Origin of the sequence: Atlanticothrix silvestris CENA357, assembly GCF_016056295.1 — a bacterium.
Taxonomy (GTDB): Bacteria; Cyanobacteriota; Cyanobacteriia; order Cyanobacteriales; family Nostocaceae; genus Atlanticothrix; species Atlanticothrix silvestris.
The window spans coordinates 1-57,671 of the sequence record NZ_JAECZB010000080.1; the positions used below are offsets into that span (position 1 = coordinate 1).

The 57,671-nt window shown below is 41.1% G+C and carries 45 protein-coding genes and 1 pseudogene (1 of these 46 running past the window's edge); 19 read left to right on the top strand and 27 right to left on the bottom strand.

The genetic code is table 11. The features are described from left to right. The first annotated feature begins 103 nt into the window (after positions 1 to 103). Complete coding sequence (locus I8751_RS20055) at positions 104 to 628, top strand: IS630 family transposase (protein WP_318780350.1); 525 nt, start codon at positions 104 to 106, stop codon at positions 626 to 628. After that, positions 600 to 1,493 (top strand): DNA-processing protein DprA, encoded by an 894-nt coding sequence (gene dprA / locus I8751_RS20060; protein ID WP_225894275.1) that lies wholly within the window; start codon positions 600 to 602, stop codon positions 1,491 to 1,493. Before I8751_RS20055 ends, dprA begins: the two co-directional genes overlap by 29 nt. A 145-nt stretch (positions 1,494 to 1,638) precedes the next feature. Here dprA and psb28 read toward each other — a convergent pair whose 3' ends face one another. From psb28 to I8751_RS20080, 4 genes are all read right to left on the bottom strand, one after another. After that, entirely contained in the window at positions 1,639 to 2,004 is a 366-nt protein-coding gene (psb28, locus tag I8751_RS20065) for a photosystem II reaction center protein Psb28 (protein WP_214440874.1), read from the bottom strand. 21 nt (positions 2,005 to 2,025) lie between these two features. Further along, complete coding sequence (locus tag I8751_RS20070) at positions 2,026 to 3,531, bottom strand: serine hydrolase (protein WP_214440875.1); 1,506 nt, start codon at positions 3,529 to 3,531, stop codon at positions 2,026 to 2,028. A 173-nt stretch (positions 3,532 to 3,704) separates the two neighbouring features. Next, entirely contained in the window at positions 3,705 to 4,445 is a 741-nt protein-coding gene (locus tag I8751_RS20075; protein ID WP_214440876.1) for an RNA methyltransferase, read from the bottom strand. 104 nt (positions 4,446 to 4,549) lie between these two features. Further along, entirely contained in the window at positions 4,550 to 4,921 is a 372-nt protein-coding gene (locus I8751_RS20080) for a zinc ribbon domain-containing protein (protein WP_214440877.1), read from the bottom strand. Between the two features lie 201 nt (positions 4,922 to 5,122). Here I8751_RS20080 and I8751_RS20085 point away from each other — a divergent pair, with 201 nt between their 5' ends. Beyond that, positions 5,123 to 7,348, top strand: coding sequence for an FdhF/YdeP family oxidoreductase (locus I8751_RS20085; protein WP_214440878.1), 2,226 nt, complete (start codon positions 5,123 to 5,125; stop codon positions 7,346 to 7,348). Positions 7,349 to 7,527: 179 nt separating this feature from the next. Next, complete coding sequence (aspS, locus tag I8751_RS20090) at positions 7,528 to 9,315, top strand: aspartate--tRNA ligase (protein ID WP_214440879.1); 1,788 nt, start codon at positions 7,528 to 7,530, stop codon at positions 9,313 to 9,315. Positions 9,316 to 9,459: 144 nt separating this feature from the next. Here aspS and I8751_RS20095 read toward each other — a convergent pair whose 3' ends face one another. Next, a complete protein-coding gene (locus tag I8751_RS20095) occupies positions 9,460 to 9,828 on the bottom strand; it encodes a winged helix-turn-helix transcriptional regulator (protein ID WP_214440880.1) in 369 nt (122 codons plus the stop codon). A gap of 90 nt (positions 9,829 to 9,918) precedes the next feature. On the opposite strand from I8751_RS20095, the gene I8751_RS20100 reads away from it, so the two are divergent. Next, on the top strand, positions 9,919 to 10,674 hold the full coding sequence (locus I8751_RS20100; RefSeq protein ID WP_214440881.1) for a glucose 1-dehydrogenase: 756 nt from the start codon (positions 9,919 to 9,921) through the stop codon (positions 10,672 to 10,674). A 58-nt stretch (positions 10,675 to 10,732) separates the two neighbouring features. Continuing rightward, entirely contained in the window at positions 10,733 to 11,455 is a 723-nt protein-coding gene (locus I8751_RS20105) for an SDR family NAD(P)-dependent oxidoreductase (RefSeq protein ID WP_196508587.1), read from the top strand. A 142-nt stretch (positions 11,456 to 11,597) separates the two neighbouring features. Here the strand turns inward: I8751_RS20105 and I8751_RS20110 are convergent, their stop codons facing one another. The 3 genes from I8751_RS20110 to I8751_RS20120 all read right to left on the bottom strand — a co-directional run bounded on the left by I8751_RS20110 (position 11,598) and on the right by I8751_RS20120 (position 17,814). Continuing rightward, complete coding sequence (locus I8751_RS20110; RefSeq protein ID WP_225894277.1) at positions 11,598 to 15,380, bottom strand: carbamoyltransferase C-terminal domain-containing protein; 3,783 nt, start codon at positions 15,378 to 15,380, stop codon at positions 11,598 to 11,600. 133 nt (positions 15,381 to 15,513) lie between these two features. Then, positions 15,514 to 16,947, bottom strand: coding sequence for a PAS domain-containing sensor histidine kinase (locus I8751_RS20115; protein ID WP_214440883.1), 1,434 nt, complete (start codon positions 16,945 to 16,947; stop codon positions 15,514 to 15,516). 252 nt (positions 16,948 to 17,199) lie between these two features. Next, entirely contained in the window at positions 17,200 to 17,814 is a 615-nt protein-coding gene (locus I8751_RS20120; RefSeq protein WP_214440884.1) for a cysteine hydrolase family protein, read from the bottom strand. A gap of 916 nt (positions 17,815 to 18,730) precedes the next feature. On the opposite strand from I8751_RS20120, the gene I8751_RS20125 reads away from it, so the two are divergent. Beyond that, entirely contained in the window at positions 18,731 to 19,645 is a 915-nt protein-coding gene (locus I8751_RS20125; protein WP_214440885.1) for a DNA-methyltransferase, read from the top strand. A 547-nt stretch (positions 19,646 to 20,192) separates the two neighbouring features. Here the strand turns inward: I8751_RS20125 and I8751_RS20130 are convergent. Both I8751_RS20130 and I8751_RS20135 read right to left on the bottom strand, forming a co-directional pair. After that, entirely contained in the window at positions 20,193 to 20,405 is a 213-nt protein-coding gene (locus I8751_RS20130; RefSeq protein WP_214440949.1) for a hypothetical protein, read from the bottom strand. Between the two features lie 814 nt (positions 20,406 to 21,219). Further along, complete coding sequence (locus tag I8751_RS20135) at positions 21,220 to 22,338, bottom strand: alkene reductase (protein ID WP_214440886.1); 1,119 nt, start codon at positions 22,336 to 22,338, stop codon at positions 21,220 to 21,222. Positions 22,339 to 22,520: 182 nt separating this feature from the next. On the opposite strand from I8751_RS20135, the gene I8751_RS20140 reads away from it, so the two are divergent. After that, the gene (locus I8751_RS20140) at positions 22,521 to 23,207 is read left to right on the top strand and encodes an HAD family hydrolase (RefSeq protein WP_214440887.1); all 687 of its coding nucleotides are present in this window, start codon (positions 22,521 to 22,523) and stop codon (positions 23,205 to 23,207) included. Positions 23,208 to 23,285: 78 nt separating this feature from the next. On the opposite strand, the gene panB is transcribed toward I8751_RS20140, so the two are convergent. Together panB and I8751_RS20150 are read right to left on the bottom strand one after the other, a co-directional pair. Beyond that, a complete protein-coding gene (gene panB / locus I8751_RS20145) occupies positions 23,286 to 24,056 on the bottom strand; it encodes a 3-methyl-2-oxobutanoate hydroxymethyltransferase (RefSeq protein WP_214440888.1) in 771 nt (256 codons plus the stop codon). Positions 24,057 to 24,168: 112 nt separating this feature from the next. Continuing rightward, positions 24,169 to 25,341 carry a ligand-binding sensor domain-containing protein gene (locus I8751_RS20150; RefSeq protein ID WP_214440889.1) on the bottom strand — a complete coding sequence of 391 codons (1,173 nt, stop codon included), beginning with the start codon at positions 25,339 to 25,341 and terminating at the stop codon, positions 24,169 to 24,171. Positions 25,342 to 26,470: 1,129 nt separating this feature from the next. Here I8751_RS20150 and I8751_RS20155 point away from each other — a divergent pair. Continuing rightward, a complete protein-coding gene (locus I8751_RS20155; RefSeq protein ID WP_214440890.1) occupies positions 26,471 to 27,526 on the top strand; it encodes a hypothetical protein in 1,056 nt (351 codons plus the stop codon). A gap of 219 nt (positions 27,527 to 27,745) precedes the next feature. On the opposite strand, the gene I8751_RS20160 is transcribed toward I8751_RS20155, so the two are convergent. Beyond that, a complete protein-coding gene (locus I8751_RS20160; RefSeq protein WP_214440891.1) occupies positions 27,746 to 28,276 on the bottom strand; it encodes a GNAT family N-acetyltransferase in 531 nt (176 codons plus the stop codon). Positions 28,277 to 29,182: 906 nt separating this feature from the next. Here I8751_RS20160 and I8751_RS20165 point away from each other — a divergent pair. The 5 genes from I8751_RS20165 to I8751_RS20185 all read left to right on the top strand — a co-directional run bounded on the left by I8751_RS20165 (position 29,183) and on the right by I8751_RS20185 (position 33,089). Beyond that, positions 29,183 to 30,613, top strand: a complete 1,431-nt coding sequence (locus tag I8751_RS20165; RefSeq protein WP_214440892.1) for a form I ribulose bisphosphate carboxylase large subunit — start codon at positions 29,183 to 29,185, stop codon at positions 30,611 to 30,613. Between the two features lie 94 nt (positions 30,614 to 30,707). Continuing rightward, on the top strand, positions 30,708 to 31,106 hold the full coding sequence (gene rcbX / locus I8751_RS20170; protein WP_214440893.1) for a RuBisCO chaperone RbcX: 399 nt from the start codon (positions 30,708 to 30,710) through the stop codon (positions 31,104 to 31,106). Between the two features lie 55 nt (positions 31,107 to 31,161). Next, complete coding sequence (locus tag I8751_RS20175) at positions 31,162 to 31,497, top strand: ribulose bisphosphate carboxylase small subunit (RefSeq protein WP_214440894.1); 336 nt, start codon at positions 31,162 to 31,164, stop codon at positions 31,495 to 31,497. 131 nt (positions 31,498 to 31,628) lie between these two features. Next, positions 31,629 to 32,435 (top strand): aminoglycoside N(3)-acetyltransferase, encoded by an 807-nt coding sequence (locus tag I8751_RS20180; RefSeq protein ID WP_214440895.1) that lies wholly within the window; start codon positions 31,629 to 31,631, stop codon positions 32,433 to 32,435. A gap of 24 nt (positions 32,436 to 32,459) precedes the next feature. Then, positions 32,460 to 33,089: a GDSL-type esterase/lipase family protein gene (locus tag I8751_RS20185; protein WP_214440896.1), complete on the top strand. Its 630-nt coding sequence runs from the start codon at positions 32,460 to 32,462 to the stop codon at positions 33,087 to 33,089. Here I8751_RS20185 and I8751_RS20190 read toward each other — a convergent pair. From I8751_RS20190 to I8751_RS20235, 10 genes are all read right to left on the bottom strand, one after another. Next, the gene (locus I8751_RS20190) at positions 33,054 to 34,031 is read right to left on the bottom strand and encodes a hypothetical protein (protein ID WP_214440897.1); all 978 of its coding nucleotides are present in this window, start codon (positions 34,029 to 34,031) and stop codon (positions 33,054 to 33,056) included. The two genes, I8751_RS20185 and I8751_RS20190, sit on opposite strands and share 36 nt — an antisense overlap. A 112-nt stretch (positions 34,032 to 34,143) precedes the next feature. Further along, on the bottom strand, positions 34,144 to 35,364 hold the full coding sequence (locus tag I8751_RS20195; protein WP_214440898.1) for an MFS transporter: 1,221 nt from the start codon (positions 35,362 to 35,364) through the stop codon (positions 34,144 to 34,146). A 389-nt stretch (positions 35,365 to 35,753) separates the two neighbouring features. Then, positions 35,754 to 36,539 (bottom strand): hypothetical protein, encoded by a 786-nt coding sequence (locus tag I8751_RS20200; protein ID WP_214440899.1) that lies wholly within the window; start codon positions 36,537 to 36,539, stop codon positions 35,754 to 35,756. Positions 36,540 to 36,823: 284 nt separating this feature from the next. Next, entirely contained in the window at positions 36,824 to 38,155 is a 1,332-nt protein-coding gene (locus I8751_RS20205; RefSeq protein ID WP_214440900.1) for a calcium-binding protein, read from the bottom strand. Between the two features lie 532 nt (positions 38,156 to 38,687). Further along, the gene (locus I8751_RS20210; protein ID WP_214440901.1) at positions 38,688 to 40,907 is read right to left on the bottom strand and encodes a tetratricopeptide repeat protein; all 2,220 of its coding nucleotides are present in this window, start codon (positions 40,905 to 40,907) and stop codon (positions 38,688 to 38,690) included. Between the two features lie 109 nt (positions 40,908 to 41,016). Further along, positions 41,017 to 42,213, bottom strand: coding sequence for an RNA-guided endonuclease InsQ/TnpB family protein (locus I8751_RS20215; RefSeq protein WP_214440950.1), 1,197 nt, complete (start codon positions 42,211 to 42,213; stop codon positions 41,017 to 41,019). Between the two features lie 249 nt (positions 42,214 to 42,462). Then, on the bottom strand, positions 42,463 to 42,642 hold the full coding sequence (gene psb34 / locus I8751_RS20220; RefSeq protein ID WP_214440902.1) for a photosystem II assembly protein Psb34: 180 nt from the start codon (positions 42,640 to 42,642) through the stop codon (positions 42,463 to 42,465). Between the two features lie 138 nt (positions 42,643 to 42,780). Continuing rightward, a complete protein-coding gene (gene thiO, locus I8751_RS20225; RefSeq protein WP_214440903.1) occupies positions 42,781 to 44,790 on the bottom strand; it encodes a glycine oxidase ThiO in 2,010 nt (669 codons plus the stop codon). 95 nt (positions 44,791 to 44,885) lie between these two features. Next, on the bottom strand, positions 44,886 to 45,296 hold the full coding sequence (locus tag I8751_RS20230; protein ID WP_214440904.1) for a hypothetical protein: 411 nt from the start codon (positions 45,294 to 45,296) through the stop codon (positions 44,886 to 44,888). A 36-nt stretch (positions 45,297 to 45,332) separates the two neighbouring features. After that, positions 45,333 to 45,656 carry a 2Fe-2S iron-sulfur cluster-binding protein gene (locus I8751_RS20235; RefSeq protein ID WP_214440905.1) on the bottom strand — a complete coding sequence of 108 codons (324 nt, stop codon included), beginning with the start codon at positions 45,654 to 45,656 and terminating at the stop codon, positions 45,333 to 45,335. Between the two features lie 75 nt (positions 45,657 to 45,731). Here I8751_RS20235 and cimA point away from each other — a divergent pair, with 75 nt between their 5' ends. The 4 genes from cimA to I8751_RS20255 all read left to right on the top strand — a co-directional run bounded on the left by cimA (position 45,732) and on the right by I8751_RS20255 (position 53,040). Further along, on the top strand, positions 45,732 to 47,372 hold the full coding sequence (cimA, locus tag I8751_RS20240) for a citramalate synthase (RefSeq protein ID WP_214440906.1): 1,641 nt from the start codon (positions 45,732 to 45,734) through the stop codon (positions 47,370 to 47,372). A gap of 141 nt (positions 47,373 to 47,513) precedes the next feature. After that, entirely contained in the window at positions 47,514 to 47,789 is a 276-nt protein-coding gene (locus I8751_RS20245; RefSeq protein ID WP_214440907.1) for a hypothetical protein, read from the top strand. 392 nt (positions 47,790 to 48,181) lie between these two features. Then, on the top strand, positions 48,182 to 49,369 hold the full coding sequence (locus tag I8751_RS20250) for a TRC40/GET3/ArsA family transport-energizing ATPase (RefSeq protein WP_214440908.1): 1,188 nt from the start codon (positions 48,182 to 48,184) through the stop codon (positions 49,367 to 49,369). A 365-nt stretch (positions 49,370 to 49,734) separates the two neighbouring features. Then, positions 49,735 to 53,040 carry a GAF domain-containing protein gene (locus I8751_RS20255; protein ID WP_214440909.1) on the top strand — a complete coding sequence of 1,102 codons (3,306 nt, stop codon included), beginning with the start codon at positions 49,735 to 49,737 and terminating at the stop codon, positions 53,038 to 53,040. Here I8751_RS20255 and dnaN read toward each other — a convergent pair. The 3 genes from dnaN to I8751_RS20270 all read right to left on the bottom strand — a co-directional run bounded on the left by dnaN (position 53,030) and on the right by I8751_RS20270 (position 55,621). Next, entirely contained in the window at positions 53,030 to 54,181 is a 1,152-nt protein-coding gene (dnaN, locus tag I8751_RS20260) for a DNA polymerase III subunit beta (protein ID WP_214440910.1), read from the bottom strand. The genes I8751_RS20255 and dnaN overlap by 11 nt on opposite strands. 160 nt (positions 54,182 to 54,341) lie before the next feature. Next, a complete protein-coding gene (locus I8751_RS20265; protein WP_214440911.1) occupies positions 54,342 to 54,953 on the bottom strand; it encodes a DUF6658 family protein in 612 nt (203 codons plus the stop codon). 98 nt (positions 54,954 to 55,051) lie between these two features. Further along, the gene (locus I8751_RS20270; protein WP_214440912.1) at positions 55,052 to 55,621 is read right to left on the bottom strand and encodes a DUF6658 family protein; all 570 of its coding nucleotides are present in this window, start codon (positions 55,619 to 55,621) and stop codon (positions 55,052 to 55,054) included. A 557-nt stretch (positions 55,622 to 56,178) separates the two neighbouring features. Here I8751_RS20270 and I8751_RS20275 point away from each other — a divergent pair. Then, entirely contained in the window at positions 56,179 to 57,102 is a 924-nt protein-coding gene (locus I8751_RS20275) for a lysylphosphatidylglycerol synthase domain-containing protein (protein WP_214440913.1), read from the top strand. Positions 57,103 to 57,106: 4 nt separating this feature from the next. Here I8751_RS20275 and I8751_RS20280 read toward each other — a convergent pair. Continuing rightward, positions 57,107 to 57,671: pseudogene (locus I8751_RS20280) on the bottom strand (hypothetical protein); its annotated part runs 80 nt beyond the window's last position; the annotation flags it as partial.

Consider the following 57,671-nt stretch of genomic DNA (forward strand, 5'->3'; position numbering starts at 1 on the left):
TAAAACACCAGCCAGAAGCGGAAGAAGAGTTTAAAAAAAACTGCCACGATACCTAGAAGTAATTAAGAAATATGTCATACCACCAATAGATAAACAAAGAAAAATTAGATATTGGTGTGAGGATGAAAGTCGTGTGGGGTTAAAGACTGAAGCGGGTAGATTAATTACCAACTTTGGGACTAAACCTATCGGTATCATGCAATGGAAACGAGATAATTTTTATTTATATGGATTAGTAGAACCGTTAACGGGTGAGTATTTCATCTGGGAATTTTCTCATTTAAATGCAGCTTGTTTTCAGGTTTTCTTAGAAAAATTTTCTGCCACTTATGCCCAAGATATCCATATTATTCAGTTAGATAATGGAGCTTTTCATTTTAGCCAGCATCTTCAAATACCAGAAAATATCATTTTATTATTTCAACCTCCACACACACCCCAAGTTAATCCAATTGAGCGATTATGGGAGGAAATTAAAAGGCATTTAGCTTGGGAAAGCTTTGGAACTTTAGATGAGTTAAGACAATTTATCTGGAGGCGTTTGGAAAAATTAAACACATCAATCGTTGCTTCTATTACAGGTTGGGATTTTATTCTTGATGCTTTATTTGAATCAAATTTTTCGTGAATTGGTATTACTGTTAGAAACTCCCAGTCCTGCGCCAATTTTGTACTATCGCGGTGAAGTTGACCTCCAAGAAAACCTGGGACAAAAACCGCTAGTTGGGATTGTGGGGACACGTCAACCCTCAGACTATGGCATCCGTTGGACTCGTCAAATTAGCACAGCTTTGGCTAAAAATGGCTTTACAGTTGTTTCGGGAATGGCGGAGGGAATTGATACAGAAAGCCACTTCGCCGCGATGAAAGCCGGCGGACGGACGATCGCAGTTTTAGGGACTGGTGTAGATGTGATCTATCCCCATAAAAATCGAGATTTGTACAAGCAAATTTTAAGTTCTGGCTTAGTTTTGAGTGAATATCCAGGTAAAACTCCACCCGATCGCACTCATTTTCCTCGTCGTAACCGGATTATTGCTGGGTTAAGCCGTGCCATTTTGGTTATGGAAGCACCGTTAAAATCTGGCGCGTTAATTACAGCTACCTATGCAAATGAATTTGGCAGAGATGTCTATGCACTACCAGGTAGAATCGACGATCATCCATCTCAAGGTTGTTTAAAGTTACTCAGCCAAGGCGCTTCTTTAATTCTCAAAGATTTAGATGAATTATTAACAATGCTGGGAGCAGTACCACAGCTTGATATCATTGATGCTGCTCCAACACCAGAACAATTAACTTTACCAACTTTATCACCAGAACTGCAACAGGTAATGGATGCGATCGCCTGTGATGCTTTATCCTTCGATTTTGTTGTCCAACAAACAGGTATGGCTGCTGGCTCAGTTTCTAGTGCTTTATTACAGTTAGAACTTATGGGTTTAGTATCGCAATTACCAGGAATGCGGTATCAAAAAAATGGACAAATGTAAAAACCTTGTATTGGGTTGGAGAGAGACGCGATAAACCGCCGTGTCTACAGCAAATGAATTACGAATTACGTTAGCGCAGCGTTAGCGAGTCCGCGATAGCGAAGCGGTAGCGACGCAGGAGCGTCGCGTCATTACGAATTACGAATTACGCCTTATATTCCATCCCATTAGCCTCGGAATAACGATGCATAAATCGCATGAATCTTTCCATGTGTTCATCTTGCTCAACTTCAAATTTGCACTCTACCCGCTGTAGTTCATCACCCTCATCACCCCCGAAAATGAATCGAGTAGAAGAAGGAGTAACGCTAATTTCACCTTCTTCATCCGTTAATAGCAAAGAATTCAAAGATGGCTTAGTAAAACTGTTAAATCTTTCTAAAGCTTGCAATTGATTAAAAATCATCAAGACAATGCGTTTACCAGTACGGACTTCACGTCGTAAACTGACATTGCTTAATTCTTCAAAAATACCTGCAAAAAATTGGATTGAGGGGGTGGTAGATTCCATAAGCGGTTTAGAATGCAAACTTTATCTGGGAGGATAATATTGTGGAGTCATCACAGGAGATGGATAACTATTCATCTGCGTAGTATTTCCCATATTATTGGGTATGGGAGGAGTTATCACAGGAGATGGATAACCAATTATAGGCACTGTGTTTGTGGTATTGCTTGGTGCAGCACTTTGGGTTAATTGTTGGTAAGCCGCACGAGAAATTGAGCTAATCAGTTTTTCGGCACGCGGGTCATTAGTAGGGCGTTTGACCATCACAGCAGCTATGTAGCGTTTGCCAGTAGGCGTATCAATTAAACCTGCATCTGCCAGCATTGTGCCAATATCGCCTGTTTTGTGATATGTTCTCGCACCTGATTCCAAACCAGAGGGTAGTAGATTGTCTCTCTCCGTACGACGCATAATATCGAGCATTAAATCGCGCGATCGTATACTCACAAAATTACCCTGATTAACTATAGCCATCAAATTCGCCAACTCTTTGGGGCTAGTAGTGTTTGTACCTGCCAAATCTGGAAGTTGATTGCGAATCATTGTAGTTGTCAATCCCCAGCTGCGAAAACGTTGGTTCAGCGCTTCTATACCTCCTAGTCGCGCAATCAGCATATTGGTTGCCGTGTTGTCGCTGACTGTAATCATTTTTGTGGCGACTTCCAAAGCGTTATACTGAGTTCCAGCTGGTTTGTATTGCAGATTTCCAGAACCACCAGCCACCATATCTTGTTGCATGGTGAGCATTTCGTCTAGACGAACTTTTCCGGCATCTACATCTTGAAAAAAGGCAACTAAAATTGGTATTTTAATGGTGCTGGCAGCAGAAAAACTGGTAGTGCCATTGACATCCACATATCCACCAGTATCTAAATCAACTAAGAAAACTCCAGGTGTGAGACTTGAGTTTGTGGCCGCCAAACTTTGCACAACATTTTTTAAAGGTAGAATTTCTTGGGTTAAATATAAACTCGCAGCCGCAACTTGAGCATCTGGGGTAGATTGGGGTTGAGCTTGCCCAATATTATTACTGCTAGATTGCGCTGAAGACGTTGGGGTCATGCGAGTAGCTGGGTCTAAAATAGATAGCACAGTGCCGACAATCGCACCCATGCCAACTCCCACAATTAACAACCGCAATAGATACAATAGGGTTCTTGCCATTGGCTTTAACCGCGTCTTGCGTGACACTCGTCTGCCTATTTTTTGTACAGGCTGCTTCTGTACCCGTACTGTCTTTAAATTCATATTGTTGTTGAATGGTGGAACCTTGCCTTTAACATGAGGAATTGGTTTCACAACTGTGGGCATAACTACCCTAGATTTTGATCTTTGTGTTCCAGCAGCAACAGGAGGCGAGCTAGCATGATTGCTTAGGCGTACTAAGGCCGCTTCTTCTACAGGAACACGCTGCTGATTAGGAACTTTGACTTTTTTCTGTTCCACTTTTTGAACTTTACGCGAGCGCTGGCGGCGGTTTAAGGGTTCACGCCGCGAGAAAGCTCTTAGTTTGTCACTTGACTCTGACACTGTTACTCCTTGTGACCCACTCGAATTTTTCCTTGCAGACTCCCGACCCAAAACTCACTGCTTAAGTAGCTTGATGCGGAAATCACCCTTTGCTACTTGGTAGCATTTTCGTGTTTAGTTTAAGCCATATTAACTATTTTGGGGGGATAATTGCGTATATATTAAACGATGTATTATAGTTTTTCATCTTTTCTAGGGGTTTTAAGTGCCCATTCTACCTGTCGCAAAATTCCTAACAGCATCGTAACCTCCTTGGTTTGGAGGTGAGTACGATTATAAATTTGCCGGAATTTTTCCATACGACTGGCTGCCGTATGGGGATACAGATATCCAATATTCAGTAGTAGTGATTCTAATTGTTGGTAGTACGATTCTACAAGTTCCAAAGGTGCCAATTCGGTTTCTTGTGGGGTCTGGATTTCAGGTGATTCTGCATATTGTGCTAGTTCATAACAGCAGATTGCCACCGCAGTAGCTAAATTCAAGGATGCATAACTTTCACTTGTAGGAATGCGAATAAACCGCTGGGCGTAATTTAATTCTTCATTGCTTAATCCCCGGTCTTCTCTGCCAAAAATCAGTGCTGCGGGTTGGGTGGGTTGTTCGATTAACCAGGGTAAGGCTGTGCGAGGATTTTCTAAAGGTGCTTCCCAATCACGTACACGAGCAGTGGTAGCGACCGCCCGTACACATCCTTGTAATGCTTCTGGTAATGTGGCGACGATCACGGCAGATTCTAAAATTTCTTTGGCATGAACTGCCATTCTTAAAGCTTCTACCGATAAGCGATCGCATTGAGGATTGACTAAAACTAATTGTTGTAAGCCAAAATTTTTCATTGCTCTGGCGATCGATCCAACATTTATGGGGCCAGCTGGCTCTACCAACACAATTCTTAACCCAGCCAATCCCATTTTTGCCTCCTACTATCACACCAAAAAATATTTTGGCATTTTGTCGCAAACAAAATATTTTTATATGTTTTTATTGTAACTGTTGGCGATCGCCCAGATTTTTGTCATGATGTCGACAGAGCTATGAGCAAACACACACATAATAAAGCTAGTACTAGCACCAAAGCTTGATTGCGTTTTATCCAGCTTTTGACAGTTGTACCCAAGTTGCTGGTGTAATGCTGTTGTTCCAAATTTAACTGGCTCTGATCAAGATTGTCATATAAAGTACAGTCCTTAGCGTATGGACGTTGAGGAAAGTTACAAGTGTTATCAGCATGGTAGGTGCAGCTTTCGCACAAATACTCATCCCCCATAGCACGGTGCAACGGAATGCCAGGATGCCCATAAGCTTTGAGCGTTGTACGGCAATATGGACAGGTAATAGCCTGATTATCAACGAGTTGATGGCAGCGAGGACAAGATGTTGTAGCCACAACCTAAGCGTAAATAGGTAAACATTATTGATTTTAGCTCTTGTCAGCTAACTCTAGTTTTTGTAGAGCGCAACAGCGATCGCGTATTATTATCCACAAGATAATCAATGCCGAGTGTCCAGACTTCTAATTTTTTCTGCTCAAATACTACTCAAAACTGTAGCCTTAAAGTGGGAGTTTGATTGAGTCATAAACGTCTTTATGTTGCCTAAACCCAAGAAATATTGGACACCTCAGCACTGGGCGAGTTGGAAGCCTTTCGGTATTGGCGAACAGTACCCCAACAACTATTGGGAAGTATTTCGGGCAATTTGGTTGTCTCGTGGCCAACTACCATACACTTGGAATATCCTCAATCAGGGTGTCTGCGACGGTTGCGCCCTAGGAACAACGGGGATGAAAGATTGGACGTTAGATGGTATACATCTGTGCAATGTCCGGCTGCGGTTGTTGCGGATGAATACAATGCCAGCTTTTGACCCGCTACTCTTGGCGGATGTCTCCCAGTTGCAACAGCAAAAAAGCGCTCAATTACGTGACTTGGGAAGACTTCCTTACCCAATGATTAGGGAACGAGGGGAAAAAGGCTTTCGCCGCATCAGCTGGGATCAAGCTCTAGAAGTAATTAGCGATCGCATCCAAGCTACCACACCAGATCGTCTCAGTTTTTACATTACCAGTCGCGGTACTGTCAACGAAACTTACTATGCTACTCAAAAAGCTGTACGGGCTATGGGATGTAATAATATTGATAATGCTGCCCGGATTTGTCATTCTCCCAGCACAGCAGGATTGAAGGCTGCTCTCGGTGTAGGTGCTACTACTTGTTCTTATAAAGACTGGATTGGCACAGATTTATTAGTATTCATTGGTTCTAATGTTGCCAATAATCAACCTGTCACTGTTAAGTATCTTCATTACGCTAAAAAAGCAGGCACTAAAATTGTCGTCATTAACACTTACCGCGAACCAGGAATGGAACGGTATTGGGTTCCTTCAATTGTCGAAAGTGCCATTTTTGGTACCAAATTTGCTGAAGATTTCTTCTTGGTAAATGCGGGTGGGGATATGGCATTTTTGAATGGCACAATTAAAAATATGATTGCCTACGGCTGGGTAGACCAGTCTTTTATTAATCGCCACACCACTGGTTTTGAAGAACTCAAGGCATCTTTAGAAAGCCAATCTTGGGAGGAATTAGAGCGACTTTCTGGCGCTTCTCGTTATGAAATGCACGCCTTTGCCAAAATGGTTAAAGAAGCTAAGAATGCCGTATTTGTTTGGAGTATGGGTATTACTCAACACGAGTGCGGCGAAGATAACGTCCGAAGTATTATTAACTTAGCTCTAACCAAAGGTTTTGTCGGGCGAGAAGGCTGCGGCTTGATGCCCATTCGCGGCCATTCTGGGGTACAAGGTGGTGCAGAGATGGGATGTTATGCCACTGTATTCCCTGGTGGTAAACCTATAATTCCAGAAAATGCTAATTATTTGAGCCAGCTTTGGGGCTTTGAAGTACCTGCAAGTCAAGGTTTAATTGCACCAGAAATGATTGATGCAGCACATCAAGGGCAATTAGACGTATTGTGTTCCGTGGGAGGAAATTTCTTAGAAGTACTCCCAGAACCAGATTATGTGGAAGACGCGCTGAAGCAAATACCATTGCGAGTTCATATAGATATTGTTCTTTCTAGCCAGATGCTAGTGGAACCTGCCGAAACAGTAGTACTGTTACCCGCTACTACTCGCTACGAAATACCAGGAGGAGTTACAGAAACTAATACCGAACGCCGAGTGATTTTCAGTCCCGAAATTCCTGGGCCGCGCATTGGTGAGGCGCGTCCAGAGTGGGAGGTATTTATGGAATTGGCTAGACGAGTGCGACCAGATTTGATAGAAAAACTGAGTTTTGCCGATACAGCTGCGATGCGCCAAGAGATTGCCCAAGTCATTCCCCAATACGCTGGGATACAAAACTTGAAAGTAGCAGGAGACCAGTTTCAGTATGGCGGCTCACATTTGTGCTTTGGCTGGAATTTCACCACACCCGACGGTAAAGCCCACTTTGGGGTTTTGTCGCCACGCCAAAAAGAATTACCAGAAGGCTGTTTTTTACTAGCAACACGCCGGGGCAAACAGTTTAATAGTATGGTGCAAGAACGCAAGGATGCAATTACTGGCGCAATGCGCGAAGCGGTATTAATTAATGCTGAGGATGCCGCTAAGTTGGGCTTAAAAAATGGCGATCGCATAGTGCTTAAAAATGAATTAGGCGAGTTGTCAGGGGAAGTTTACCTTGCCCCAATTCAGTCAGGCAACTTGCAAGTACATTGGCCAGAAGGGAATATACTCCTACATAAAAATAAGCGATCGCTCGAAGGTGTGCCAGACTATAACGCCATAGTCCGCCTAGAAAGACAAAGCTAACCACTGACAACTGACAACTGACAACTAACAACTGACCCGCGTAGCGTAAATAAAAAAGCTTGTGAGATTATTGCATTTTTTCTTGAACCAGAACTACTACAATTACTATTGATGCTAGATAATGGGAAAGCTTTGACATTTATTTGCCAATCTAGCCCGGAAGAACACAACTAATACCTATGCGAACTCACTATTGCGGCGAACTCCGAAAATCACATATTGGAGACACTGTTACCTTATACGGATGGGTAGACCGTCGCCGCGATCATGGGGGCGTGATATTTTTAGATTTACGCGATCGCTCAGGAATCCTCCAAATTGTCAGCGATCCCCAACGCACCCCAGACTCCTACGAACAGGCAAATGCCCTACGCAATGAATACGTTGTTGAAATCACTGGTAGGGTAACGCAACGTCCCGAAGAATCCTTAAATTCCCGCATCCCCACAGGCGGAGTGGAAATCTACGCTGATAAAATTGTCCTGCTCAATGGCGTTCGCAAGCAGTTACCTTTCCAAGTTTCCACCGCTGATACCGAAAATGTCCGGGAAGATTTGCGGCTGAAATATCGTTATTTGGATTTGCGACGTGAACGCATGGCGAACAACATGCAATTGCGTCATCAAGTCGTCAAAGCCATGCGTCGCTATTTAGAAGATTTGGAAGGTTTCATTGAAGTCGAAACCCCCATACTGACCCGTTCTACCCCAGAAGGTGCTAGAGATTATATTCTCCCCAGTCGTGTTAACCCTGGTGAATGGTTTGCACTGCCACAATCACCCCAATTATTTAAACAAATTTTGATGGTATCTGGGTGCGATCGCTATTATCAAATTGCCCGTTGCTTCCGCGATGAAGATTTACGCGCCGACAGACAACCAGAATTTACTCAGTTAGACATGGAAATGAGCTTCATGTCTCAAGAAGAAATTATTGAACTAAATGAAAAGTTAGTTGCTCATATCTTCAAAACCGTTAAAGGCATAGAGTTACACCATCCTTTTCCGCATCTCACCTACGCCGATGCAATAGAACGCTACGGTAGCGATAAACCAGATACTCGCTACGGTTTAGAACTAGTTAATGTTTCAGATATCTTAAAAGACTCTGGTTTCAAAGTTTTTCGAGATGCTGTTGCTAATGGTGGAATCGTCAAAATTCTGCCAATTCCCAACGGTAATGAGGCAATTTCTAATGTCCGCATCAAACCAGGTGGTGACTTATTTAAAGAAGCCAATGAAGCGGGTGCCAAAGGTTTAGCTTTCATTCGCGTCAGAGAAGATGGTGAAATTGATACCATTGGCGCAATTAAAGATAACCTCAGCGAAGCACAAAAACAAGAAATTTTCAGTCGTACAGGTGCAAAACCTGGTCATTTGCTACTATTTGGAGCTGGTGATGCTGCTACTGTAAATAAAACCTTAGATAGACTACGGCAAGTGGTTGCTAGAGAATTTGGATTAATTGATCCAGAGAAAATCAACTTGCTGTGGATTACAGATTTCCCGATGTTCGAGTGGAATGCTGACGAAAAACGCCTTGAAGCATTGCATCACCCCTTCACTGCACCACATCCTGATGATTTACATGACTTAAAGTCTGCACGCGCCCAAGCTTACGACTTAGTTTTTAATGGTTTTGAAGTTGGCGGCGGTAGCCTGCGGATTTATCAGCGGGAAATTCAAGAACAGGTGTTTGAAGCTATAGGGTTGTCTCCCGAAGAAGCACAAAGTAAATTTGGCTTTCTTTTAGAAGCATTTGAATATGGTACACCGCCTCATGGTGGCATTGCCTATGGTTTAGATCGTTTGGTAATGTTGCTAGCTGGGGAAGAATCCATTCGAGATGTCATTGCTTTTCCGAAGACACAACAAGCCCGTTGTTTGCTGACAGATGCACCTTCTGGTGTAGATGTTAAGCAGTTGAAAGAGTTGCATGTTGCTTCGATTCATAAACCAAAGTCTTAGGAACTGGTAAACCGCCGTCTTTACAATAATCAGTCCTTCGTAGAGACGGCGATTTGTTGCATCTGGTGCCTTAACCAAACAGTATTGAAAGTAGAGCGAAAGTGTTGGGTTTTCAAATCGCTCCTGAATCCGTTTTGAAAAGCTTCAAACTTTCAATTTCTGACGTTCGTAAATCAGCTTCAACTCTTCTTGGTTTTGCCAAGCCCACTCTGCCAAACCTGCAATCGGTTCAATCAACTTTTCACCAAAGGGAGTCAGGTTATATTCCACTTTGGGCGGCACAATTGGATACACAGTTCGATTAACAACACCAGCTGACTCCAACCTTCTTAGGGTTTGTGTCAGCATTTTTTTTGATATTCCAGGAATTCGACGTTGAAAATCAGTATATCGCTTAGTACCAGAAGATAGGAGATAGAGTACTGGCGGTGTCCATTTATCTCCTACTAAATCCAGCATCTGCCGCATAGGACAGTTTGCACCCAGGAGTATTTGCTTATTGTTGGGAACCATGAGGTAACTATATCACCAGAAAGTTCCTTCTTGTAAAGAAGAACCCAAATCAGGCACACTGCTTTAGTTAGCGAAAATGGAGAGATTTGGATGAAACCGTTAGAAAACAAAGTTGCCCTTGTTACTGGTGGTACTTCTGGAATTGGGCGGACTACTGCGATCGCTTTTGCTCATGCAGGTGCCAAAGTTGTTGTAGTCGGACGACGAGAAGAAGAAGGCAGTGAAACCGTCAGCTTGATTCATCAGGTAGGAAGTGAAGGTTTATTTGTGAAAGCTGATGTCTCTCAAGAAGCAGACATAGAAGCAACCATTGCCGCTGTTGTCAATAAGTTTGGTAGGCTTGATATCGCCTTTAATAATGCGGGGTTGCTGGGTGAAAATGCCTTGCTGGCAGAGCAAACAGAGCAAACTTATGACCGGGTTTTTGGAGTCAATGTCAAGGGAGTTTTTCTCTGTATGAAGCATGAAATTACCCAGATGTTGGCTCAAGGTAATGGTGGAGCAATTGTCAATACATCCTCCATCAATGGTTTTCGTCCTTTAGCACCTGGCTTATCGATTTATGATGCCTCTAAAACAGCTGTGGTGATGCTGACAAAAGCCGCAGCCCTAGAATATGCCTCACAAAAAATTCGGATAAATGCGATCGCACCAGGGCCAATTGAAACGGAAATGCTCAGTCAGGCGACTGGCGGTAATACCAAAGCTTTTGAGAATTTTGTTCCCGCCGGACGTTTGGGCAAACCCGATGACATTGCTAATGCTGTGATCTGGTTGTCTTCTGATGCTACCAATTTTGTCAATGGACATACCCTGGCTGTGGATGGCGGATTACTGGCGGCGTGATCACTGCTTTACTTTCTCAATGTGCGTTTTCGTAAAAACAATAGATGCAGGAGCAATCATGAGTCAACTAGAGAACAAAGTTGCATTAATTCTTGGTGGTGCAGGCAATGTAGGAGAAGGCATTGTGAGAGCATTTCTCAAAGCAGGTGCCATAGTAGCTGTGCCGTCCCGTAAAGTCGAAAAACTAGAAGAACTACGCACTTATTTAGGTGAACTTGCACAAGGCGATCGCTTTATTCCCATTGTGGGAGAAATTGGTCAAATTGATAGTGCCGAAAGTATTCGTGACCAACTGCTTAAACAATTTGGAAGGCTTGATGCTGTGGTTGCTTCCCTTGGCGGCTGGTGGTTTGGTAACAGACCTTTGACTGAAGTCTCAATCGCAGAATGGCAACAATATTTAGATAGTAATTTAACGAGTCACTTCATCGCCGCCCGTACCTTTCTACCTATTCTTCAAGAACGCAAAGGTGCTAGCTATACCTTGATTGGAGGAGCCGCAGCCGAAGTACCGATTCCCAATGTTAGCCCTGTGAGCATTTCTGCTGCTGGACAGTTGATGTTAGCTCAGGTGTTGATGCAGGAAAATAAAGGTAGTACTATCCGAATTAATGAAGTCATTGTTCATAGCTGGGTGGCAACTCGCAGCAGCAAAGAGCGCAGTCAACCTACCTGGATTACTGCTGATGACATTGGCGAATTTACAGCTTGGCTTGCTTCTGACGCAGCATCTATGGTGAATAGTAGTCTCCTACGCTTGTATGAAAAGCCTGCAACTTAACGATAAAGTTGCACCTAGAGTGGCTACTCTACCTACATACACTTTGCAAACATAAAAGATTACACCTTTTCTTAAGGGACTTCCAAAAAATAAAATACTTAACTACATAATTATTGCTTGGAAGTCCCATAGAGAAGTGCTACTAGCGTAGATAAGATGAGACACAAGTTGGAGTTGTTTTAGTTTCTAACTCTTCAATTTTCAATCCTTCTGTGGGGGGTGGATCATTTAATCGCCGATTTCGTTTAATATTGGGAGCTTCAGGCGTTAAATACAGGATACCTTTGTAAATCAATTCATAGAGCCAATCTTGGTTAATTGCCGTTGCATAGGCTGCCCATGTAGGCTGACATTGATTGACATCCTGCAAAAGACGATACATTTGCTCACTAATAGGATAAGTAGTGAAATAAGGGTTATTTGCAGAAAACAATTCAATTTGACGCTCTCCAGTTTTGGGACTAGTCTCTAATCGGAATCGTAAATCAGGAGACAACGCCAGAAAGTAATTATGGATTTGCTGTGCTTCTAGTAATTGCCGTTGCTGGAAATACTTCTGCACTTGCTGGTGAATTGGCTGATGAGGATTGTGGATGGTACGGCTGTAATAGGAGCTTGTATGAGTAGCATTGACTCGACAGATGAGAATATATCCAAAGTTAACCGCTTGTAAACCTTTAGTATGGAAGTTCTGGAGCCACTGATCTAACTCAATATTGTATTGCTCCAAGGTTTGATTAAAAGCCGTATGACAGTGGGGAACTGAGAACAGAATATCATTGCGATCGGCAGTACTGAGAACTAATTTGTGGGCAAGTCCTCCTTGCCACCAGCGTTCTAGTTTAGACTCATACTCTTGGAGATTTACCAGATCTGTAACAATAAACAGCCTGCCATCAGGTGTAAGATTTTTGGCACTCTCAGAAATGATCCGAGCCAAAATCTCTTCACCGTCTTCACCTCCATCTCGGAAGCGACATTGTTCATTAGGACTGGGAACAAAGGGAGGATTTGCCAGAATCGTATCGAAGTTACCAGAGACTGCTTCGTAAAGATTGCCCAGATAAAATTGAGTATTAGATACTCCATTGAGTTGAGCGTTAAACCTGGCAAAACGAATTGCTCTTGGGTTAATATCAACTCCCACGACTTCTTTGGCATAACGACTGGCTACTAAGCTTTGAATGCCACTACCACAACAGAGATCCAAAACTCGATTTGCTAGATATTGGGGAGCAGTGTAAACTAATCCCATACTATCCATGCCTACGTACATCACAGCATCCTCATCAAAGTGATCTTCTGCCAGAATCATGTAACGATGATCTGTAGCTAGATACAACCCCGCGACAGCAAATAAATCAACTCGTGATTTCCAATCTTCGCCGCAATGAATCAACATACCCAAGCTACATAGGGTTGAGAATAATTCATTACCAAAAATTTCTTGTAGTCTGGCTTGTTTCAGTACTCCCCGCAGTAGGAATAGACGAATCAAGTCTCCCAATATGGATTGGGGTAGTCGATAGCGATCGTAATAGTGTAGATATGTCGGCTCAATTTGTTGCTGTGATGTTACGCCTAGCAATTGACAAATATTAGATTCGTTGTAGCCTGCTTGCTGTAGACATTCATATAGGTTGCGTAGAATACATCGGGCAGAGAAGTTTTCACTCTCAAAAGGTGCAAAGGTTTGGTTTGATGCTGGGGGTAAAGATGAATCTTGAGGTAATGGTTTAAGGTAGGGATACGCAGGTTCTAATCTGTAAATCTGGAGCTGTTGGGTTGCCCATGCAATTTTTTGTGTAAATTCCAAGTTAGTCAAACACAAATCGACTCGCATTTGTTCCAGGGAACTATCAGATGCATTCAGAACCGCTAGCAATAGCTGAAGTTCTGCAAAGGTGTAGTTTGAGGAGCGTACTTGTTGTTTGAGATCAACCAGCGTAGATTTACTAAGAGGATTGAGTAGCAGAATTACATCGCTAGAAAGCTTGGTCTGCAAGGAATTGTAAAAGGGAGTTTCCGGAAAGAGTACACTTGTTTCTTTGTATTGAGCGCCTTCAGCAGACAATATTTGTAACTCTTCAAAAGACCAGGGGCAATCAACGGTTTGGTCAAAAAATAATGCTCGATCAAGCTTTGCCATTAAATCAGTAACATCGGGGACATCAGAGGGAAGTCCATGAGGAAGAGTAATATCACCAACTTTTGCTAAGTGATCTTCATAGCTACGAACAGGAACATGTCGTTTGGAGATCCAGACGTTCTCGATCGCTAAATAATCAATATCTGTTCCCAAAAAAGTTGCGATCGCCTCTAGGGGAGTTTCGACAATCGGTTGTCCTGCGACATTAAAGCTGGTATTGAGTAATACAGGCGGCCCCTGTCGTTCTTCTACTAGTTTGTAGCAAAGTCTATAAAAGTAGGGATTTGCCTGATCGGTTACTGTTTGCACCCGTCCTGTACCATCAACATGGGTAATAGCTGGCAGTAGTTCCTGAAATTCAGCTTTGATTGGCGGTACGAGGAGCATAAAAGGTGATGCAACCTGTTGCTCAAACACTTGGGAAACGGCTTCTAGGGGAATGACTGGTGCGAAGGGACGAAATGCTTCACGAAACTTGACCCTCATATTCAGAATATCTTTCATCCGTTTAAAGGTAGGGTCAGCCATGATCGACCGATGTCCTAACGCTCGTGGCCCATACTCTGCACCGCCTTCAAAGCGAGCAACAATACTGCCTTGTCCCAATACTTGAGCAGTACGAGTAATCATCTCATCTGGTGTTAATTCCTCGACCTCGACTGAATCTTGAAAGTGTCGAATTGCTTGAGAGATTTGCTTTGAGCCATAATGGCGGCCAAGGGTTGCCTTAGTTAGGGATACTCGCTTTTGTCCGCCGCCTAGGGTATTGTATGCCCATAAGGCACAACCAGCCGCTATCCCACTATCGCCTGCTGCTGGAAAAATAAAGATATCATCCAGTTGGAGTTGCCGTAATAATTCGTAGTTGGCAACAGAATTTAAGCCCACGCCACCAGCAATACAGAGCTTTTTCAGTCCAGTTCGCTTAATTGCCAGACTGACAATATGCAGCAATGCTTGCTCTAGTTCTTTTTGGACTTTATAAGCCAAGTCAACTAGATAAGGACGAAGATAAGGTTTGCCTTCTTTGTTGTCATAGCGTTTTTCTAGTGCGGCTACTTCCAAAAAAATATCGTAGGCAGAAATTTTCAGGCTAAAAGACTCTTCTGTTGTTTGAATCCAAGAATGCCAATTAGGCTGATTTTTCCCAAAGGGCGCTAAACCCATGAGTTTTCCTGCCTCTGCGTGCTGAATCTTGTCTCCGACTTGAGTCACAAACCCAGCCTTGCGCGTGATGTACTCATAAACAAAGCCGAGGGTAGAGAGTTGAGCCAAGTGAGCTGCAACCATCTCACTATGTAGTGTGGTAATTGTTTGGCCTCTGCCTTCATAGAGGGTATAAGATTCTGTGCAATGAGCAGAGGTAGTGCTACCTGTTGCATCCACCGCTAAGATCAGCGCTTGGTCAAATCCTGAAGGCCAGTAAGCTGAGTAAGCATGAGCCAAGTGATGGCTGGGAATTCGCATCACCTTATCTATAATTTCAGCAGGTAATACTCGACGCAAAATGTCGGGGGCACAGTCATGACCAGGCATGTTAGCGGTAATTGTTGCTAAATCACTCAGGGTGATGTTGCAGGCATCCAAACAGTAACGCATGGCTTCTGCCGGAATTTGCATTTGTGCAGCCACACCAGGAGCATGAAGCATATAGCCAGGGCTATATTTGTGGCGATCAAGTCGTTCTTGCTCAATTGCGACTACAATTTCACCATCCTTGGCGATCGCAACTGAACGTTCATGTCCTAAATTCATTCCCATGTGGTATTGTGTCATTTCCATACCTCCTCACTCCATAACTGCTAAAGCGAATATTTCTGTTTAACCATTCCCAACAAAAAATGTTGATTAAATTGCCATCAGGAGTAAAGTGAATGGTTTTTACTCCCTACCTGGGTAAAATTAGGTTTTAATGTAAAAGCGCGATCGGCAATTTCATCAAGAATTCTGTTCCCTGCTCTAACTCTGAAGCACACTCCAACACCCCGCCATGTTTCTCTACAACTATTTGGTAACTAATAGAAAGCCCTAAACCTGTACCTTTACCCACGGGTTTTGTGCTAAAGAATGGATCAAAAATTCGCTTTCTAGTTTCTTCGCTCATGCCAGTACCATTGTCAATAATCCGAATCACCACACAATGATCACCAACGGCTTCGGTGTAAATCCGAATCATGGGTGTAAAGCAGCATAATTCTGGATTTTCTCTATTGATTGTCTCACTGATACAGCGAGTCCTAATTGCATCAATTGCATTGCTCAACAAATTCATAAACACCTGATTCAGTTGTCCGGCATAGCACTCTACCAATGGCAATTTACTGTATTCTTTAATCACCTGAATATGGTTATTTACTCCCTTCAGACGACTTTGTAAAATCATTAAAGTACTATTAATTCCTTCATGGATATCCACAGGTTTGATCTCTGCTTCATCTAGGCGAGAAAAATTGCGAAGTGATAGGACAATTTCACGAATTCGCTCTGCCCCCATTTCCATAGAGAAGATGATTTTTGGTAGGTCAGATAGCAGGAAATTTAGATCTATTTTCCGAATTTTTTCCTGAATATCTGGTACTGCTTCAGTATAATGTTGGTCATAGAGACTGATTAAATCTAGTAAATCTTTAATATATGCATTTGCATGAATAATATTGCCGTAAATAAAGTTAACCGGGTTATTAATTTCATGGGCAATTCCAGCAACTAACTGTCCTAGACTCGACATTTTTTCTGCATGAAGCAGTTTGGCTTGGGTTTGTTTAAGTTCTTCTAAAGTTGCTTCTAATTGTTGTTTTTGCTGCTTCAACTGCTCTTTTGATTCCAAAAGTGTTGCTTCTGTTTGCTTACGTTCCCGATTCTCAACGCGCAGCTGTTCAATTCGCATTTGTAATGCTTCGTTGGCCTCTTTGAGAGCCGCTTGTGTCCGCTTTCGATCAGTAATATTTGTTAAAGAACCACAAATTTCTCCCTGAGCTTCGGAACGAGCTGATAACTCTAACCAGATGATCTCTGCATTTTTATGATGAAATCGTAATTCCCAACACGCAAGATCTTGTTGGGTATCCATTTGAGTCAGAAAATTTAGCCAGCGCTGTCGATCTTCAGCATGGAGATAGTCATCTATAGGGCGGTTCAAACATTCTGGCGCGCTATATCCTAAAGTAAGTGTCCAAGCTTTATTCAAAAGAGTTATATTACCTGCTTTATCACACTTAAATACAATTTCGCGTAGATTCTCAACTAATTCTCGGTAACGTCGTTCTGATTCGGATATTTGCTCAATTAAACGATACTGGATCTGCGTATGCAGTTCATTTTCAGCTAAAAAATCTGATTTCATAAACGTTTTTATTTGGATGATATGACAGGTGTAATTGAATGCTCTCTCGCTATCATGCCAAAACACTTTCTCTAAATTGCCCCTGATTTTAAAAATCAACAGCTATCCATGCTGGTTTAGAGTAATATGTTTATGTCCGAGACATACTTCATTCAATAAAAAAACGCAATAATTTAACGTGATTATTATGCGAATAAAGTCACGTTTAAAAACATTATTGTTAGAAAAAATTATCCTGTGATCAATTTAATTTTATGCGGTAACTGTTAGCTCTAGCCGCCTAAGTAGTTCTATGTGAGTCATTACCTCTGCATAAAGCGGAAAAATATTGCCACAGTAAAACTCTTGCTCAAACACAGTACGAGCTGAAGTACAATCAGATAAAATTGTCACGTGGTAGCCTTTTTCATGAGCAGATCTGCCTGTAGAATCAATACATATAGATGTAACAGCACCTGCTAGAACCACATCTGTGATTTTTCGTTGTTTAAGAACTTCACCTAAATTTGTATTGATGAATGCATTAAATCCTCGCTTACCAGGTATCTCCTGAATTCTGTCTTGGAAGGAGTATAATTCTTCAATTGTCTCTGAGCCTGGAGTTCCCATCTGGAAAGCATTTACTTCTTTGATAGTTTTAAGGATACCAATCGGCTCTATTAATTCTTCATAGTTAGGTGTAAAAAATATAGGAGTCGTGACGATTAATGCAGGTGTAGAGGCAAGATGTTGAAGAAGATGAACTGTGTTTGATATTACATTTGTAACCTTGGATGATTCTTCAACTACTCCATATAAAATACCATTTGGTGAAAAGTAGTCATTTTGATATCCAATGAGAATAAGTGCTGTTGTTTGAGATTCCATGAGTGCATTTATGAGGTTAATGTAAAACAAAAAAATTGGTTTGCTTATTTTCATCATATTGGTAACTAGCCATTAAATGTATTAATTGCTACATTGATTGTTTGTGTAGTCAATAATAAAACGCTGCCAGTCGCTATCAGTAAGATTTTACTAATTGTCTCCTATAACCTAAATCAGTAATTTCTTTGAAGTTCGGTAATGGTTGTATTAAGTTTCTACAAAGTTGAGTTGAATGTATGGCGCTAAAGTCATATCCTATGAGTGAATAAAAAAAACTACACAGAAATGGGTGAAGATTTTTCTTTAGCGCTTATGAATAAATTCAGTATGTAACAGTTATGCTTTTCTCAAGAATTGCTATATACAAACTTTCGATTTTGAATACTACTTATTTAGGTTTTAGCATTAGCTAGCTTGATTGCTAATGTTGGTTGTACTAGTTTTTATTTATTTGCTTATTTTGTGGCTAAAATATTTGAAAATAAATATGGTGAAGCATAACTCGAATAACGATGCGTGAAAACAGAAATACAAAAATAATCTTTAGAGCGATTACAATGACTTTACTGGTTATCTCCTCAAGCGTCTGGGGTCTTACGCCAGTCGCCTCAAGCGCTAACACCAAGGCGCTGCCTCTCCAAGTGGAGCGACTGGCGTAGGCTAGGGGGAGCAATATAAGTGCTTAAAGCCACAGCCAACCACTTTTCAAACAACTTGTCAAAAGCGATCGCCTAAAACTTGAGTAACAAGCACTCAAAGCCAAAAAACTCAGCTTTTGAGGTTTTGGTATATATGAAATGGATTTTTTACAATTTTATAATTGGCTGTTATATTAATTTTCAAAAACATTGAAACTTTTATACTTAAAATAAGTTATAAATATAAATCCGATAAAATATCCAATCCCTTATAACTTTTGCCAGAAGAAAAAACAAAATCACAACAAGAAATTAGTTTTCCTCCTTACTATACTCAAAAATATGGAGTAGCCTACTGGGGTGATAGTTTTGAACTCATTAAATTAATTGATGAAAATAGTATTAATTTAATTCTAACCTCACCTCCATTTGCTCTAACACGTAAAAAAGAGTATGGCAATGAAAGTGCGGAAAAATATATTGAATGGTTTCTACCTTTTGCTTATGAATTTAAAAGAGTACTAGCTGATAATGGTTCATTTATTTTAGATTTAGGAGGTGCTTATCTTCCTGGTAATCCGGTGCGGAGTATTTATCAATATGAGCTTTTAGTGAGATTGTGTAAGGAAGTGGGCTTTTTTCTTGCCCAAGAATTTTATCACTATAATCCGGCTCGATTGCCTACTCCGGCAGAGTGGGTAACAATCAGACGGATTCGTGTAAAAGATTCTGTAAATGTAGTGTGGTGGTTATCGAAAACACCCAACCCTAAAGCAGATAATAGAAAAGTTTTAAAGCCATATAGCCACAGTATGAAGCAACTACTCAAGAATGGTTATAAAGCTAAAATACGTCCTAGTGGACATAATATTTCTGAGAAATTCCAAAAAGATAACCAAGGCGCAATTCCACCAAATGTCTTAGAAATTGCTAATACTGAATCAAATAGTGCTTATTTACGTCGCTGCAAAGCAGCAGCAATTAAACCCCATCCAGCACGTTTTCCCCAAGATTTTGCCGAATTTTTTATCAAATTTTTAACTGATGAAGGAGATCTAGTTTTAGATCCATTTGCAGGTTCTAACACAACTGGATTTGTTGCTGAAACTCTGGAGCGCCGATGGATATCTTTTGAAATTAATGAAAATTATCTTGTGGGAAGTCGTTACCGATTTAGTCAATACTTAGACTAACTTAAAAGGATGTTTGTAAGGTCTAATTTATAACTCGCCTGGGCAACTAAAAGTCGTGCCTACACAGACAAAACCGCCTATACAGGTTTAAATTTATTCATTTTTTGTTAATGATAGCACTGTGTTTGCGTCCCGCAGAGAAGTGCCTTGTGCGGAAATGCCCGACTTGTTTGCCCTTGGCGTTCCAGTTCCCTCGTACCCCTTCGCTTGAGCAAGCTACGCGTTAGCGTTTCAGCAGGAGAAGAGGGTTCCCGCAGGGTAGGGTAGGAAATGCAGCCGTGTTGTGGCAACTTTGGAGGGTTTCTCCCATTGATGAAAGTGGCAGCAGGCGACTGCGTTAGCGCAGTGTAAAGTCTTCTCTTGAGAGGCTTGTCTTGCAACACGCTACGCGAATGTCAACGGCATAGTTGACTTCGAGTGACCTTTAGGAGCGTCACCCAAAGGGGCATCGTTTGTGTAGTAGCGAATTGTATTAACCCAATACTTTTAAAACATCTTCTAAGAGTGAGTTAATAAAATTTATAACTCATAACTCCTAACTACTTACTCAAATCTCTCCATTAACTTGCATTTGATGAACTTGATCTGCTAACTCTTGACGGCTTTGATCATCTAGTTTGTCAATTGCTAACATTCCCATGAGAATCACTTCTTTCAAGGTCAAACGTGTCGAATGTGCCTGTTTTTGCACAATCTCCTTAATAATTGGACTAACACCAATTGCCGTACTAGCTCTAGCCACAGAATAATAGGTAAATATTAATGACTTCGCCTAAATCTTAGCACTTATAACAAAGCTCTTCTATAATTAATAAGATTCAATTTATCAGAAATTAAATCAGACTGCTATATATTTTTTTTACTCACCAAAGCGCATATTTTTGTTACCAGCTAGATAAATTGGATGAAAAATTTACTGTTGCTGGTATGAACTAATGCATCCATATTAATAACAAGACACAGATACTTGGTATAGGAATATTTCACAACCTTGTCAAAATAGAGTTATTGAGGAGAGCGATCGCTAGAAAAAGGCATATAAAACTACTTAAAGTTGAGACTATTTTGACACTCTGCCGTCTAAATACGCGCAGACTATCTAAGAGTTTTTGCCGTATTTATTAGATTTTTGATTGTCAATTTTCGTACACTGAGTTAAATCAAATGCATTGTAAACGAAGTTTGTAGTCTCAGACAACAAATGAAATTTCCAGCTATGGAAATAACTGTATGGTTCAGATTGTCAGTTGTGGTTTCATCGACATTGCATTAGTTTCTTCTGAATCCTTGTGTAAAGACTAATTGAGGTGCTTTTACTCTGTTATACGCCTAACTGGCTCAATGAGTGATTTTTTTAGTTCATAGAACCTAGATAGAGGCATAGAGCAATACCTTTCGGTTAAGGGAGAAAGGGGAAGGGTTCAAGGGAAAAGAAAAACCTTTAACCCTTACCCAATAACTTTTCCCCAAGTCCAATTTCAAGTTACAAATACTTAACTGAACAGTATTGAGGCATAGAGCATTGGTAACTAAATATTTCCTATGCCCTATGCCTAAAATCAAAATGTAAATTCTTAGGAAACAGTTTGAGATTCTTGATAGGTGGGGAAGTCGATATATCCTTCTGGCTCAAAGGAATACCAGTCTTTAATTTCGGCTGAAGAGTTGAGTGGCCAGTTATGAGCAAAACGCTCAACTAAATCGGGATTACTAATAAAAGGTCGACCAAAAGCAACTAAATCGGCTAAACCTTTGGTAATTGCATCTTCTGCTTGCTCTTGGGTATATCCACAATTGCTCATAATTGTCCCAGCGAATACTTCACGGAAATCTGCTAATGTCATAGGTTCTCCTAAGTCGTGAAAGCCAAAGGCTAGCCCATCCATCAAGTGAAGATAAGCCAGATTGTAAGAATTTAATTGCCCAGCAACATAGAGAAAAGTCTCACGGTAATCTTCTGACCCCATGTCATTATAAGAACCGTTCGGAGACAGGCGAACTGCAACCCGATTAGATGGCAAAACTGTTAGTATTGCCTCTACAATTTCCTTAAGAAAACGGTAGCGATTTTCAACATTTCCTCCCCACTGATCATTGCGATGGTTTGTTTTGGATTGCAGAAATTCATCAATTAAATAACCATTAGCAGCATGAATTTCTACACCATCAAAACCAGCTATTTTTGCTTGTTCAGCCGCCCTGCGATAATCCTCCACAATCAGCGGGACTTCATCGGTCTCTAGAGCGCGGGGAGTTTCGTAAGGTTGTTTGCCAATAGGTGTGTGAATATATTCTCCATTCAGTTTGATAGCGGATGGTGCAACTGGTAATTGACCATTCTCCTGAAAACTGCTGTGGGATGCTCGTCCACAGTGCCATAGTTGCAGAAAAATTGGTGTTCCTTTGGCGTGAACAGCATCTACAACCTGCTTCCAGGCTGCGGTTTGTTCTTGGTTATAAATTCCAGGCGTATTTTGCCAGCCATTGGCTTGGATGGAGATCACTGTCGCTTCTGTAATTATTAACCCAGAACTAGACCGCTGAGCGTAATACTCTGCCATTAGGGCGTTAGGCATACGTGCTTCACCTGCGCGCGATCGCGTCATAGGAGCCATAACTACTCGATTTTTCAGTTTTAAATCCCCCAGTTGAAATGAACTAAGCAAGGTTGGCGATACTGTTTGAGTAGTCATATTTGATGGTTAGATGTTTGCACTATTACTTTTACATAACTTGAAGATTTGCAGTTTGCCTTGGCTCATTAAATTGGAAATCGGTAAAATCTATAACTCTGTTCTACCCTGATTGGACGATGAACCAACATGCTCATCATGCCATCATTGCCAAAGACATAAAACATTAACAGAGGTTTTGGATGGCAGTTGAGGTAGTGATTTTAGATATTGATGGAACTTTAGTTTTGAGTAATGATGCTCATGCTCAAGCCTGGATTGAAACGTTTGCAAAATATGGTTATGAAGTACCATTTGAGCAAGTTAGACCACTTATGGGTATGGGTGGAGATCATGTCATTCCCAAATTAGTACCAGAACTCAATAGTAAAGAAGGAACCGGAAAAGCGATCGCTGCTAGACGTAAAGAACTCATCCTCAACAAGTTTAGTCCGCAGCTAGTTGGCGCTCCTGGTAGTAGAGAATTGGTCTTCAAAATGCAAGAATCTGGATTGCATTTAGTGGTTGCAAGTTCGGCTAGTCATGAAGAACTTGATATTTTGCTCAAAGTTGCTCAAGTAGATGATTTACTTAAAGAAGTAACATCGTCTGATGATGCCCAAGCATCTAAACCTGCTCCTGATATCATAGAAGCTGCTTTAAAGAAGGCACAAATTACACCCGACAAAGTAGTGATGTTGGGAGATACACCTTACGATATTGAGTCTGCCGGTAAAGCGGGAGTAAGGGTGATTGCTATGCGCTGTGGTGGTTTTAGTGATGAGCAACTATCGGGAGCGCTGGCAATTTACGATGATCCAGATGATTTGCTACGCCATTATGACTCTTCTGTTTTGGCTCCCAATGCAAAGCAGGTTTTAGGTATTTAGGCCAAGACTTTACAAGAATCAGTCCTTCGTAAAGAGGGCAATTTATCACGTCTGGTGCCTTAACTTTTGCAAAACCAATTATGGAAACTTTCGTTCTCGCACTTCTGTGGCATAACTTTGTACAGCTTTGGTAATTGTTTCTCGCAGATTTGTATAAACTTTAGCAAAGGGGGGCTGTTTTTCTGTTAAACCAAGTACATCAGAAGTTACTAATACTTGACCATCGCAATAATTTCCTGCACCAATCCCGATTGTCGGAATGGTAAGTTTTTGTGTAATCTGCGTTGCCAAATTTGCAGGTATATGCTCTAAAACGATCGCAAATACACCTGCTTGTTCAAGTGCGATCGCTTCTTGTAAAATCCTTTCTCCAGCTACTTCTGTCTTACCTTGTTGTCGCAAACCAAGTTGATGCACAGATTGCGGTGTCAAACCTACATGACCCATGACCGGAATTCCTGCTTGCACCAAACGCATCACAGTTTCTACCATCGCTGGATAGCCGCCTTCCAGCTTAACCGCTTGAGCGCCTGTTTCTTTCAACACTCTTCCCGCTGAGTGCATCGCTTGTTGCAGACTTTCTTGATAAGTCAAAAATGGCAAATCTACAACTATCAAAGCATGTTTCACACCACGGCGCACAGCTTTAGCATGAAGCAGCATTTCTTCTAAAGTAATTGGCAGTGTTGTTTCATACCCTAACACTGCTGCCATCGAGTCTCCGACCAGGATTAAGTCTACACCACTGGCATCGAGGATTTGGGCGATCGCATAATCCCAGGCTGTCAATGCTACGATTGAGCGCCCTTGTTGTTTCCATTGAAGTAATTGCTGGGTAGTGACTGCCATTTTTTTAAGTAGAGGCTATGGGCTAGCTAGGGAATAGAGGCTAGGGGCTAGAGACTAGAGGCTATTATTTCTCTTTTATCTACCTTAATCCCTAATCCCTAATCCCTAATCCCTACTTTACAGCGCGACTAAAAGCAAGATGGGGTTTTGCATTGCCCATTTTGGGCATTAACCAAGCCAGACCTTCACTAGTACCAATCCACAATTTATGACCGATGTCGGGTACAAGGGCAAGAACTCGACTAGAAGGAAGTCCAGCAACTTCGTCTAATACAGCTCCTGTATTTGGATTTAATCGTAACAAACCATTGTGAGTTCCGACCCAAACACTACCATCTTGGGCAAAACGGACGGCTGTCACGTTTCGACCTCGTAAACGAGTCACAGACCGCAGTACTGCACCAGTTTTTGGATTAATTACTAGCAAATTATTCGGCATTCCGGCCCAAATTAATCCTTCGGGACTGATAGCTAAAGCTTGCACGGTTGTCCCTGGCAAATCATCGATTCGCTTCATAATGAAAGCGTTGGCAGTATTAACCCGTACCAGTCCATCAAGAGTACCTACCCACAGTTGACCTTCAGCATCCAAAGTCAAAGTGTTGGCACTAACACCAGGCAAATTTTTGACTGTCGTCATAATTAAACCTTGATCAGGACTAATGAGAGCTAAACCATTATCGGTTCCAGTCCATAAGTAACCCCGCTTGTCAAGCAGCAGCGATAAAACTCGTTTGGAAGGCAAAAATAAATTCTGCGCTGTAATTTCACTAGTGCGGGGGTCTACTCGCTTCAGCCCTTCATAAGTCCCCACCCATAAATGCCCCACTTTGTCTTGAGCTAAAGCACCAATGGCGACATTCGGTAAACTCACACGAGCTAAAATCTTACCCGTGTTGGGGTCAATCCGCGATAGCCCTCGCCAAGAACCTACCCAGAGATTACCTGCAAAATCTCCCAACAAATTGCTAACACGATAATCTGTGTTTATCTCTTGTTCTTCGATTCCCCTATTATCAGGTAAAGGATCTACTCGCGGCGGCGGTGCAGCAGCTGGATAAGAAGGGGTTAATTCAGATGGTTTGATATCAGGGGTTTTTGCTGGTGGAACACCATTATCAATGTTTTGGGCAATTGCCGAATTTGCAGCGATCGCAATGCCAAGACTTGGCAGAGCTATCAACCCCAGCAACATAGAAGTCATCAATAAACTAGTAGGCTGGTGAAATAATTTCACGGTGGCATTTCCTTTGAAAACATTTTTCTTGTAGGTTTGGAAGTGCATAGCGTGAAAGAATTTTCCTTATCCGCTAAACACTGCTTCCTTATCCCTCTTATGAATAGCCAATGCCTCAATAGGCTTTGACTTGATTTCAGTGTTCCCCTAATTTCAGTAGATCGCACTTTTGAGAAAATTTTTTGCTCTACTTGTGCCGTAACACAACGGCAATAAAGCCGGAGGAACATCCACGCCGCTTTTTGTCTCGCCTACTTAATGTTGTGTTTATAAATAGCCTCCAAGAAAAGTTTTGGCTATATTAATTTGAGGATCAATTTTTTTATAAAATACTGTAAATAATCACTATGAATTATAGTGGCTAATTTACATACACAAAATCATCATGAATAAATTTTTTAATTTTTAAATATACTAATTTTTACAGTATATTATTTATTTTGGCATATTACATAGATAATTCTAGGCGTAATAGGAATATTTATTTTTTAAATACATTAAACCTTAACCAAAAACTTCTGAAACCTTAAAAATCGGAAAACTTGTTCTTAATAGTAAGCCAATACACTATCTTTAGACTGAAAATCAAGCAAGCCTGCAAGAGATTGGTTTTTAAATAGCAAATAATGTAGCTTTGAAATTAGTATAGCAGTCTTATATAGATTGTGAATTATCAGTTGTTTTTAAAATAACTTTCACAAATCAAACAGGACTGTTATGTTGACATTTTTTTGGCTCTGGAGATATTCACTAGAGTCTAAAATGTCGTTAATTATCTATCAACTACAGCAGTTTTGAGTCAATTTCTCTTTGCCTATTAACACTCGAAAGTTTAATAGCGTCCCAATTTTGCAAACATAACCTAGCGAATAGAATTCGCCGCTATACAAGCGAAGTTCGATCAAGCAATCTAGCCTTTTGTTTTAGCTTGCAAAGCAAACTTTGCTTGTGTAGCCGAAGAAGTCTATTGCTGACAGTCCTGTACTGTAAGAGAGCTTCTATACAACTTGTTTGGTATTGGGAAACCCATCTACCGCAGTGGTTGTCCACCTTATTTTTTACGGGTTTTAAGGTCGCTCGTTGTACAAATACTGTCCACACTTCCAGTCACAGGGAAATTTGCACCTATTTGGAATGCTTGCTGAAATTTCAAGAAATGAATTAAGGAGAAAATCTCATGGTTTTGCGTTATTACGGCTACACAATCGGAGACACTGATGCTAACCCTAGCTTAGCTGGAAACCAGTTGCAGGTTTTTCGTTTCGCCATCCCTCCTGCTGGATCGTCTGGTGTTACTGTTATTCCTGAGCTAGTAGGCTTGGTTACTGTTCCAACTAGTACTTCTGCTAGCTTTGAACTAGAAGGTTTGGGAACTAACCCCGTTAGCAGAAGGGTCAGTGCAGTTAACGAACCAAAACTAGGTACAGATCCCGATCTCGCTATTCGAGTTGGCGCTGTTGATAGACCTTTTGGTTCACCATCTATAGCGACTCCAACACGTACTCCATCTAACCTAAATCGTTTTGGTAGTGAGTCAGGTGCTGACTTTGGGCGTGATTTCTCAGTAAGTTCTCAGCCAGTTGTTCTTTACAACCTTGGCTCAAATGACGATTCAGATGAGGGGCCAATAGGAAGCTCTCTTTACAAAATTAGTACGTCTACCCCTGGAACTATTAGCCTTGTAGACAGTACTCCTACTGCTGCTGAAATAGCGGGAACTACACCCACTAATCCTGGAAAATATGCTGATGGATTAACTGTTGATAATCTCATGCCTGGTCGTTATCGCGCTCTTGCTAGCGATATCAGAACTATAGATGACGCTGCAACTGACCCTACGAAGAACAATCTTTACAAAGTCGATCTGCTTACTGGCCAATTATCTGCTCCGATTGCGCTCTATAGTAGTTTGGCAAATAACAGGCCTCTTGCTCTCAACTTGGATTCTGGACTTGCATTTACTAGAATTTCTAACTCAGATCCCGGAGGTCAAAGACTTGTAGGTTTGCTAGAAGATGGGAAAGTCATAGCGATCCAACCTACAGACTCAGTTGTAAATGGCGTTACAAGATATGGTTACTTAGACGATTTTAACGCACCAGGTTTAGGTATAGGTGATGGCAGAGCAAGTGCGTTCTTACTTGGCCGAGTCGATTTTGCTGCGGCTGGCGGAATTCCTGGAGCAGATTATGAAGGGCTTGCTATTGTTTACGAAGATTCTGTTACTGGTTAACTCTTGAAAATGGCAATCTTCTCTGACCTTTCTAACTTTGGAAGATACGGTAGACGAGAGGATCGATCATACAAACTTTAGCGATTATCATTCCGCAAGTATGTAATACCAATTCACAAAATATTTAAGACAAATGTAGGTTGGGTTGAGGAACGAAACCCAACACCAAAACCTTAGTTCTGTTGGATTTCACTACGTTTTACCCAACCTACCTTTCTACTAGTTTTTGTTCATTAGCCAATCTTCTCGACTGATTCGGTAAATAAGTGCTTCACTTCCCAAAAGTTCTGTCCTTCCTGCCAGTTTTTCACCTAATTTTTGGGCAACTCGTATTGAAGCAGTATTCTGTGGACGAATCAAACTGATCACATGCGATCGCTGCAACTTTTCAAAAGCATAATCCATCGCCACCCTTGCTGCTTCCGTTGCAAAACCACGTCCCCAAAAAGCTTGTCGTAATGTCCAGCCAATTTCAAAATCAATCCAACCTTCAGGCTTCCAGCAGCCGATGCGACCAATCATTTCACCAGTTAAGCGTTCCTCAACAGCCCACATGCCATAGCCTCGTAATTGCCAATGACCAACAATCATTGCCATATTTCGCCAAGATTCCTCACAGGATAAGGGCTTACCATTGCCGATGTAGCGCATGACATCGGTGTTACCGCACATTTCAGCGTAAGCGTCAAGGTCTTCTTCTCGAAATCCACGTAAGAGCAAGCGCTGAGTTTCAAGTTGAGGAATATGCATAAGTATTATAAGTAAATCGGTGAAAATAAGCCTAACTATGTAACAGAATGCAAAATCTGCATAGCCGTTGCGATTGCTACCCTGCGGGAACGCTTGCGCGAACATTACACTTCGTTTCATACCCTGCGGGTTCGCGGTAGCGTCTCTGAAACAGAAGGCTAACGCCAAGCGCAATGACATAGTGTGAATTATTTAAGCCGTTCTACTCATAACAGTTTTATATGGATGAAATACACCACTCTAGCCCCTAGCCTTTTTTTTATATTAAAATAGGAGATGTACTATTACACTCTTTTTGTAAAACTATCTTAATAAATTGTTAAAATTATTATTAGATAACAATTTTAAATAAATAAGTTAAAAACTTTCAAAGAATAACTTATCAAATTCTTGATATATTGTGAGACAAGTTACAAATTACGTGGTGTGCAATTTTTATCTTTCACCTACCACTCTGCTGAATTTCCGTCAAGCAAATTCTCTCCTGGTCTATTTTCCAATTAAAGGAAACATGGTAGGGGTGCGGAGATGGGAATATGTGCTATGAAGCGCAATCCCTATAACTAACCCGATATGCAGGGAAAAGTCTCATACTTTCCGCAAAGCGCGGAGTTTTTGCTGAATTGATGAAGATTTATTGGGGTCGGAGGAAGAAATAAAAGAGAATTTTTATTCATGGAACAAGGAAAAAGCAGAAGCGCTCAATCATGCGCCTCTGGATGAGGAGAATATTTGTAACAAAATGTTCGTTGCAAAAAAGCCGCTACCGTGTACCAAAGCCAACCTCTAACAAAACATTTTTCCTATTCTTCCCCTCCCTGCTAACGGGAAGGAATAAAGGTGAAAAAAAATTGCACATAACGTGATTTGATAAGTAATACAGAGTGACTTCTTGGAAGGGAATTTATGTCTTACGCTCAAACGAAGACCCAGAGCAAATCAGGGTATCAAGCCGGGGTTAAAGATTACAGACTTACTTATTACACACCTGATTACACACCTAAAGATACAGATATTCTGGCAGCATTCCGGATGACTCCTCAGCCTGGAGTTCCCCCCGAAGAAGCAGGTGCTGCTGTAGCGGCTGAATCTTCCACTGGTACTTGGACAACAGTGTGGACAGATTTGCTCACCGACCTAGATCGCTACAAAGGTCGTTGTTATGACATCGAACCTGTTGCTGGTGAAGATAATCAGTACATTTGTTACGTTGCTTATCCTTTGGACTTGTTCGAGGAAGGCTCCGTTACCAACATGTTGACCTCTATTGTAGGTAACGTGTTTGGTTTTAAAGCTCTGCGGGCACTGCGTCTAGAAGACTTACGGATTCCTGTTGCTTACCTGAAGACCTTCCAAGGGCCTCCTCACGGTATCCAAGTTGAGCGCGACAAATTAAACAAATATGGTCGTCCTTTGTTGGGTTGTACCATTAAGCCCAAATTAGGTTTGTCTGCTAAGAACTACGGACGTGCTGTATACGAGTGTTTACGTGGTGGTTTGGACTTCACCAAAGACGACGAAAACATCAACTCTGCACCATTCCAACGGTGGCGCGATCGCTTCTTATTTGTAGCAGACGCTATCCACAAATCTCAAGCTGAAACAGGCGAAATCAAAGGTCACTACCTAAACGTTACCGCCCCCACCTGCGAACAAATGTTGCAACGGGCTGAGTTCGCTAAAGAACTCAAAATGCCCATCATCATGCACGACTACCTCACCGCAGGTTTCACAGCTAACACCACCTTGGCTCGTTGGTGTCGTGATAATGGTATTCTGCTACACATCCACCGTGCTATGCACGCTGTTATCGACCGTCAAAAGAACCACGGTATCCACTTCCGCGTTTTGGCTAAGACCTTGCGGATGTCTGGTGGTGATCACATCCACACAGGTACAGTGGTTGGTAAATTGGAAGGTGAGCGCGGCATCACAATGGGTTTTGTTGACTTGTTGCGTGAAAACTACGTTGAGCAAGACAAGTCTCGCGGTATTTACTTTACTCAAGATTGGGCTTCTATGCCTGGTGTAATGGCAGTTGCTTCTGGTGGTATCCACGTATGGCACATGCCTGCATTGGTAGAAATCTTCGGTGATGACTCTGTACTACAATTCGGTGGTGGTACACTCGGACACCCTTGGGGTAATGCTCCTGGTGCAACCGCTAACCGCGTAGCTTTGGAAGCTTGTATCCAAGCTCGTAACGAAGGTCGCAACTTGGCTCGTGAAGGTAACGATGTTATCCGTGAAGCTGCCAAGTGGTCTCCTGAATTGGCTGTTGCTTGCGAACTTTGGAAAGAAATTAAGTTCGAGTTTGAAGCAATGGATACCGTCTGATCTAGGTTAAGAGTTAAGAGTTAAGAATGAGGAGTTAAATAAATTTAATAACTCTTAACTTATAATTCTTAACTTTTGTGGGCTGGGGTCAAGCATGAATCTGAAGCAAATTGCGAAAGACACAGCCAAGACTCTCCAACGCTACCTGACATATCAGGCGCTGAAGACAGTACTGGCACAGCTAGGCGAAACTAATCCTCCGTTAGAACTTTGGCTGCATAACTTTTCCGCCGATAAAATTCACGATGGAGAAGCATATATTGAGCAACTGTTCCGAGAGAAACCAGATTTGGCATTGCGAATTATGACTGTCAGGGAACACATAGCGGCAGAAATCACAGAGTTTTTACCGGAAATGGTTTGTACTGGCATTCAGCAAGCCAACATGGAACAACGTCGCCAGCATTTAGAACGCATCACGCAAATCAATTTATCTAGCCCCAGTCTTGAACCTGAACAACAGACAATCTCAGATCCGAATTTGGATAACTAAATCCAGTTAGTCGGTCAACTTAGTAATAAAAAATCGCCACCCCTTATTAACAGCCATGCAAACTCTACCAAAAGAGCGTCGTTACGAAACCCTTTCTTATCTTCCACCTCTTACTGATGCTCAAATTGCTAAACAGGTTCAGTACATCCTGAATCAAGGTTATATTCCAGCAGTTGAGTTCAACGAAGTTTCTGAGCCAACCGAATTCTTCTGGACGATGTGGAAACTACCTTTGTTTGGTGCTAAATCCACTCAAGAAGTACTAAACGAAGTTCAAGCTTGCCGTTCTCAATATAGCAACTGCTTTATCCGTGTTGTAGGCTTTGACAACATCAAGCAGTGCCAAGTTCTCAGCTTTATCATTCACAAACCCAACACTAGCAGATACTAAAGCTGACAGGCTGAAATTAGTTATGGGGAAGCTTAATTAATTTTTCTGTCCCCCACTGGAGAGGTAGAGTTTTCTACCTCTCTTCTTTATTAAGAAGACTAATTTGAAAACTAGCTCTGTTTACAGGCAACATGAGTGAATCAAGAGTAATTGTCAATACAACGTCACCTCGTACTCGTCAAAATCTGGCTAAGGACTTGTTAAACGCAGGTTTAAGCTCAGGTATGACAGTGATAGTACACTCTTCTCTCAGTTCAATGGGATGGGTTTGTGGTGGTTCAGTTGCAGTGGTTCAGGCATTGATGGATGTCATTACACCCGCAGGGACTCTGATAATGCCTACCCATTCTGGTGATTTGTCTGACCCTGCTGTATGGCAAGCACCACCCGTTCCTCCTGGTTGGTGGTCGATTATCCGTGAAACTATGCCAGCTTTTGATCCTAAAACGACTCCTACGCGAGGGATGGGTAAGATTGTTGAAGCTTTCCGAACTTGGCAAAATGTAGTACGAAGTTCTCATCCAGCGGTTTCGTTTGCTGCTTGGGGAAAGTACTCCAAAGAGATTGTCTTAAATCATTCACTTGACAACTCCCTTGGAGAAAGTTCACCATTAGCTCGTCTTTATGACTTGAACGGTTGCGTGCTATTACTGGGAGTTGGATACGACAATTGCACCAGTTTTCATCTAGCCGAATATCGAGTTAATGGAACACAACGAATTAACAGGGGTGCGCCAATTTTGGAAGGGGGGCAGCGAGTCTGGAAAGTGTATACAGACATTGAATTTAATGATGACTGTTTTGTTGATATGGGCGAAGCTTTTGAACAAACTGGTCATGTCCAAGTTTCAACAGTTGGTTCTGCACAAACCAAGCTATTTGCTATTAGAGATGCTGTAGATTTTGCAGTCAGTTGGCTAACAACAAATTCCAAGTAAACTTGGTAAATAAGAGGAGATTTTATGACTGAAAAATCCGAGCTTCAAATCAGAATTTGTTTTGTTGGTGAATCTTTCGTCAATGGTACAGGCGACCCTGAATGTTTAGGTTGGGCAGGGAGAATATGTGTTAGTGCTAATCAAAAAGGTAATGACATTACCTACTATAATTTAGGAGTTCGGCGAGAAACGAGTACTGAACTTAAAAATCGTTGGCTGCAAGAAGTTTCCTATCGTTTACCAAAAGAATATGATGGCAGAGTTGTATTTTGTTTTGGCGTAAACGATACAACAATAGAAAACGGTAAACTTCGTGTTACACCGACGCAATCAATTGAAAATGTTCGTAATATTTTAAGTGATGCCAAACAGTTATATCCTGTTTTAATGGTCAGTCCACTGCCATTGGCGGATGATGGGCAAAATCAAAGGATTGCTGATTTAGCAAAACAATTTGCTTTAGTTTGTCATGAGCTTAATGTGCCTTATTTAAATGCTTTTTCTATATTAGAAAAGTCCAATATTTGGATAGATGAAGCAAGAGCCAATGACGGCGCACATCCCAGAGCAGCAGGTTATGCAGAGCTTGCCAGAATTGTAGAAAATTGGGATGCTTGGCTAAATTGGTTTGAGGAAACGGGAAATTGTCCATAAAATGAACAAAAATATTAAGTAAATCGCGCCAACTAGACCAAACTCAATCATAGGGATATAAGTTATTTCGTAAATTCTGCCCAAGCCGCGTTCGGTCAATCCATAAACGGCCACTACACTTACTAAAAAGGCTCCGTAGATAGTACGTTTAGTCAAGATACCCACAGGTAGACCGTGGAGTTGGGTAAGCACTAGAATGCCAAGAAAACCAAAGAGAAATGTCGGCCACTTGCTTTGTCCTAGCATCCACGATACAACTACACTATGTAAAAGTACCGTAATTTCCAAAATGAATGTCCACCAACGGTTTGTATGGGTGCGGTTAAATATTAACGACGATTGTAGTAAAAGCAAAAACATATAGAGAAAACCAATTAAGTGCCCCAAAGTCGCTTCCATTGGATGATACCAGAAGGTATAAATAGCGGCGAAGGAGAAAAAGTAACCGTGGTAGAGCTTGATAATTTGCAAAAACTGTTGATGAAATGGAACAGAATTGCCAAAAAGCAAACCACGTCGAGGCGTTTCTAAAATCAGTACGAAAACCAGTAAAAGTACAACCGCACCTTGAGAAGCCCAAATTGAAGTATCTTGAGCCAGAGCATCGTACCAAATATAGGTCTGGAAAAAATGTAAAGCGATGAATGCAATATTAATGGCAAGCATGAGGTAATTAATCGGGTGCAACGCTGTTTTATATTTCAGCTGCGATCGCTGCGCCCATAAGATACACGCCCAGATGCTAAACTGATGTCCAAGGTACATACCCCAAGCCGTCGCTCGGCTCCAAAATGTCGGGTTGGGAAGTTTCCAGTAGTACCAGTTTAGTCCTTGGTCAGGAAGTTTGGTGATGCTTGCAGGAATGCTCCCACCCAGCCAAATTGCGTAGGTGAGGATAATGCTTACAAAGATGCCTAAAAATAAGACTCGGCGACCTGTCATAATAGTTCGTAATGACGCTCCTGCGTCGCTCTAAGCGTAGCTATGCCGCAGGCTTTACGCTGCGCTAACGTAATTCGTAATTAAGACTTTTTTTACTTTTAAATCAATATTTTTAAGCGACACGTTCTGCTTTTAATTCAGATGTGCTTTTAGTCACTCGCAAACTCAAAGTCAAAGCTACCAGCATTACTAAAGAACCACTCAAAAAAGGTGCATCAATCCCAAATTTCATGAAACTAACACCTGCCCATATTGGTCCTACAATACGTGCCAAGGCAGAGAAAGAACTAGCAATCCCTAGTATTTGTCCTTGTTCTTCTGCGGCTGTAATCTGGGAAATCAAACTGTTCAATATTGGTTGGCTGACACTAATTCCCCATGCTACAAGTGCGGTGGCGACCAACAATAAAATTAAGCTTTGTGAAAATCCAATAAACAATAATCCTAAACCTAATCCTAATATCCCCCAGGTAAGGAGCTTTATTTCACCCAAGCGTTTCTTAAGGAATCCGATGAGTCCTCCTTGAACGATTGTGCATACAATCCCCATGAAGGCAAAAAGATAACTTGTTTGTTGAGGGCCCCAGTTTAATTGTTGCTTAGACCATAAAGCCAATGTAGAGTCCATAGCCGCAACAGCAAAAGTCACTAAAAAGTAGATGATAGCAAGCATACAAAACTGTGGACGCTGTGACAGTTGTAGCAAGTTTAGCCGTTGTTGACGGTAGCGATGAGCTGTAATTTTGGCTTTAGTCTCAGAATTTAAAGATTCTGGAAGTAACATCAAAGCACAAAGCAATGCTAATAAAGATAATCCGCCTGCGAACAACGACGGTAAATGGAAGTTGGCGTTATCCGGGTCTGACCCTACTAAAATACCTCCAATAGCAGGGCCGAGAATGAAGCCAAGGCCAAAAGCTGCACCTATTATGCCCATACCGCGCGCTCGATTAGTTGGCGTGGTAATATCTGCTATGTACGCCTGAGCAGTAGCAATATTCCCTGCCATAATCCCGGCAAGACCACGAGCAATAAACAAAATCCATAATGAGTTGGCAAAGCCTAACCCTGTGTATGCAATTATAGAACCTAATAAAGTCAGTAATAAAATCGGACGGCGACCGTAGCGATCGCTAAATCTGCCCCATAATGGTGTAAATAAGAACTGCATTAAAGAATAAATAGCTACAAGTAAAGTCGCTTCATGAGGTTTTGCACCAAATTGTTCAGCATACAAAGGTAGTATGGGTAGGATAATTCCGAAACCCAGCAAGTCTATAAATACAGTCAAAAATAAGACAAATATAGCCTTGCTACTATTTTTAGTATCCATAATTGCAATTTCTTACCAAAGAATATATGTAATTTTGATTCGCTTTTTGAACATCAAGTAACCCTTGATGTTCAATACTCATTCAACCTAACAAAGTAATCAATTCCCGAAACATTGTGTTTGAATTTGAGCGTGGTTGAGCAAAATAGCGTGAAATAAACCAATTATAAAAATCAAGCCAATAATACTACTAATGAAAGCAACTATCGTCTCATGCTTTCGTATAGCTTTTTGTATCTTAGTGTCGATGATATTTTCTAATTCTTTGTATGGCATTGAGTTTAATTTGGTTAAAAATAATATTGTGGAACTTAAGTGTTTACCTAAGTTGGAGTGTGTCTGAAATTTATAACTTATTAAATGAAAGCTATTACAACGCTGTAGTAATTTTAAGTGTGTTGGCGTAGTTTCAAAACAGTACCTGAAATACCAAAAGCTAATATCGCCAAGATAAAAGCTGGTTCGGGAACTGCAATAATGCTGACCTGATTAATAGCCAAGCCGTATTGTGGAGAAGAACTGCTAAAAACGAGCCGCGAGATGTTGGGAGTGTCACTACGAATCCCCAAAAACACTGCCGAATTATCTAATGCTAGCGACGAAGTACTTAGAACTGAGAAAGTACCCAATAGGTTATTAACATTATCAAAAGCGCTGATAAAAGTTTCAACTTCTAAGTTACTAATGTCTACAGCTATCTGAGTACCAGCACCAAAAACAGGACGGTCAAAACTAATGCTAAAAGGCCCTCCATTACCCTGAGTTCGAGGATCAGGGGCACCAGGAGGAAGAGGTTGAAAACCTGTTGGGTCTATACCTCCGAAGAGAATAAAATCTCCTGGGGCGAAGTTAGTCCGAATGCCAGGTGGGGGTAAAGTTTGAAAGACAAACGGTGGAGTAATCTGAGGATTTGAGGTTGGATTTATATTTACATTTAACTTTAAATCACCCTGAGATGTGGTGATAAAAGAGTTTGGTAAAAAAGTAGAAAAATCAGGAGCAGAGGGATTAAATACTTTACCTAAACTTACCCAATCAACTTCATCATTGCCTCCGAAAACAGCACGTTCAGTTACTAGAAATGTCGCTGCTTTAACTGGCTGTGAAATGATTGTTATTATAGCTGTGATTACTGGTAAACGTTTAATGTAAAAGTTGAAAGATTCTTTTTTCATAAAATTCAAAAATTTTGCTCTCTACGTAGTGAATATATCAAAAACATGTGTAGCTCTAACTGATAAATTGTAAGCAACTGTCGTTTTCAATAATTGTGTTGCAAAAATTTGTTGACGCTAGTTGGTAAGAGTTGACATATTTTCACCAGTCTCTCATCATTTTTTTGCAACACAAACTTAATCTGAATACAAACTCAATTACTTGTGTCTATACTATTCTCATTTTGGCACTAGTAAACGACTAGGCAGTGCTTACACAACAAGCTGAAAAAATCTTTTTAGTTTTAGACCAACTGAATACTCAAATTGGATGGAAGATTTTCAAGGAAGGCAAATTGATTTCCTAAGAAAGACAAGTTACCGCTTGAGGTGTCGAAAGAAAAGTCGCTAATGTTAGTAGTACCAAACCCTACTTTAGAAACTTGGATTACGTCTTTTTGAGCAAAGTCGTAATCTTTGATAGTATCAAGACCATCCTTGAGGCTATTGAAAATAAACTTATCTGCACCAAAGCCACCTGTGAGAATATCATCACCTTGTCCACCAGTGATGGAGTCTTTGCCTAGACCACCGGAGATAATATCATTGCCATCATTGCCGACTAATTGGTTATTTTGGTTGTCCCCGGTGATGATGTCACTTTCATTTGTACCGATAACATTGTCAAAATTGATTACCGTAAATGGCAATGTCCCCAAACCAGGAACGTTATTGGCAGCCAAACTTTGGTTTTGCAGGTCAACGGTGATAAATACCCCAGGCAAAGATTGCGATGCATCTATGGTATTGTTGGCAATACTGGCATCAGCAATAACTGTTTCTACTTTAAAAAGTTGGTCTGTTCCGAATTTGCCAGCTTTTTCAACTGCACCTACACCTGAGAGAGTAATGCTTTTACCTAGTTTGCTGTAGTTTGCGGTATCAATACCATCTCCACCATCGATGTTGTCATTACCTTGACTGCCTTTGAAGGTGTCATCGCCTGCGCCACCTGCCAACTTGTCGTTACCGCCTCCACCGTCAATCAGGTCATTGCCACCTCTACCATCAATGCTGTCATCGCCATCATTCCCGAATAATTGGTTTCTTTGGTTGTTGCCAATAATACTGTCACTTTCATTTGTGCCTTTGATATTGACAAAGTTGATGACATTAAATGTTAATGTTCCTAGACCAGGAACGTTAAGGGCAGATATAGTCTCAGCTTCCAGGTCAACAACTGCAGGTACTCCAGGCAAAGATTGGGATGCATCTATAGTGTTGTTGGCAACACTAGCATCAGCAATAACTGTTTCTACTTTAAAAAGTTGGTCTTTTCCGAATCCACCAGCTTTTTCAATTGTCCCTACACCTGAGAGGGTAATTTTTTTACCCAGGCTACTATAGTCTGCGGTATCAATGCCATCTCCGCCATCAATGCTGTCGTCACCCCGACTACCTCTGAAGGTGTCATCGCCGGCATTACCTGCCAAGGTGTCATTACCGTTTCCACCGTCAATCAGGTCATTTCCCAGACCACCGGAGATGTTGTCATTGCCTCCACGACCAAAAATCTGATCGTCATTACTAGTGCCCGATAATAAGTCATCGTTAGCAGTACCAACAATAGTAGCCATAATTTATACCTTATTTTGGTTTTGCTGATCAAACGTGTTTGTTAGTTGTAATACTTTTGTATTACAACTAACAAAATGATTAATTCCTGGTTAAATACTCACTATTCGCCTAATAGAGGATGAATTTGATGAAATCAGGGATATTTGAAGGAATAGGATTCACCAAAAAAAGCGATCGCCTTCCCAAACATCAATCAAAAATTATCAAGTATTAATGCTGAATCCTGAATATCAAAATAGTCACATAAAATTTTTTTCTTCAGTAGTACCCTCAGGGGTACTATTTCATACCGTAGATTTTTACCTAAAGAATTACTATCGCCCCTTTGTCTTCTGTAACCCCTACCAAACAACACAGCAAGCAGGTAGCCCTGAAGTACAAAAGTCAAGGAATCAAAGGAATTGACCTTGAAAAAATAAAAAATAGAGAGGTTTATGGCGTTAGCATTTTGAATATTTTTTACTTATAATTTCTAAGTAAATTTACAGAAATAAATTAAAATATTAAGTTCGAGAAGCCAGCAATTTTTAATTACAATTTCGGGAGAATTTCTGGTATTAAATAACCAGGAACTTTAGATAAAGCCAGATTTTGTCCTTGTATGCCTAATTCATTGTGGAAAGCCCGAATTGTTTTCACAATATAAGTTAAGGTTGTTTGATAAGCTTCTGGTTGTTGCCTCAATCCCTTTAAAGCTTGCAAATGGTTATTTAACGCTGCTTCTAAATGTTGCGATCGCGTTGCTTTGTCACCAGCAAAAGATTGGTCTGTGACTAACTGATAATGGGCTAATCCTAGGTTATTGTAAGCAGCAAACAAATCAAAATTTAAAGATGTATTACTAAGTGAGTGAGCTAAGGCAATGGCTTCTTCGTAAGCATGAATACACAATTTCAGTAAAGCTTGTCTAACATCTTTAGTTGTCTCAGATAAATTTGCTAAATGCCAGTAAGCAGTCCCAAGATTATTTTGTGTAGCGGCGCAAGCACTGGGAACATTAGCTGGAGTCCGATATTTTAAAGCTTCGCGGTAGACATCAATAGCTAATTTTAAATTTTGGGCTGGTTGTTCGTATTGTGCAAGATTCCAGTAGGCAGTGCCGATATTATTTTGAATCATGCCATATTTGAGTGGTTCTTGTTCTGGGCTGTAATGAACAAGTGCTTCATTATAAGCTGCGATCGCTTGCTGCAAATGTACCACTGGTTGATTGTGTTGTCCTAAATGCCAATAAGCAGTACCTAAATTGTTCTGGCAAGCCGCATACTTTAAAGGGTCTATTGCGGCTGTACGATAGCATAGTGCTTCATTATAAGCAGAAACTGCTTGCTGCCAATTTTCGGCTGGTTGAGAAAAACGGGCTAAATCACCATAAGCTGTTCCCAGATTATTTTGTACCCGCGCATAAGTTTCTGGATGTGTCTGTGGTGAAATTGACTTTAAAGCAAATTGATAAAATTCAATTCCCTGCTCTATGTAAGTTTGTCCTTCCGCTGAATTGGGCGGTATGCGATGTAGCATCCAGTAAAGTGTACCCAAGTCATTTAAAATATCTGGAAGTTGAGGTGAGGCATCATCGTAAGCGATCGCTTCTTGATAGGCAACAATTGCTACCATCAAATTTTCTAGATTTGACTGTCCTTGCTCAATGCGAAACCGATATAAGTTTCCTAACTGGTGATAAGCTGCTGCTAAAACTTCCCCAGAAGCTTGCTGTGAATGTAACTCCTCAATTTCCAACAAAACTTGTTGCGGTTGCCAATTATCTCCTCTATCTTGAGCAATTTTCGGATTAATCGTTGCTATGACTAACTCTTTTAACTCTTTGCTCACATGAGTCAACGACGACAGCGATGAACTATTACTACTCGATCTAGCAGTGGATAACTGCTGGTGTGGCACAGTCTTCAATAATTTTGAGGGTGCAGGTGTAATTTCTAATTCTTTTTCGGCTGGCTTTACTGGCGTTTGTGCTGTCAGATTTGAATCATCATCAAAGATTATTTCTGTAACATCAGCGCCTTGAGGTTCTGTTTCAATGACCGATTCATCTAGTTCATCTAAAATGGATTGCTCCAGATTTTTTAAATCTAAACTTCTTGAATTGGAAAAACGTTCTGGATAGTCTGGATTGTTTGTCGTTGGTGTAGGTTCTCCAGCAAACATAAATACACCAGTACGCCAACGCCAAAATTGAGGAACCGACTGCTGAATAGCAGATAACCAAGGGCGCGATACCCACAACAAAACGCTAGATTCAATAAATCGACTAGATTCTTGGCCAGAAAAATACTGTTCGCCTAAACGTAGATGATGTAAAAAAGAACGCTGTACAGCAACAGATTGCTTCGTTAGTTGTTCCACACCTACAATCTGAAATGTTGGTATAGGTAAGGGTCTTCCAGGTGTATCTTTTGATGCACCTACAATTGGTGGTGGATAATTGGCTAACCATTGATTAATCTGAGCTATGGGATTTGGATCGCTTAAATTCAACCTCAAAGTCACCAATCGCGGATAGGCTGGAGTACTAATTGCCTGTCCATGTAATGGCTGATATAGTACTTGTCCAACTGGATAAGCCAAAGTTGAATGCAAGCGAGCTGCCACTTGATTTCTTAAGTGTAAATCATCACAGACCGCTAAAAAGAGTTGCCGCCGTAAGTCAAGACTGAGGGCAAGTTTTAGACGGTGATAGACTTGCCGATTCCAAGCAAAATTATTGGAGTGTGCAGTATCATTCACGCTCATGGCGGCTAAAGAGCCAAAGATACAGTTTATATCCTCTTAAATACCAATTCGTAATTCGTAATTTAAGAAGCTTGACACTCCTCGACCTTTAGGTACGAGGATTCTTGGTTCACAGTTCAATCTTAACCCCGCAGGATTGCTCCAACGAAGCTAGAGGATCAAACTCCCCAAGCTTATAAGATCCGGTATGCCCTACCGTACTTAGCCCCTTCTGCAAGATGTTAATCGCTGCGTTCACGTCCCTATCCTCGACAAATCCACATAAACAAATATGAGTTCTATTTGATAGGGACTTCTGAACTTTCTTGCCACAATTGGAACAGTTTTGACTTGTATTATAGGGAGAAACAGCGATTGTTATTTTCCCGTATTTGTAGCCAAAATAATCCAACCAACGGCGAAGAATTGACCACCCTGCATCTGTTATCGACTTAGCTAGATGTCGATTTTTAACCATGCCTTTCACATTTAAATCTTCATAGGCAATCAGGTCGTTTGACTTCACTAAGCGGAGTGCAACTCTCTTGCAAAACTCTTCTCGCTGCCTACTTACTTTTAAATGTTTACGGGCATATCTAACCCTAGCTTTGTGATAATTTCGGGACTGGAATTTACCTTTTTTATACTTCTTAGACTTTCTCCGATTCAGTTTATTAAGTTGTCTTTCTCCTTGGCGATAAAACTGCGGGGATGGTTCAATATTTCCTTGGCTATCTGCCAAGAAATACTTGATACCGACATCGATGCCCACCGCTTTTTGACTAGGGGTTAATGGCTTAACTGTATCTCTAGGGTCTAGTTGTACCGAGAATTGCACGTAGTAACCATCTGCACGACGCACAATCCTAACTCGCTTGATTTGTTCTATTTGGTAAAAATTCAAGTCTCTAGAACCTATTAGTTTGAGAGTGCCTATTTCTTTTTTGTCTGTGAAAGTAATATGCTTTCTGTTTTCTGATAGTTTCCAGCCAGAGACTTTATATTCCACCGATCGAGTATTTTTCTTGAACTTTGGATACCCTTTTAGCCCTTGAATCTGCTTTTTACAATTCTCGTAAAAGCGATTAACTGCTCTTAAAACTCTTTCAACAGCAGTTTGACAGGCATGAGAGTTTAACTCTTCTACGAATTTAAACTCTTTTCTTAATAGTGTGTTGTATCTAAACATCTCTGTCTTGCCAACACCACGATTATCCATCCAATAACGCAGTACTTTATTTCGGACAAATTGAGATGTCCGAATAGCTTCGTTAATGGCGATTATTTGTTGTGGTTTTGGATTGACTTTGTACTCGTAGATAAACACGTTTGATACTGACATGAGTGGTATCAAAGACTATAATAACATCAAGCCGTCCTAGAAGGACGGGGGTTGTATCCCATTATTTTTGGTCAAATTTTATAATAAATCAGGCTTTTAGATTAATTAAAAGATAAAAGTATAATTAGATACTTTGAATACTTGTGTCAGTTTAACAAAAAATAAAAAACCAGGCTCCTACCAAAATGGGAACCTGAAGAATTAAAAATTAGTTTTTATTAAAATTGTTTATCCTCAACTGACATTGGAAACAGAGAAGGCAACAAAAATTAAGCCACCAACCAAAGCTGTGGCGGCGACTCCCAAGACAATATAGTTACGTTTTTGCCCCTCTGTAGGAGGCTCTGCTTGGTAAACCTTTGGTTCTTGGGCAAAATTATTCAGGCGACCGCCTTCTTCGCTTGTGTAGGGCATGAATTAGTTCCTTATTCTGAATCTTTTACTAATGTTACAGAAATCTACATATTATACTCTCACACCCAAAGACGAATCGTAACATTAATTAAAAGTCCAAAGTCAATAGTCAAAAAACTTTAGACTATTGACTATTAACTAGCTCGTAATAGTACCGCTGAGTGGTGAACTGGCACTTGCATAGTCTTTCATTGGCATCCTACCGGCAAGGTATGCTAAACGTCCGGCAACTGCTGCTAAATTCATAGCATGAGCCATTGCTGCGGGATTTTGAGCCAGAGCGATCGCGCTATTAATCAATAAGGCATCTGCCCCTAATTCCATCGCTTGGGCGGCTTCTGATGGCGCACCAATGCCGGCATCTACTACCACTGGTATGCCAGCATTTTCAATAATGATCTGGATATTAGCAGTTGTCTTCAGCCCTTGTCCTGAACCAATGGGTGAAGCTAAAGGCATAACTGTGGCACAGCCTACATCTTCTAGACGTTTCGCTAACATTGGGTCAGCATTGATGTAGGGCAAGACAGCAAAACCTTCTTTGACTAATTGTTCTGCGGCTTGCAATGTCCCAATTGGATCAGGAAGTAAATATTTAGGGTCAGGTATCACTTCTAACTTCACAAAGTTATTATCTTCTTGACCCAAGAGTTTAGCCATTTCTCGCCCCAAACGGGCTACACGAATTGCCTCTTCTGCGGTTTGACAACCAGCGGTATTTGGTAACATCCAAATTTTTTTCCAATCTAATGCTTCTGCTAAACCCTCATGTCCAGCAGCTTTAGTTTGTACCCGCCGCACCGCCACGGTGACAATCTCACAACCACTAGCAACAATACTTTGCTGCATTTCCTCAATGGTGCGATATTTACCCGTTCCTGTCATCAGCCGTGATTGGAAAGTTTTCCCTGCAATAGTCAATGGAGAATCCAGAGTACAGACGCGATTAATCGCGTCTGTACAGGAATTTTGCGGGGATATAGCAGGGCGATGCCCGTTAGTGAAATTAGCAAAGTGGGTCAGCATGGAGGTAGATGATTGAGTTTGGAAGCGAGAATAGTGGAAATGAGACAATAAAGGGTCAGATTTTTGTTCCCAGATTAAATCGGCAACCAATGCTGCGGTTACAGGCGCAAGCAAAATACCATTGCGGTGATGACCTGTAGCCAAGGTTAAATTCTGACAATAGCTATTGCCAAGGATGGGTAATTCATCAGGCGTAGTTGGGCGAAATCCCCACCACAATTCTTGGATGGGATAATGCTGTAATTGGGGATATAGGCGGATGGCTTGTTGGAGTAAAGTTTGAATACCTACGGGGGTGTTGTCGGGGGTAAAGCCAACATCTTCACTAGTTGCCCCAATAATAATAGAACGCATCTCCTTGGGATATGCTGTGCGATCGCGTCTGGGTACGATATAAATATCTTGCCCAAATAAAACTCGCCTTAAAGGCAATTCTGGTACAAATTCCGGCACTCGCACACTCAGCATTTGCCCTTTTCGCGGTTTTACGGGTAGCGGTAATAATTCATTTGACCAAGCACCTGCGGCTAAAACATAATGACCAGCATCAATTACTCCGGCGCTAGTTTGTGCGCCAATCACTTGTCCCTTTTGCTGTATGAATGCTTCTACTGTAATGCCGTCTTTGAGTTCAATGCCAAGGGACTCAGCGGCACTCCAAAGTAAATGTGCTAAGGAGCGATTATTAACTTGTGCATCTTCAGGATACCACCAGCCACCAACAACTTCTTTTCCTAATCCTGGCTGATATTGATGAATTGCAGCTTCATCTAACCAGTAAGCAGGCGATTCACGGGCGTGAGATGAGGGAAAATCTTCTTTGCTATCTTCATAAACGGGTGCTAAAATGCCACACGGCCAATAACCACTATTTAAACCAGTCAGATCTTCTAGTTTCTGCGTCCAATCTGGATATAAAGAACGCGATCGCCAGCATAAAGAACGCAACCCTTGATCTGAAATTTGTTCTGCATCTGGTGCTAACATCCCAGCAGCAGCGTGAGTGGCAGCAGCTTGGAAATCACGGCAAAGCACGGTGACATTTGCCCCGCGCAGTTTAAGTTCAACGGCGATTGCCAAGCCAATAACGCCGCCACCAATAATTAAAATGTCACTAGTCATTAGTCATGAGTCATTGATCATTAGACACTTATTATTAGTACATAACTAATAACTCATAGTTAATAACTCATAACTAAATAACTTGTAACTAACCACTACCACAAAGCCCGAATCGGTTCATTACCCTGATTACTATCACTTGATGACGTATCTGTTGTAGTGTCAGAAGATGGAAATGAATCGCTGGGAGCGTTATTTTGGGCAACACTAGTCCTAGCTTCATTAGAACTGCTATTGTCTTCGGCAGTGCTATTTGTATCTTCATTAGTGTTGAAATTCTCTTGGGCAACACCACTCCTACCTTCAGTTGCGGTATTATTACCCCTATTCCTACTGGGAGCAGAGCTATTAACATTAATATTAGCTGGGAGAACCTGTGATTTTCTGCCGCTGGGAGTGTTACTAGCACTTTGTTGTCCCCCCATAGGAAAGTTGATACCTAGTAATGTACCTAGCAAAATAGCCAAGCCTCCAGCCATCAGAATTAGCGGTGTCCATCTACCCATATTATTTGTCTCCTTTGTAACCTAACCTTCTGGTTTCTATACTAATTGAGAACCTTGACCCCAAAATCCGTCAAATTTTGTCACTGTCACATCGCCCATAACCTGAGTTTGGCAGGCTAAACGCAGGTCTCTTGTAGGAGAATGGGGAGGAAGCGAACGCCGCGCTTTGTCACGCCAATTCGCCGCAGATACTTCACCATCTACCTTGAGCGCACAAGTACCACAACTGCCAATTCCTCGACAGTTTATTACCTTAGCACCGCCATTGTAGAGGTCAATACCATTTTGCAGCAAAATTTTGCGTAAATTAGCTCCGCGATCGCACTCAATTGTTTTTCCTTGAGTTATTATCTTGGGCATTTGTCTTAAATTGCCAAAGTGGCTTGTTGTATCTTGGCACATTGCCTTAAAAGTTGTCTCGAAAGTCTCTGTCTTATGACCACAAATCCCTCACCTCAAATTTGGCTCTATGACACCACATTACGGGATGGCACTCAACGCGAAGGGTTATCAGTTTCTATAGAAGATAAGTTACGCATTGCCAAAAGACTTGATCAACTGGGAGTACCTTTCATTGAAGGTGGTTGGCCGGGTGCCAATCCTAAGGATGTTCAGTTTTTCTGGCAACTGCAAGAAGATCCGCTAAAACTTGCAGAAATTGTTGCATTTTGTTCAACTCGACGGCCTAACACCACTGCTGCTGCCGAACCGATGCTACAAGCTATCTTGACTGCGGGTACACGCTGGGTGACAATTTTTGGCAAATCTTGGGATTTACACGTCACAGCAAGTCTCAAGACGACTTTGGAAGAAAATTTGGCAATGATCCGCGATACTGTCGAGTATTTTCGCTCGCAAGGTCGTCGCGTAATTTACGATGCCGAACACTGGTTTGATGGCTATAAACACAATCAAGATTATGCTTTACAGACATTAGAAGCTGCGATCGCCGCTGGTGCTGAATGGCTAGTCCTCTGTGATACAAATGGCGGTACACTACCCCACGAAGTCAGCCAATCCGTTCAAGCAGTAAGTAATCATTTGTCATTTCTTGTGAGTCAAGAATCAATGACAATTCCCCAAATCGGAATTCATACTCATAATGATTCGGATATGGCAGTGGCTAATGCCCTAGCTGCTGTGATGGCAGGGGCAAGAATGGTACAAGGTACAATCAACGGTTACGGTGAACGGTGTGGTAATGCTAACCTCTGTTCGTTAATACCCAATTTACAACTGAAGCTAGGTTACAGTTGTATCGGAGAACACCAGCTAAATCAGCTTACAGAAGTTAGTCGCTTCGTTAGCGAAGTAGTGAACCTTGCCCCTGACGAACATGCACCCTTTGTAGGACGTTCTGCGTTTGCTCATAAAGGTGGTATTCATGTTTCAGCAGTAGAACGTAATCCCTTAACTTACGAACACATTCAACCAGAACAAGTAGGTAATCATCGCCGCATCGTAATTTCCGAACAATCTGGACTCAGCAATGTTTTAGCAAAAGCCCGTACTTTTGGGATTGAACTGGATAAACAAACTCCACAAGCCCGACAAATTCTTCAGCGCCTCAAAGATTTAGAGAGTGAAGGATATCAATTTGAAGCAGCAGAGGCCAGTTTTGCTTTGTTGATGTATGAAGCTTTAGGGGGTCGTCAACAGTTCTTTGAAATCAAAGGCTTTCAAGTTCACTGTGACCTTGTTGAGGGTAAAGAAACTAACAATGCCCTAGCCACAGTCAAAGTAGCCGTCAACGGCAAGAATATTTTGGAAGCTGCGGAAGGTAACGGCCCAGTTGCAGCGTTGGATGCCGCTTTACGCAAAGCTTTGGTGAACTTCTATCCCCAACTTGCTACTTTTGAGTTGACAGATTACAAAGTGCGGATTCTTGACGGACATACAGGCACGGCTGCGAAAACCCGCGTACTAGCAGAATCAGGTAATGGTTATCAACGATGGACGACTGTAGGAGTTTCAACTAACATCCTGGCAGCTTCTTATCAAGCAGTGGTAGAGGGATTGGAATATGGTTTGTTGTTACATTTTCAGGCGGAAACTGCATTGACAACTTCTAGTTGATTACAAACCTTGCAAAGTTACTTTGGTAAAAACTCACGTATCAACCAGGATAATCACCGTATAAATGCAGAATTTCGCGATCGCTCCATTCAACCTACAAATTATGATAAATAATGACCCCAATCTCAAAGCGCGATCGCCATGACTGACAAAGAACTCAAACAACTCATGGAGAGTAATGCTAAAACAGCTCAAGCTATGTTAGATGAAATAGCTGATGCACGACAAGAACGGCAGGAACTCCGCGAAGGAATGATCCAACTCCAGAATGCAGTAGCACGACTAATAAATGTACAAGAAGTAATAGCCAATTTACTGGTTTCTCTAGATGGCGATCGCCCTACAATTCTCAAAAAACTCTCAGCCTTGGAAGATAAGCTTGATCAGCTATTGCAGCAACAGCCGAAAAATGAGTAGAAATTTAGATTGCTGCATCGACTTTGGCAAATATTATTGATGTGCGATCGCAATAAAGTAATTCGCATTCGGTTGGAGAACTTTTGGCTTTGGTATCAGCACCTCCTACAGAATTTCTCTAATCAACTACTATCTCAAAAGTGTTTAGAATAGTATCATGACCAGATGATTTCTATATAAAGTTAGTAGCACTGTTCACGCTTCAACATGTTAAAGCAGCATTTATAGCAAAGAGCGTATAAATAAGGACATTTTGAGAGGATCAATGCTAGGAATAGCAATGTTTTTACCTTTTCTGCGAGACGCTACGCGATCTGACTCCTGCTATATTTCCTTAAACAGTCGATAATGTAAATAAATGTAAATAATTCTCAGACAGGGCATAATTATTCATGCGTGTAATTTTGATGACAGGCAAAGGTGGTGTAGGAAAAACCTCCGTTGCGGCCGCTACTGGACTGCGCTGTGCAGAACTCGGTTATCGCACATTGGTTTTGAGTACAGATCCGGCTCACTCCTTGGCAGATAGTTTTGATTTGGAAATGGGACACGCACCAAAAGAGATTCGCCCCAATTTATGGGGTGCAGAACTAGATGCGCTACAAGAACTAGAAGGAAATTGGGGTGCTGTAAAGCGCTATATTACTCAAGTTTTACAAGCAAGAGGTTTAGAAGGAGTCCAAGCGGAAGAGTTGGCAATTCTGCCAGGGATGGATGAGATTTTTGGCTTGGTCAGAATGAAACGCCACTATGACGAAGGGGAGTTTGATGTTTTGATTATTGACTCCGCCCCTACGGGCACAGCTTTACGCCTGCTGAGTTTACCAGAAGTCGGCGGCTGGTATATGCGCCGTTTTTATAAACCATTTCAAAATATCTCGGTAGCACTTCGACCACTGGTAGAACCTCTATTTAGACCAATCGCTGGTTTTTCTTTACCAGATAAAGAGGTGATGGATGCACCTTACGAGTTTTATGAGCAAATTGAAGCTCTAGAAAAGGTATTAACCGATAATACTCAAACCTCAGTGCGCCTAGTGACTAATCCAGAAAAGATGGTAATTAAAGAGTCTCTGCGCGCTCATGCTTACCTAAGTTTATATAATGTGGCAACAGATTTAGTAGTGGCTAATCGTATCATTCCTAGCGAAGTCAAAGATCCATTTTTTCAACGTTGGAAGGAAAACCAACACCAATATCGCCAGGAAATCCATGATAACTTTCACCCTTTGCCTGTAAAGGAAGTTCCGCTTTTTTCTGAGGAAATGTGTGGTTTACCAGCCCTAGAAAGGTTGAAAGAAACACTCTATAAAGATGAAGATCCGACCCAAGTTTACTACAAAGAAACAACTATCAGAGTTGTGCAAGAACAGAACCAATATAGCTTGGAAATTTATTTACCCGGCATCCCTAAAAATCAGGTTACTCTGAATAAAACTGGTGATGAATTAAACATCACTATTGGCAACCATCGCCGTAACTTGGTATTACCACAAGCATTAGCCGCACTACAACCATCCGGTGCAAAAATTGAAGAAGACTATCTAAAAATTCGCTTTGCTGACAATGTAAAAGTTTAATTCTTACCCAAAAGAAAAATCACAGGTAATTAAGTCAAAAATTCTAATTTAAAAGAAAGTGTAATTTCTTTGGTTCTAAGAAAGACGCTATATGCATCGCGTCTTTTTTTTTGACTTTTAAGTTTCTGTTTATTACAACATTTAACATGCTATGTTTAAGGCAAAGTTTTATTAATCACTTCATGCTGTCTTAGCAATAAATTATTCTCTACTTTAAAACGTGAAATATTATAAACAAACATAAATTTTTCTGGAATATTTTGCCAGTAGTTTTACTGTGGACAAACTAATTAATTAAATTTCACAATGTTTTTAGATTTATAAAAATCTAATTTATTTTTTTTGAAATTTATTACTTAAAAGCCATGTCATCGATCGCTCAATCAAACTTGCGGGCAAATCTGGATCAAGAAAGTGTATTGCGCCGTATTACAAATCGTATTCGTCAGACCCTAGAGTTAGAGGAGATTCTTGCAACGACCACGGCGGAAGTCTGTTCATTACTGGGAACTGACCGAGTAATGATTTATAAATTTCACACTGATGATAGCGGTCAGGTTGTGGCTGAGTCGATATATGAAAATAGTTTACCGTCGCTACTGGGACTCAATTTTCCGGCTGATGATATTCCGCCTCATGCTCGTGAACTATTTATCAAGTCAAGGGTACGTTCTGTTGTCAATGTCGATATGCGGCAAATTGGCCACAGCCCCTTAGATAACTCACAAACAGAACCTCAATCGGAGGATATTCATTATCGTCCCTTAGACCCATGTCATGCCGAATATTTAATGGCAATGGGTGTCAAGTCTTCTTTAGTAGCACCCATTTTTCATCAAGACCAACTATGGGGACTTTTGGTGTCTCATAACGCCAAAACCCGTTTCATTTCTGAATATGAACTAGAAGCAGTGCAGATGGTAGTCGATCAATTATCAGTAGCGATCGCCCAAAGTAACCTCTTCACCCAAGCCCGCGCCAAAGCCGAACGAGAAGCTATCATTAACCGCATTGCTACCCTACTGCATTCATTACCGACAATTGTGCTACAGCCAGCCTTAGCAGCAGCAGTAGCCGCATTTGGCGGTTCTGGCGGTAGACTCTGCGTTAGAGATGAAGCTTTTAATCTCGGCAGTTTTAAGAACTTATCAGAATGCTTAATACCTGGGAGCAATTGCGTCAAGGTATATACCTGTGGACAGCAACCTCTGATGCCAGAACAAACGATATATCCACTCATAGAGCAATATAGCGCTTGGCAAGAATATTACAAGTCTCATGAATATGATGTTTGGGCCGTTTCAGACATCTATCAAACTGCAAATTTGCGAATTTTACAGGCAACTTTTCAACCAACAAAAATTCGTAGCCTTTTAATGATTCCACTGCACTATCGTCAGCAGTTAGTAGGTTATCTCAGCATATTTCGCAATGAAATAGATACAGAAACTCTCTGGGCAGGTCAATTTGACCCCGACCAAAGGCAACTCTATCCGCGTCTATCATTTGATGTTTGGCGCGAATCTAAAACATCACAAGCCCAGCAATGGACAGTCGAAGAGATTGATCTGGCTAGAGAAATTAGTAAACACTTTGCCTCGGCAATTCAGCAGTATGAACTATATCAACAAGTACAAGCCTTCAATGACAATTTAGAAAAACAAGTTAAAAATCGTACATTTGAACTGCAACGGACATCTGAACAACAACAGGCCGTTTTTGGAGTAATTGCCAAGATTCGTGAGTCTCTTGATACCAGTACGATTTTTCAAACAACTACGAGAGAAGTTTGTAAGTTAATTAAAGCTGATCGCGTTTCTGTTTATCGCTTCAGTGCTGATTGGGGTGGTGAATTTGTTGGTGATTTTGAGGCTGCGACTCCGCATTGGTCAAATGATTCCAAACTAGGACTTAATACGGTTTGGAATGACACTTACTTACAAGATACAGAAGGAGGACGTTACCGCCATAACGAAACCTTTGCAGTAGATGACATCTACAAAAAAGGATTCACTCAATGTCATATCGACAACCTAGAATATTTTCAAATTCATGCCTTTGTGCTTGCACCTATTTTTGTGGGACAAAAACTTTGGGGTTTGCTGACAACTTATCAACATTCTGGGTCACGCCAATGGAAGGCTTCCGAAATTAATTTTCTCAGCCAGATTGCTGCTCAACTGGGGGTAGCACTCCAACAAGCTGGATTACTCATGCAAACACAGCAACAGACATTAGATTTGCGGCAAGCAGCAGAACAACAACGGGTACTGTTTGACGTTGTGGCCAAGATCCGCAAGTCTCTAGATCTACAAGCGATTTTTAAGACTACTACTCAAGAAATTTGCAAATCGCTGCAAGCAGATCGCGTTGCTGTCTACCGCTTTCACGCAGATTGGAGTGGTGAGTTTATTGCTGAATTTGTCGGTGAAGGCTGGATGAAGTTGGTAACTGTGGATCTAAATACAGTTTGGCAAGATAGTTATTTGCAAGAAACCCAAGGTGGGCGATATCGTCATAATGAAACCTTTGCAGTGGATGACATTTATCAAGCTGGTCATTCTGAATGTCATGTAGCTTTTCTGGAGCAATGTCAAGTCAGGGCTTATGCGATCGCACCTATTTTTATTGGGCAACAACTTTGGGGTTTGCTGGCAGCTTATCAAAACTCTACACCCCGTCATTGGGAAGACTCGGAAATTAAATTTATCGCTCAGATTGGCAACCAGCTGGGAGTAGCACTTCAACAAGCTGAACTACTCACCCAAACGCAGCAACAAGCGCAAGATTTAACTCAAGCTTTATATGAATTGCAGCAAACTCAAACCCAACTGATCCAAAGTGAAAAAATGTCTAGCTTGGGTCAACTAGTGGCGGGTGTAGCCCACGAAATTAACAACCCTGTAAACTTTATTTATGGCAACCTTGCCCATGTCAATGAATACGCTGAAGATTTGCTCAGCATACTAGATCTTTATCAGCACCACTGCCCCAACCCCAGCCCCGAAATTGTAGAACGCTCAGAAGAGGTTGATTTAGAATTTGTCACCGAAGATTTACCCAAAACTTTATCTTCTATGAAGATTGGAGTTGATCGCATCCGTCAAATCGTCATGTCCCTACGAAATTTCTCTCGTCTTGATGAAGCTGAAATGAAAGCGGTGAATATTCATGAGGGCATTGATAGCACCTTGCTGATTTTGCAGCACCGCTTAAAAGCAAAACCGGAAAGTCCCAATATTGAGATCATCAAAGAGTACGGCGATTTGCCTTATGTAGAGTGCTATGCTGGACAACTGAATCAGGTGTTTATGAATGTTTTGAGCAATGCGATCGATGCTCTAGAAAATTACGAGGAGCATCAATCAGAACCTCATCAAAATAAAATTACTATCCGCACTACTGTTGGAGAGCTTAAAGACAATATTAAGAGTGTGGTGATTCACATTACCGACAATGGTGGAGGAATCCCAGAAGCTGTAAAGAAAAGAGTATTTGATCCGTTTTTCACTACTAAGCCAGTAGGAAAAGGTACTGGCTTGGGACTATCAATTAGTTACCAGATTGTTGTGGATAAGCACGGTGGTATCTTTAAATGTGACTCGCAACCAGGAATAGGCACAGAATTTTGGATTGAAATTCCGGTTTGTCATATCACTACTAATTCCTAAGTTGGACGGGCATTGCTAAATAAGTCATCTTCAAACCACCCAGTGGTGTAAAAATCACTGGAGTAAGGCTTTGATTCAGATGCATTTGAATTTCTGAGGATGGTAACTCTTTCAAACCTTCCATTAAATACTTGATATTAAAAGCAATTTCTATATTTTCCCCAGATATTTGGGCAGGCATTGATTCTCTACCACTACCTACATCTTGAGCTTCACAAGATAAAGTAATTTCTTGGGCGGTGTTGTCAATGCTGAGTTTAACAATATTGTTTTTTTGATCAGCTAGTACGGCAATTCGCTCTAAAGTGCTGATAAATTGTCGTCGATCAATTGTGACTTGGCGCTCGAATTGGCGCGGAATCAATTGCCGATAAGCGGGATATTGTCCCTCTAAGGTGCGACTAGTTAAGCGTTGATTTTGCCAGGCAAACACAACTTGACCTTGATCTAAATATAAAGCGATCGCTTCATCTGACGCAGCATTATGAGCCAACATCCGCTGTAATTCGCGTAATGCTCTAGCTGGTACTGTAACTTCTAGTTCACCGCTACCACCAAGAGGACTTTCATTAGTAGTTTCCACAACTGCTAAACGATGTCCATCAGTAGCTGCAAATTCCAATGTATCTTGTTTAACTGTCAGATGTACACCAGTCAGTACTTGTTTTGTGTCATCTCCGCTGGTAGCAAACAACGAACCTCTTAATCCCTCAATTAAGGCAGCGGTAGTTAAATTTAGTGGTTCTATATTTTCGATTACTGGTAGTTCGGGAAATTCTTCAGCTCCCATTGCTCGGACTTGATAATGTCCGCTTTTTGGTGTCAGCGTTACTATTAAACCTTCGCCAGATGTTTCGGCTGATTCATCATCTAGGGTGATTTCACCTTCTGGTAGTCGAGAAGTAATATCTACAAGCAGCCTTGCAGGTAGAGCGATCGCTCCTCCTTGCCACACTTCAGCATCAAAGCTGGTGCGGATACCTAAGCTAAGATCAAAGGCTGTTAAACTGACTTGGTTGGTTTCAGCATCCGCTTGTAACAGTATATTCGCAAGTACCGGATGATTCGGTCGTGAAGGTACGGCACGGCTGACGAGTGAGAGATTGGTACTGAGATCGCTTTGGGCGCAAACTAATTTCATAGTCCGATGCAGCTGATGAACGACTATGGTAGCATCCTTGCCACCTATAGGGGAGTCTACAATTTATGCTCAGCTTTAGACTTTACCAATTGCTCATAATAAAAAATATTCCCAAGCGATCGCCTGGGAACAAAAAGACTAATTGACTACTGATTTTTGACTATCTAACTGTCTGCTTCACTGCATCAGCTGCATCTTCAGCACCACGTTGAACATTGATTTTGGCGTTTTCAGCACCGCGTTGGACATTTTTTGTCAAGTCTTGGGCAGCATTTGTGGCATTATCTTTGATGTTTTCTATGCCGCGCTTAGTTCCCTTCGCTACGCCTTCTCCTACTTCTCCAGCGGAGCTACCGACATCTTCACCCAAGTTTTTAACTCTTTGGCCTAGGGGTGTACCTTGGCGGTAATTTTCCACATATTGCCCTGGGCTATCAATTCCCTTTTGATCAACGTTTCTTTGAGCATTGTCCCGAAGAGCTTTGGCTCTAGCTTCTGCTGACTTTTCACCTGCTTTGGCTCTAGGGTCTACGTCACTAAAATTATTCATTCCGCCTTTAGGCTCGTTGAGATCATAATTTTTCGTAGGATCGTATCGCTTAGTGTACGATTCAGAAGAGTTAGGACTAGACGGTTGGGCACTAGGCTGTGATGGCTGTGCTGCTATTCCTGAAGAACAAGCTTGTGTCAGAACTAGGAAAACTCCTGCCAAAAAAACAGTTAACATTTTCACTGGACGAACATTCTTTAGCCAATTAATGACTTTTTTCATAATTAATCTCCTTGTGTTTTTGTAACTAAGTGAAATCTACACCACAACATGATTTGGAATGAATTTCAAATCCCAAATTTGTCGTTAGGACAAGAGTTTTATCTGCCTACTGCTGGATTTTTTTGCAACTCTGGTCTAGAGCTTGCTTCATCTGCTTTATTTTTTACAAAGCTAGAAGCATCTTCAAATTCTTCTTTCACAGCTCCAAGGCGGTCTTTAATACGATCTCCTAAATCTGACTCGTTCTGAATTAGACCGCCTGGTTTAGGACGTTGAAAGTCTTGCTCGTTGATCAGGGGTAATTCATTTTCTTTGTAGATTCTACCTGCTGGTGTTTCTGCACCTGGGTAAAGTATTTCAGACTCTCGGCTTGTGGCAATTAGTACTTGTGAGTTTAAGTCTAGGCTAGCGCGATCGCGTCCTTGTTTGGTTTGTGAATTAGTTACCGTTGGATCGGTGGACATTTGATATTTAGTATAGTTGTCTCCACCATTCTTATAAGGGTTGTTAGCCCCGCCAGCTTGCACCGCAGGATTGTGGGGATTTGCACCTTGAGCGTTTGCTCCGCCGTTACAAGCAGTGGTAACTATTAACAATATGCCTGCCAAAAATACAGTAACAATCTGGCGTAGTCGCAGCTTTTTCCATAAATCTATCAAACTTTTCACTCAGTCCTCCTTTGCAGTAAGAACAAAACTTTCTGCTGACAATTGTTTGAATATACAAGATTAAGTTCTTGTTTTTAGTCGATTAATAATTGACCAACAGATACTAACATTACGCACAAAAAGCTATCCTTACATCTAGCGCAAGTCACATTATTTTTATTAAAAAAATCCTTCAATTATCTAACTCTGGAGATAGAAAAATTACTGTGATCCACTTTTATTTATGCTGATGTGCTTGATGAATTTATATATGACTTCAACTAATAATTGACGTTCAATAGTATCGTCCTAAAGAAAGAGATTAAACTTGTAGTTGGTATAGAATTTTGTCATTGGCAATCAACATTCAGAAGTTTAAGTTAACAAATGCCTATATAAATTTATTTATTGTTCAAAAAATTTAATTAATGCCAAAAGTTGTAAGGCAATTTGTCAAAATATATACATCAATTCATCTCAAATCTTCAGATGTTTACTCCCAAGCTTTGGTATGTAGCTAATGTACTATAAAATTTGAGATATTCAGACCTAAGTGCTTTAGCTATTAAATGACCAAAATGATGAAGCAAATTTTACGCTGGATAATTTTGGGCGGAACCCTATTTTTTTTAGCGAAAGCCGTGAAGGATCACTGGTCTGAGGTGACAGCCATCCGTATTGATGCAGGGGGATGGGCAATTTTAGCGATCGCCACAGGGGTAACTTTACTTGCACATGTTTGGGCCGGGTGGATATGGACTTGGGTTCTGCGAGAGTTAAATCAACCCGTACAGTCTGCGGAATTTATCCAAGTTTACCTAAAAACAAATGTTGCTAAGTATTTACCAGGTAATGTCTGGCATTATTACGGACGAATTGTGGCAGCAAAAAATGCCAATGTTTCTGCTGGTGCAGCCACTTTAAGTGTTTTGCTGGAACCACTACTCATGGCCACAGCAGCTTTAATAGTTATTGTCTTATTCGGCAGCCAATTGGCAGCAGCTAATACAAATGTGATTGTGCGGATACTACAGTTATTGGCTTTAGTTGTGGTGCTTTGTGCGGTTCATCCTCGGTTTTTAAACCCAGTGATTCGCTTGTTATCCCGCTTGAAGGTAAAAAAAACTGAGATTAGTACCAAGTCAAATCATAGTTTAGTTATTAAACGTTATCCTCTACGACCCTTATTAGGAGAACTAGGATTTTTGGGATTGCGTAGTATTGGATTTATTTTAACTATATTTGCTTTAGGAATAGTGAAGTGGAGTCAAATTCCTTTATTATTGGGGGCTTTTAGTTTTGCTTGGTTGCTAGGGTTAGTTGTTCCTGGAGCGCCTGGTGGTTTGGGCATATTTGAAGCCACTGCGATCGCACTTTTGCAATCTCATTTTCCATCTGCTTTAGTAATTAGCGCGATCGCTCTATATCGCTTGATTAGTATTGTTTCCGAAATTGCGGGTGCTGTTTTGGCTTGGCTTGACGAACGTCTTGTCAAATCTTAAGTGATCATCCCCATAATTTTTGAGTATCTTCCCTAATTTGAGAAAATACACGATAAGTATCCAGATCCAAATGTGAATCATAGTTTGTCTCATCTTCTTTCATCTTAATCAAGTTGTATTCAATATTTTCTGCATAAATGGCAAACGTAATATTAAAAAATTCCATAAAATTAATTACCCACTGACATTCATCTTCTGAATAAGATTCATAGTAACTAATTAAATTAGCAATCCTAATTTCTAAATGACTACGGGCATTTTGACAAATCAAAATAATCTTTAATAGTATAATTACCAAAGTTAAAGGATGACCTTGAGAAAGTAACGCCACAAATAACAGTGAAGGCTCCTGCCCATTTTCTGTTGTCAGACAATCAATAATGCGGTTACAACTTCTCAATAATAAATGTTTATTTATGAGTTCTTCATCATGCTCAACATTCCAAGATAATAACTTATACTCTAAATTGTCACGAAAAATCGTTATTAATTCTTGATTATTTATAGAGTAAAATAAATATTTTTGAATGCTTTCTTTGAAATCTTTTAGTGTTTGATTTTGAGTTTGC

Bases quoted from the DNA above. Each gene is read 5' to 3' on its own strand.
- I8751_RS20175 (WP_214440894.1), top strand. From the start codon at position 31,162: ATGCAAACTCTACCAAAAGAGCGTCGTTACGAAACCCTTTCTTATCTT.
- I8751_RS20140 (WP_214440887.1), top strand. From the start codon at position 22,521: ATGGCAGTTGAGGTAGTGATTTTAGATATTGATGGAACTTTAGTTTTG.
- I8751_RS20095 (WP_214440880.1), bottom strand. From the start codon at position 9,828: ATGGTTCCCAACAATAAGCAAATACTCCTGGGTGCAAACTGTCCTATG.
- I8751_RS20180 (WP_214440895.1), top strand. From the start codon at position 31,629: ATGAGTGAATCAAGAGTAATTGTCAATACAACGTCACCTCGTACTCGT.
- thiO (WP_214440903.1), bottom strand. From the start codon at position 44,790: ATGACTAGTGACATTTTAATTATTGGTGGCGGCGTTATTGGCTTGGCA.
- I8751_RS20165 (WP_214440892.1), top strand. From the start codon at position 29,183: ATGTCTTACGCTCAAACGAAGACCCAGAGCAAATCAGGGTATCAAGCC.
- I8751_RS20135 (WP_214440886.1), bottom strand. From the start codon at position 22,338: ATGACTACTCAAACAGTATCGCCAACCTTGCTTAGTTCATTTCAACTG.
- aspS (WP_214440879.1), top strand. From the start codon at position 7,528: ATGCGAACTCACTATTGCGGCGAACTCCGAAAATCACATATTGGAGAC.
- psb28 (WP_214440874.1), bottom strand. From the start codon at position 2,004: ATGGAATCTACCACCCCCTCAATCCAATTTTTTGCAGGTATTTTTGAA.
- I8751_RS20185 (WP_214440896.1), top strand. From the start codon at position 32,460: ATGACTGAAAAATCCGAGCTTCAAATCAGAATTTGTTTTGTTGGTGAA.
- I8751_RS20085 (WP_214440878.1), top strand. From the start codon at position 5,123: ATGTTGCCTAAACCCAAGAAATATTGGACACCTCAGCACTGGGCGAGT.
- I8751_RS20230 (WP_214440904.1), bottom strand. From the start codon at position 45,296: ATGGGTAGATGGACACCGCTAATTCTGATGGCTGGAGGCTTGGCTATT.
- dnaN (WP_214440910.1), bottom strand. From the start codon at position 54,181: ATGAAATTAGTTTGCGCCCAAAGCGATCTCAGTACCAATCTCTCACTC.
- I8751_RS20160 (WP_214440891.1), bottom strand. From the start codon at position 28,276: ATGCATATTCCTCAACTTGAAACTCAGCGCTTGCTCTTACGTGGATTT.
- I8751_RS20075 (WP_214440876.1), bottom strand. From the start codon at position 4,445: ATGGGATTGGCTGGGTTAAGAATTGTGTTGGTAGAGCCAGCTGGCCCC.
- I8751_RS20120 (WP_214440884.1), bottom strand. From the start codon at position 17,814: ATGGAATCTCAAACAACAGCACTTATTCTCATTGGATATCAAAATGAC.
- I8751_RS20210 (WP_214440901.1), bottom strand. From the start codon at position 40,907: ATGAGCGTGAATGATACTGCACACTCCAATAATTTTGCTTGGAATCGG.
- I8751_RS20235 (WP_214440905.1), bottom strand. From the start codon at position 45,656: ATGCCCAAGATAATAACTCAAGGAAAAACAATTGAGTGCGATCGCGGA.
- I8751_RS20155 (WP_214440890.1), top strand. From the start codon at position 26,471: ATGGTTTTGCGTTATTACGGCTACACAATCGGAGACACTGATGCTAAC.
- I8751_RS20265 (WP_214440911.1), bottom strand. From the start codon at position 54,953: ATGAAAAAAGTCATTAATTGGCTAAAGAATGTTCGTCCAGTGAAAATG.
- I8751_RS20245 (WP_214440907.1), top strand. From the start codon at position 47,514: ATGACTGACAAAGAACTCAAACAACTCATGGAGAGTAATGCTAAAACA.
- dprA (WP_225894275.1), top strand. From the start codon at position 600: ATGCTTTATTTGAATCAAATTTTTCGTGAATTGGTATTACTGTTAGAA.
- I8751_RS20195 (WP_214440898.1), bottom strand. From the start codon at position 35,364: ATGGATACTAAAAATAGTAGCAAGGCTATATTTGTCTTATTTTTGACT.
- I8751_RS20150 (WP_214440889.1), bottom strand. From the start codon at position 25,341: ATGCACTTCCAAACCTACAAGAAAAATGTTTTCAAAGGAAATGCCACC.
- I8751_RS20275 (WP_214440913.1), top strand. From the start codon at position 56,179: ATGATGAAGCAAATTTTACGCTGGATAATTTTGGGCGGAACCCTATTT.
- psb34 (WP_214440902.1), bottom strand. From the start codon at position 42,642: ATGCCCTACACAAGCGAAGAAGGCGGTCGCCTGAATAATTTTGCCCAA.
- I8751_RS20110 (WP_225894277.1), bottom strand. From the start codon at position 15,380: ATGACACAATACCACATGGGAATGAATTTAGGACATGAACGTTCAGTT.
- I8751_RS20105 (WP_196508587.1), top strand. From the start codon at position 10,733: ATGAGTCAACTAGAGAACAAAGTTGCATTAATTCTTGGTGGTGCAGGC.
- rcbX (WP_214440893.1), top strand. From the start codon at position 30,708: ATGAATCTGAAGCAAATTGCGAAAGACACAGCCAAGACTCTCCAACGC.
- I8751_RS20200 (WP_214440899.1), bottom strand. From the start codon at position 36,539: ATGAAAAAAGAATCTTTCAACTTTTACATTAAACGTTTACCAGTAATC.
- I8751_RS20250 (WP_214440908.1), top strand. From the start codon at position 48,182: ATGCGTGTAATTTTGATGACAGGCAAAGGTGGTGTAGGAAAAACCTCC.
- I8751_RS20115 (WP_214440883.1), bottom strand. From the start codon at position 16,947: ATGAAATCAGATTTTTTAGCTGAAAATGAACTGCATACGCAGATCCAG.
- I8751_RS20190 (WP_214440897.1), bottom strand. From the start codon at position 34,031: ATGACAGGTCGCCGAGTCTTATTTTTAGGCATCTTTGTAAGCATTATC.
- I8751_RS20205 (WP_214440900.1), bottom strand. From the start codon at position 38,155: ATGGCTACTATTGTTGGTACTGCTAACGATGACTTATTATCGGGCACT.
- cimA (WP_214440906.1), top strand. From the start codon at position 45,732: ATGACCACAAATCCCTCACCTCAAATTTGGCTCTATGACACCACATTA.
- I8751_RS20255 (WP_214440909.1), top strand. From the start codon at position 49,735: ATGTCATCGATCGCTCAATCAAACTTGCGGGCAAATCTGGATCAAGAA.
- panB (WP_214440888.1), bottom strand. From the start codon at position 24,056: ATGGCAGTCACTACCCAGCAATTACTTCAATGGAAACAACAAGGGCGC.
- I8751_RS20100 (WP_214440881.1), top strand. From the start codon at position 9,919: ATGAAACCGTTAGAAAACAAAGTTGCCCTTGTTACTGGTGGTACTTCT.